48 protein-coding genes and 1 pseudogene (1 of these 49 running past the window's edge) are annotated in these 57,671 nt (G+C 71.9%); 14 read left to right on the top strand and 35 right to left on the bottom strand.

Annotated elements, in window-relative coordinates:
• Nucleotides 1–565, bottom strand: partial view of an NACHT domain-containing protein gene (locus IG84_RS0121395; RefSeq protein ID WP_051862133.1) — the 5' end (the start) only. 1,589 nt of this gene lie to the left of the window's left edge; only the first 565 of its 2,154 coding nucleotides appear in the window; the start codon lies at nt 563–565; the stop codon falls past the left edge of the window.
• Nucleotides 566–733: 168 nt separating this feature from the next.
• Entirely contained in the window at nt 734–1,888 is a 1,155-nt protein-coding gene (locus IG84_RS0121390; protein ID WP_031059519.1) for an ROK family transcriptional regulator, read from the bottom strand.
• Between the two features lie 128 nt (nt 1,889–2,016).
• On the opposite strand from IG84_RS0121390, the gene IG84_RS38130 reads away from it, so the two are divergent.
• Nucleotides 2,017–2,529 carry a hypothetical protein gene (locus IG84_RS38130; protein ID WP_051862132.1) on the top strand — a complete coding sequence of 171 codons (513 nt, stop codon included), beginning with the start codon at nt 2,017–2,019 and terminating at the stop codon, nt 2,527–2,529.
• Here the strand turns inward: IG84_RS38130 and mug are convergent.
• The 11 genes from mug to IG84_RS0121330 all read right to left on the bottom strand — a co-directional run bounded on the left by mug (nt 2,460) and on the right by IG84_RS0121330 (nt 14,322).
• On the bottom strand, nt 2,460–3,011 hold the full coding sequence (gene mug, locus IG84_RS0121380; protein WP_031059515.1) for a G/U mismatch-specific DNA glycosylase: 552 nt from the start codon (nt 3,009–3,011) through the stop codon (nt 2,460–2,462). The genes IG84_RS38130 and mug overlap by 70 nt on opposite strands.
• A gap of 13 nt (nt 3,012–3,024) precedes the next feature.
• Nucleotides 3,025–4,458: an adenylosuccinate lyase gene (gene purB / locus IG84_RS0121375; RefSeq protein WP_031059514.1), complete on the bottom strand. Its 1,434-nt coding sequence runs from the start codon at nt 4,456–4,458 to the stop codon at nt 3,025–3,027.
• A gap of 103 nt (nt 4,459–4,561) precedes the next feature.
• Entirely contained in the window at nt 4,562–5,395 is an 834-nt protein-coding gene (locus IG84_RS0121370) for a DeoR/GlpR family DNA-binding transcription regulator (protein ID WP_031059512.1), read from the bottom strand.
• 66 nt (nt 5,396–5,461) lie between these two features.
• A complete protein-coding gene (locus IG84_RS0121365; protein ID WP_031059511.1) occupies nt 5,462–6,508 on the bottom strand; it encodes an NAD(P)-dependent alcohol dehydrogenase in 1,047 nt (348 codons plus the stop codon).
• Entirely contained in the window at nt 6,505–7,359 is an 855-nt protein-coding gene (locus IG84_RS0121360) for a carbohydrate ABC transporter permease (protein WP_031059510.1), read from the bottom strand. Before IG84_RS0121360 ends, IG84_RS0121365 begins: the two co-directional genes overlap by 4 nt.
• A complete protein-coding gene (locus tag IG84_RS0121355) occupies nt 7,356–8,297 on the bottom strand; it encodes a carbohydrate ABC transporter permease (RefSeq protein ID WP_031059509.1) in 942 nt (313 codons plus the stop codon). Before IG84_RS0121355 ends, IG84_RS0121360 begins: the two co-directional genes overlap by 4 nt.
• Before the next feature lie 2 nt (nt 8,298–8,299).
• Nucleotides 8,300–9,772 (bottom strand): extracellular solute-binding protein, encoded by a 1,473-nt coding sequence (locus IG84_RS0121350; RefSeq protein ID WP_051862174.1) that lies wholly within the window; start codon nt 9,770–9,772, stop codon nt 8,300–8,302.
• Between the two features lie 178 nt (nt 9,773–9,950).
• Nucleotides 9,951–10,748, bottom strand: a complete 798-nt coding sequence (locus tag IG84_RS0121345; RefSeq protein ID WP_031059507.1) for an SGNH/GDSL hydrolase family protein — start codon at nt 10,746–10,748, stop codon at nt 9,951–9,953.
• A 52-nt stretch (nt 10,749–10,800) separates the two neighbouring features.
• A complete protein-coding gene (locus IG84_RS0121340) occupies nt 10,801–11,823 on the bottom strand; it encodes a hemolysin family protein (protein WP_031059506.1) in 1,023 nt (340 codons plus the stop codon).
• Nucleotides 11,820–13,169, bottom strand: a complete 1,350-nt coding sequence (locus IG84_RS0121335) for a hemolysin family protein (RefSeq protein ID WP_031059504.1) — start codon at nt 13,167–13,169, stop codon at nt 11,820–11,822. Before IG84_RS0121335 ends, IG84_RS0121340 begins: the two co-directional genes overlap by 4 nt.
• Before the next feature lie 229 nt (nt 13,170–13,398).
• On the bottom strand, nt 13,399–14,322 hold the full coding sequence (locus IG84_RS0121330; protein ID WP_078649151.1) for an LLM class F420-dependent oxidoreductase: 924 nt from the start codon (nt 14,320–14,322) through the stop codon (nt 13,399–13,401).
• Nucleotides 14,323–14,572: 250 nt separating this feature from the next.
• Here IG84_RS0121330 and IG84_RS0121325 point away from each other — a divergent pair, with 250 nt between their 5' ends.
• From IG84_RS0121325 to IG84_RS0121315, 3 genes are all read left to right on the top strand, one after another.
• Nucleotides 14,573–15,484 carry an arabinan endo-1,5-alpha-L-arabinosidase gene (locus IG84_RS0121325; protein ID WP_078649170.1) on the top strand — a complete coding sequence of 304 codons (912 nt, stop codon included), beginning with the start codon at nt 14,573–14,575 and terminating at the stop codon, nt 15,482–15,484.
• 146 nt (nt 15,485–15,630) lie between these two features.
• On the top strand, nt 15,631–15,951 hold the full coding sequence (locus IG84_RS0121320; protein WP_031059499.1) for an L-rhamnose mutarotase: 321 nt from the start codon (nt 15,631–15,633) through the stop codon (nt 15,949–15,951).
• A 54-nt stretch (nt 15,952–16,005) separates the two neighbouring features.
• Complete coding sequence (locus IG84_RS0121315) at nt 16,006–17,421, top strand: BNR repeat-containing protein (protein WP_031059498.1); 1,416 nt, start codon at nt 16,006–16,008, stop codon at nt 17,419–17,421.
• Nucleotides 17,422–17,442: 21 nt separating this feature from the next.
• On the opposite strand, the gene IG84_RS0121310 is transcribed toward IG84_RS0121315, so the two are convergent.
• The 3 genes from IG84_RS0121310 to IG84_RS0121300 all read right to left on the bottom strand — a co-directional run bounded on the left by IG84_RS0121310 (nt 17,443) and on the right by IG84_RS0121300 (nt 22,807).
• Complete coding sequence (locus IG84_RS0121310; RefSeq protein WP_031059495.1) at nt 17,443–17,880, bottom strand: GNAT family N-acetyltransferase; 438 nt, start codon at nt 17,878–17,880, stop codon at nt 17,443–17,445.
• A gap of 83 nt (nt 17,881–17,963) precedes the next feature.
• A complete protein-coding gene (locus IG84_RS0121305) occupies nt 17,964–18,545 on the bottom strand; it encodes a response regulator (protein WP_031059494.1) in 582 nt (193 codons plus the stop codon).
• Nucleotides 18,542–22,807, bottom strand: coding sequence for a HAMP domain-containing protein (locus IG84_RS0121300; protein ID WP_031059492.1), 4,266 nt, complete (start codon nt 22,805–22,807; stop codon nt 18,542–18,544). Before IG84_RS0121300 ends, IG84_RS0121305 begins: the two co-directional genes overlap by 4 nt.
• A gap of 133 nt (nt 22,808–22,940) precedes the next feature.
• Here IG84_RS0121300 and IG84_RS0121295 point away from each other — a divergent pair, with 133 nt between their 5' ends.
• From IG84_RS0121295 to IG84_RS0121280, 4 genes are all read left to right on the top strand, one after another.
• A complete protein-coding gene (locus IG84_RS0121295) occupies nt 22,941–24,743 on the top strand; it encodes a SpoIIE family protein phosphatase (RefSeq protein ID WP_031059491.1) in 1,803 nt (600 codons plus the stop codon).
• Between the two features lie 7 nt (nt 24,744–24,750).
• A complete protein-coding gene (locus IG84_RS0121290) occupies nt 24,751–25,500 on the top strand; it encodes an IclR family transcriptional regulator (protein ID WP_031059490.1) in 750 nt (249 codons plus the stop codon).
• A gap of 80 nt (nt 25,501–25,580) precedes the next feature.
• On the top strand, nt 25,581–26,531 hold the full coding sequence (locus tag IG84_RS0121285) for a PDR/VanB family oxidoreductase (RefSeq protein WP_031059488.1): 951 nt from the start codon (nt 25,581–25,583) through the stop codon (nt 26,529–26,531).
• A gap of 13 nt (nt 26,532–26,544) precedes the next feature.
• Nucleotides 26,545–27,753: a cytochrome P450 gene (locus tag IG84_RS0121280; protein ID WP_031059486.1), complete on the top strand. Its 1,209-nt coding sequence runs from the start codon at nt 26,545–26,547 to the stop codon at nt 27,751–27,753.
• Between the two features lie 13 nt (nt 27,754–27,766).
• Here the strand turns inward: IG84_RS0121280 and IG84_RS0121275 are convergent, their stop codons facing one another.
• The gene (locus IG84_RS0121275; protein ID WP_031059484.1) at nt 27,767–28,657 is read right to left on the bottom strand and encodes an LLM class F420-dependent oxidoreductase; all 891 of its coding nucleotides are present in this window, start codon (nt 28,655–28,657) and stop codon (nt 27,767–27,769) included.
• 223 nt (nt 28,658–28,880) lie between these two features.
• Between IG84_RS0121275 and IG84_RS0121270 the strand changes: the two genes are divergently transcribed.
• Nucleotides 28,881–30,359 (top strand): aldehyde dehydrogenase family protein, encoded by a 1,479-nt coding sequence (locus tag IG84_RS0121270; RefSeq protein WP_031059482.1) that lies wholly within the window; start codon nt 28,881–28,883, stop codon nt 30,357–30,359.
• Between the two features lie 96 nt (nt 30,360–30,455).
• Complete coding sequence (locus IG84_RS0121265; protein ID WP_031059480.1) at nt 30,456–31,913, top strand: glyceraldehyde-3-phosphate dehydrogenase; 1,458 nt, start codon at nt 30,456–30,458, stop codon at nt 31,911–31,913.
• Between the two features lie 71 nt (nt 31,914–31,984).
• Here the strand turns inward: IG84_RS0121265 and IG84_RS0121260 are convergent, their stop codons facing one another.
• From IG84_RS0121260 to IG84_RS0121225, 8 genes are all read right to left on the bottom strand, one after another.
• Nucleotides 31,985–33,121 (bottom strand): TIGR03364 family FAD-dependent oxidoreductase, encoded by a 1,137-nt coding sequence (locus IG84_RS0121260; protein ID WP_031059477.1) that lies wholly within the window; start codon nt 33,119–33,121, stop codon nt 31,985–31,987.
• 60 nt (nt 33,122–33,181) lie between these two features.
• Entirely contained in the window at nt 33,182–34,519 is a 1,338-nt protein-coding gene (locus IG84_RS0121255) for an MFS transporter (RefSeq protein WP_078649148.1), read from the bottom strand.
• Between the two features lie 133 nt (nt 34,520–34,652).
• Nucleotides 34,653–35,933 carry a phosphonoacetate hydrolase gene (phnA, locus tag IG84_RS0121250; RefSeq protein ID WP_031059474.1) on the bottom strand — a complete coding sequence of 427 codons (1,281 nt, stop codon included), beginning with the start codon at nt 35,931–35,933 and terminating at the stop codon, nt 34,653–34,655.
• A 171-nt stretch (nt 35,934–36,104) separates the two neighbouring features.
• Nucleotides 36,105–37,586, bottom strand: coding sequence for an APC family permease (locus IG84_RS0121245; RefSeq protein WP_245659477.1), 1,482 nt, complete (start codon nt 37,584–37,586; stop codon nt 36,105–36,107).
• A gap of 73 nt (nt 37,587–37,659) precedes the next feature.
• Nucleotides 37,660–39,003, bottom strand: a complete 1,344-nt coding sequence (locus IG84_RS0121240) for an aminotransferase family protein (protein ID WP_031059470.1) — start codon at nt 39,001–39,003, stop codon at nt 37,660–37,662.
• Between the two features lie 10 nt (nt 39,004–39,013).
• The gene (locus IG84_RS0121235) at nt 39,014–40,333 is read right to left on the bottom strand and encodes an ArgE/DapE family deacylase (protein WP_031059469.1); all 1,320 of its coding nucleotides are present in this window, start codon (nt 40,331–40,333) and stop codon (nt 39,014–39,016) included.
• Nucleotides 40,330–41,817 carry an aldehyde dehydrogenase gene (locus IG84_RS0121230; protein WP_031059467.1) on the bottom strand — a complete coding sequence of 496 codons (1,488 nt, stop codon included), beginning with the start codon at nt 41,815–41,817 and terminating at the stop codon, nt 40,330–40,332. Before IG84_RS0121230 ends, IG84_RS0121235 begins: the two co-directional genes overlap by 4 nt.
• A 26-nt stretch (nt 41,818–41,843) precedes the next feature.
• A complete protein-coding gene (locus IG84_RS0121225) occupies nt 41,844–43,274 on the bottom strand; it encodes a purine-cytosine permease family protein (RefSeq protein WP_037800704.1) in 1,431 nt (476 codons plus the stop codon).
• Between the two features lie 123 nt (nt 43,275–43,397).
• Here IG84_RS0121225 and IG84_RS0121220 point away from each other — a divergent pair, with 123 nt between their 5' ends.
• Entirely contained in the window at nt 43,398–44,000 is a 603-nt protein-coding gene (locus IG84_RS0121220; protein ID WP_037800703.1) for a TetR/AcrR family transcriptional regulator, read from the top strand.
• On the opposite strand, the gene IG84_RS0121215 is transcribed toward IG84_RS0121220, so the two are convergent.
• From IG84_RS0121215 to IG84_RS0121190, 6 genes are all read right to left on the bottom strand, one after another.
• Entirely contained in the window at nt 43,978–45,147 is a 1,170-nt protein-coding gene (locus tag IG84_RS0121215) for a M20 family metallopeptidase (RefSeq protein ID WP_037800702.1), read from the bottom strand. The genes IG84_RS0121220 and IG84_RS0121215 overlap by 23 nt on opposite strands.
• Nucleotides 45,144–45,824 (bottom strand): DUF1028 domain-containing protein, encoded by a 681-nt coding sequence (locus IG84_RS0121210; protein WP_031059461.1) that lies wholly within the window; start codon nt 45,822–45,824, stop codon nt 45,144–45,146. The genes IG84_RS0121215 and IG84_RS0121210 overlap by 4 nt, the downstream gene beginning before the upstream one ends.
• On the bottom strand, nt 45,821–46,279 hold the full coding sequence (locus IG84_RS0121205; RefSeq protein ID WP_037800701.1) for a RidA family protein: 459 nt from the start codon (nt 46,277–46,279) through the stop codon (nt 45,821–45,823). Before IG84_RS0121205 ends, IG84_RS0121210 begins: the two co-directional genes overlap by 4 nt.
• A complete protein-coding gene (locus IG84_RS0121200; protein ID WP_031059457.1) occupies nt 46,276–47,748 on the bottom strand; it encodes a 4-hydroxyphenylacetate 3-hydroxylase family protein in 1,473 nt (490 codons plus the stop codon). Before IG84_RS0121200 ends, IG84_RS0121205 begins: the two co-directional genes overlap by 4 nt.
• Before the next feature lie 47 nt (nt 47,749–47,795).
• Nucleotides 47,796–48,326, bottom strand: a complete 531-nt coding sequence (locus tag IG84_RS0121195; RefSeq protein WP_031059455.1) for a flavin reductase family protein — start codon at nt 48,324–48,326, stop codon at nt 47,796–47,798.
• A 124-nt stretch (nt 48,327–48,450) separates the two neighbouring features.
• Nucleotides 48,451–49,359 (bottom strand): LysR family transcriptional regulator, encoded by a 909-nt coding sequence (locus IG84_RS0121190; RefSeq protein ID WP_031059453.1) that lies wholly within the window; start codon nt 49,357–49,359, stop codon nt 48,451–48,453.
• Between the two features lie 149 nt (nt 49,360–49,508).
• On the opposite strand from IG84_RS0121190, the gene IG84_RS0121185 reads away from it, so the two are divergent.
• A complete protein-coding gene (locus tag IG84_RS0121185) occupies nt 49,509–50,942 on the top strand; it encodes a purine-cytosine permease family protein (protein ID WP_063761828.1) in 1,434 nt (477 codons plus the stop codon).
• Between the two features lie 47 nt (nt 50,943–50,989).
• A complete protein-coding gene (locus IG84_RS0121180; RefSeq protein WP_051862130.1) occupies nt 50,990–51,925 on the top strand; it encodes a LysR family transcriptional regulator in 936 nt (311 codons plus the stop codon).
• Nucleotides 51,926–52,820: 895 nt separating this feature from the next.
• Here the strand turns inward: IG84_RS0121180 and IG84_RS0121170 are convergent.
• Nucleotides 52,821–53,495, bottom strand: a complete 675-nt coding sequence (locus tag IG84_RS0121170) for a class I SAM-dependent methyltransferase (RefSeq protein ID WP_031059447.1) — start codon at nt 53,493–53,495, stop codon at nt 52,821–52,823.
• A gap of 393 nt (nt 53,496–53,888) precedes the next feature.
• Here IG84_RS0121170 and IG84_RS0121165 point away from each other — a divergent pair, with 393 nt between their 5' ends.
• Nucleotides 53,889–55,139 (top strand): MFS transporter, encoded by a 1,251-nt coding sequence (locus IG84_RS0121165; protein WP_031059445.1) that lies wholly within the window; start codon nt 53,889–53,891, stop codon nt 55,137–55,139.
• Nucleotides 55,140–55,196: 57 nt separating this feature from the next.
• On the opposite strand, the gene bioD is transcribed toward IG84_RS0121165, so the two are convergent.
• From bioD to IG84_RS0121150, 3 genes and pseudogenes are all read right to left on the bottom strand, one after another.
• Entirely contained in the window at nt 55,197–55,889 is a 693-nt protein-coding gene (bioD, locus tag IG84_RS0121160) for a dethiobiotin synthase (RefSeq protein WP_031059436.1), read from the bottom strand.
• A 16-nt stretch (nt 55,890–55,905) separates the two neighbouring features.
• Nucleotides 55,906–57,210, bottom strand: a complete 1,305-nt coding sequence (locus tag IG84_RS0121155; RefSeq protein ID WP_031059434.1) for an adenosylmethionine--8-amino-7-oxononanoate transaminase — start codon at nt 57,208–57,210, stop codon at nt 55,906–55,908.
• Nucleotides 57,203–57,671, bottom strand: a pseudogene (locus tag IG84_RS0121150) (biotin synthase BioB); the annotation flags it as partial. The pseudogene IG84_RS0121150 and the gene IG84_RS0121155, both read right to left, overlap by 8 nt.

Here is a 57,671-nt window from a genome sequence, read left to right as displayed (position 1 = left end):
CGCCGTGTTCGCCGCGGCGCTCCAGCAGACCGAGCGTCAGCACCATGGCCAGTACGGTCTTGCCGGCCCCTGGCCCGCCGAGCACCACCAACTGGCGTCGGGGCAGTGCCAGATAGCGGGGCACCACCTCGTCGAGCCCGCCGAGCAGCCTCAGCCGCAGCGGCCGGCCGCCCACGGTGTCGCCGAGCACCGCGCCGGGCCGGGCGGAGACCGGGCGGGGCGTCGCAGACCAGCGCACGTTCAGCGGCCGTGGCCGGTGGAGCATGCGGATCCCGGCCTCCTCCTCCCACTGCTGCCGCACCGTCGCGGCGAGCTGCGCCAGCGTACGGCGCTCCCGGGCGTCGCCGGCGGCCCCGTCACCGCCGTCCGGCTCCGCCTCCGGCGGGCCGCGGCGCGCCTCGACGAACGCCGCGACCAGTGCCAGCACGAGAGCGACGGGCCAGGACAGCCACAAGTAGGGCACGACCTGTTCCGGAACGGCTCCGGTGGCCAGGTTCGTGGCCACCGGCAGCAGGAACGCGGTCACGAGGACGAGGCCCAGCGTGGCGCGCGAGAAGCGTCGCATCCCACCCCCTCGGACTCGCCCCGGCCTGGCCGGTGGTTCACGCACCGGGCCGGTGCGGCCGGGCGCACCGACGGTCCGAAGGGCTGGAGTCTCGGACGATCCAGCAAGCCTTCGGACGGCGGCAAGCGATCCGGTGGGCGTTACGGTGAGTGGCAGTTGCGGGCGGGATCAGCGCCGGGCCGTCACCGTGCCCTCCACCGCGAAGAGCTGCTCCTCGACGTGGTCGAGGGCGAGGCGCAGGGCGCCGGTCGCCACCGCAGCCTCGCCCAGGACCGACAGGGCGACCTGCGGCGGCCGCAGACAGTAGCGCGCCAGCTCCTCGCGCAACGGATCCAGTACGCCGTCCAGGCCGGCCGCCCAGCCGCCGATCACGACGATCTCCGGGTCCAGGGCGAGGACCAGCGCGGCGACGTCGTGCACCAGCCGCTGGATGAAGCGCCGCATCGCGTCCCGGGCGCGCGCGTCGCCCTCGCGCGCCAGCGTGAACACCCGTGCCACCTGCGCCTCGTCCAGCGGATGCAACGGTTCACCGGTCGTCGACAACAGCGTCTCCGGCGTCGCCCCGCGCCCCAAGAGGTGCAGCGCACCGATCTCGCCGGCCGCCCCGCCGAAGCCGCGGTGCAGCCGCCCGCCGATCAGCGAACCCGCGCCCGGACTCAGTCCGGCCAGGACGAACACCACGTCGTCCGAGCCGGCCGCCGCGCCCTTCCAGTGCTCGGCGACCGCGGCCGCGTTGGCGTCGTTCTCCACCAGGACCGGGCAGCGGAAGGACTTGCGCAGCCGCTCGCCCAGCGGCAGCCCCGTCCAGCCCGGCAGCGCGGTACCCAGCCGTACCGTGCCGTCCGCCTCCACGATTCCGGGGCCCGCGACGCCCACCGCGCGCAGCGAGTCGCGCGCCACGCCCGCCTGCCGCAGCAGGTCGGCGACCGTGTCCCGGGCGCACGCCAACCGCCGGTCGGCCGGGGCCGATTCGTCCACGTCGTGCTGGACCGACCCCAGCACGCGGCCGCTCAGATCGGACAGCAGCGCCGAGACCCGGTGCGCGCCGATCTCGATGCCCAGCAGGTGCCCGGCCTCGGCACGGAAACGGAACCGGCGGGCGGGCCGGCCCTGCCGCCGCGCGCCCTCCTCGGCCGGTGCCTCGACGACCAGTCCGGACTCGATCAGGCCCTCCACGACCCCCTCGACGGTGGGCCGGGACAGCCCGGTGAGCTGTACCAGGTGGGTCAGGGTGGGGGAGTCGGCGGCGCGCAGCGTGTGCAGTACCACCGCGGAGTTGATCCGTCGCAGCAGGGAGGGGTCCCCTCCGGTGAGCCGCCCCAACGTCCGTCTCCCTCGCCTCGCGTGTTTGCGGGATCGTAGCCGGTCGGACGGCCTGCGGCGAGCCCCGAAGTGTGCTGGTCACGGCCTGTGACGGACCGATTGTCAGACCCCGGGTCTTTACTGGTGACATGACGAGGCAACAGTTTTCCCGCCACCTGTCCGCGATCGACGCCGCGATCGGCACCGTGCTCGCGGCGCCCGGTGATGCCGGGCGGATGCTCCGGCTCAGCGTGAGTGAAGAGTTCTGGGACGCCGATCCGGCGGACGAGCGGGCCGCGGCGGAGGAGTTCGAAGCGGAACGGGAGGAGCTGGACGGCGTGCTGTCCTTACGCTGGGGCCCGCCCGAAGTGCTCGACCTGACGCCGCATCTGGAGCGGTCGGCGATGGGGCTGCCGGTGTGGCCGCCGCTGGCCGACCTGTCCGCCCTGACCACGACGGCGCACGTCTGGACGGTGGGGGAGTGCCGGGTGGCGACCGGCGTGGGAAGAGCCGCTGACCTCCAGCCGTACGAGCTGGTCGCGGCGGTGTGGCCGGACGGCGGCGAGGGCCCGCCGCTGCCCCGGCAGGGCGGTCACTCCTCGGCGAACGCCGCCGCGCGGAGCCGGCCGTACTCCTCCGCCAGGGTGGTGGGGTTCCAGTGAGCGTTCAGGCCGCTGGGGTTGGGGAGTACCCAGATGCGGGCGCCGCCGATGGTCCGCTCCTGCGGCCCGATCTTCGCGAGCTTGTCGCCGAATGCCGCGCGGTAGGCGGTGACCCCGGCGACCGCCAGCCACGCGGGCTGCAGCCGGCGCACCTTCTCCTCCAGTTGGCGGCCGCCCTTCGCGAATTCCTCCGGCGTCAGTTCGTCCGCGCGGGCCGTGGCCCGCTGCACGACGTTGGTGATGCCGACGCCGTACCGCAGCAGCTCCTGCTCCTCGTCGGGCCGCAGCCGCCGGGGGGTGAAGCCGGCGGCGTGCAGCGTGGGCCAGAAGCGGTTGCCGGGCCGGGCGAAATGGTGGCCGGTCGCGGCCGACATCAGGCCCGGGTTGATGCCGCAGAAGAGCACCCGGAGGCCGCTCGCCGCCACGTCCGGGACGAGGCGGTCACGAGCGGCTTCCAGCTCTTCGGGGGTGAAGCGCGGCATGGGAGGACCGGCCTCAGAGGATGGAGCCGGGGGTGTAGGCCGCGGCCTCGGGGTGCGCCTTGGCGATCTCCTCGATGCGCGCGACCACGGCCGCCACCTGGTCGGCGGCCGCGCCGGTGAAGGACAGCTTGTCGGCCATCGCCTCGGCGAGCTGGTCGCGGCTCAGCGGGATGCGGCCGTCGGCGGCGAGCTTGTCCAGCAGCTCGTTGCGCTCGGCGCCCTGCTCGCGCATGGCGAGCGCGGTGGCGACGGCGTTCTCCTTGATCGCCTCGTGCGCGACCTCGCGGCCCACACCGGCGCGCACGGCACCCATGAGCACCTTCGTCGTGGCGAGGAAGGGGAGGTAGCGGTCCAGCTCGCGGGCGACCACGGCGGGGAAGGCGCCGAACTCGTCCAGGACGGTCAGGAAGGTCTCCAGCAGGCCGTCCAGCGCGAAGAAGGAGTCCGGCAGCGCGACGCGGCGCACCACGGAGCAGGACACGTCGCCCTCGTTCCACTGGTCGCCGGAGAGCTCGCCGGCCATCGAGGCGTAGCCCCGCAGGATGACCATCAGGCCGTTGACGCGCTCGCAGGAGCGGGTGTTCATCTTGTGCGGCATCGCCGAGGAGCCGACCTGGCCGGGCTTGAAGCCCTCGGTGACCAGCTCGTTGCCGGCCATCAGGCGGATGGTCTTGGCGAGCGAGGAGGGCGCGGCGGCCAGCTGCACCAGAGAGGTGACCACGTCGTAGTCGAGAGAGCGGGGGTAGACCTGGCCGACCGAGGTGAAGTTCTGCGCGAAGCCGAGGTGGCCCGCGATGCGCTGCTCCAGCTCGGCGAGCTTGCCGGCGTCGCCGCCGAGCAGGTCGAGCATGTCCTGCGCGGTGCCGACCGGGCCCTTGATGCCGCGCAGCGGGTAGCGGGAGAGGAGGTCCTCGAGGCGGGCGTGGGCGACGAGCAGCTCGTCGGCGGCGGTGGCGAAGCGCTTGCCGAGGGTGGTGGCCTGGGCCGCGACGTTGTGCGAGCGGCCGGCCATGACCAGCTCGGCGTGCTCGCCGGCCAGCTTGCCGAGCCGGGCGAGGACGGCGACGGTGCGGTCCCGCATCAGTTCGAGGGAGAGGCGGACCTGGAGCTGCTCGACGTTCTCGGTCAGGTCGCGGGAGGTCATGCCCTTGTGGACCTGCTCGTGGCCGGCGAGGGCGTTGAACTCCTCGATCCGGGCCTTCACGTCGTGCCGGGTGACCTTCTCGCGCTCGGCGATGGAGGCCAGGTCGACATTGTCCAGGACTCGCTCGTAGTCGGCGAGGGCCTGCTCAGGCACCTCAACGCCGAGGTCCTTCTGCGCGCGGAGCACGGCGAGCCACAGCTTTCGCTCCAGCTTGACCTTGTACTCGGGGGACCACAGGACGGCCAGCTCGGTGGAGGCGTAGCGGCCGGCCAGGACATTGGGGATGCGGGGCTTTGCAGTCACGTGAGCCGATTCTACTGTTCGTTTGCGCAGGCCGGCGCCACGGTCCGGATTGTGGCTTGCTACAAGCCGCACGGCTCCCGGCCAGAAGCCGCACGACGCCGCGCTACGAGCCGCGCGGCTCCGCCGGCACCGTCTCCACCTCGACGCCCAGCTCGCGCACGACGGCGACCTCGCGCGGCTCCGTACCGCTGTCGGTGATCACCGCCTGGTACAGCGTGGCGTCCCCGTAGCAGTACGTGGCGGTCTTGCCGAATTTGGAGTGGTCGGCGAGCAGCAGGCTGCCCGTGGCGGCGCCCAGCATCGCCTCCTTGACCTCGACGAACTCCGGCAGCGGGTGGAACAGCCGGCCGCCGTGCACCGCCGTCGCCGACATCAGCGCCAGATCCGCGTGGATCCGCGACAGCCCCCGCGTCACCTCACGTCCCGTACAGGAGTTGAAGTCGCCCTGGTACTGCCCGCCGAGCAGCGTCACCTCCGGACCCGATCGCGCCGTCCCGCCGGACGCGCCGGACGCCGAGGTCAGCCGCTGCGCCAGCCCCACCGAATTGGTGACGACGGTGAGTCCGTCGATCTCCGTCAGGAGGCCGGCCAGCGGGTACAGCGTGGTCGAGTCGTCGATGAGCAGCGTGCTGCCGGGCCGGATCCGCCGGGCCGCGGCGGCACACAGCGCGCTCTTCACCTCGCGGTGCGCGCCCTCCCGGAAGCGGGTGGCGGTCTCCATGGTCAGGGCCGGGAAGGCGACCGCGCGCCCGCGCTCCTTGCGCAGCAGATCACGCCCCGCGAGATCGTCGAGATCGCGGTGCATGGTCATCAGGCTGAGGCCGAAGTGCGCGGCGAGGTCGTCGATGCGCATCTCGCCCCGCTCGACGACGTACTTGAGCACGTCCTGCCGGCGGTCCTCGACGGCTGCCTGCGACAGCCGCGCCTTGGCGGGCACCCGGCCCTCCTTCCCTCGTGCGTTCCCTCTCGTGCGGCCCGGAGCGTCGTGCGGCCGGGCGCGCCGTCAGCCGGCCTGCGGGCGCACCACGGCCTTGATCGCGGTCGGATCGGCGGCGCCCGCGGTGAGCGCCACCCCGCTGTCCTCCAGGCCGTACCGGTGCGTGACCAGCCGGGCCAGATCCACCTCGCCGGAAGCGGCCAGGGAGATGGCGGTCGGCCAGGTGTTGGCGTACCGGAACGTACCGGTGACCTCGATCTCGAAGTTTTGCACATGCGCGAGCGGCAGCGGGATGGTGTCCCCGCCCATCCCGACCAGCACCGCACGCCCCGCCCGGCCCAGCGCGCGCAGCCCTTCCTCGGCGGCGGCCGGCGCGCCCGAGCACTCCAGCAGGACGTCCGGCTCGTACCCGGTGTCGGCGAGCCGCGTCCGCCGCGCGTCCACGGTCGCGGTGGCGCCCAGCTCGCGGGCCACGGCCAGCCGCTGCGGCGCGACATCGGTGACCACGACCTCGCTCGCCCCGAAGGCCCGCGCGCTCTGCAGGGCGACCAGCCCGATCGGCCCGGCCCCCGTCACCAGCACCCGCGACCCCGGCGCGACCCGCGCCTTCCGCGAGGCCCAGACGCCCACCGACAGCGGTTCGAGCAGCGCCGCGCCCTCCGTGCTCAGCGACTCGGGCACCGGATGCGCGAAGTCCTCGTCCACGGCGACGTACTCGCACAGCGCCCCGTCCACCGGCGGCGTCGCGTAGAAGGACACGTCCGGGCAGAGGTTGTACCGGCCCTGCCGGCACTGGGCGCAGCGACCGCAGGGCACGCCCGGCTCGATGGAGACCGGCTGCCCCGGCGTGTGCCGCCGGGCGCCGGGCCCGAGCGCGACGACCGTGCCGCCCGGCTCGTGCCCGAGGACCATGGGGGAGCGGACGACGAAGTCGCCGATCCGCCCGTGTTCGTAGTAGTGCACGTCGGAGCCGCACACGCCGACGGCCTCGACGCGGACGAGCACCTGGCCGGGGCCCGGCCGGGGCACCGGGCGCTCCTGGATCTCGAGCTGCTTCGGCGCGACGAGCACGGCGGCCCGCATGGTCTCGGGAAGGTCAGAGGTGCGGTTCATTCTCCGGTCACGGCTCCCATGGTCAGGCCGGTGACCAGCCACCGGCGTACAGCGAGGCCGACGAGCATCATCGGGATCACCACGACGGTCCCGATGGCGGTCAGCTGCCCCCAGTCGATGCCGGTCTGGGTGACCAGCTGGCTGGCGGCGATGGGCAGGGTCTGGGTGTGCGGTCCGCTGAGGACCAGGGCGAAGGCGTAGTCGTTCCAGGAGAACACCAGGCACAGCACGAAGGTGGTCACCAGGCCCGGGCGCGTCAGCGGCAGGATGACGTGCCGGAACGCCTGCCAGTTGCCGCACCCGGCCACCAGCGCGGACTCCTCCAGGGACGGCGGCACCTCCGCGAAGAAGGCGCTGAGCAGCCAGATCGCGAACGGCAGATTGAAGGAGAGGTAGGCCAGGACGAGGCCGGGGAGGGTGTCGATCAGCCCGAGGTAGCGGAAGATCAGGAAGATCGGCAGCACCACGGCCGCGATCGGTGCCATCCGGGTGGAGATGATCCAGAACGACAGGTGGTGCTTGCCGCGCATCCGGCTGCGGGCCAGGCCGTACCCGGCGAGCGCGCCCAGCGCGGTGGCCAGCAGCGCCGACGCGCCCGCCGCGACGACGCTGTTGCGCAGATACGGCCAGAGCGAGTTGCCGCCGCTGAACAGCCGCCGGTAGTTCTCCAGCGTCGGTGCGAACGACAGGCTCGGGGTCGGCGCGGTGACCTCCCCGGTGGCCTTGAGGGACGACAGCAGCATCCAGCCCAGCGGTACGAGCGTCCAGATGAGGGCGACGAGCACGAGGACGCGGACGGTCCAGCGGGCGGTACGGGTGCCGCGCTCGAGAGCGGCGGTGGCGGTGGTCATCGCGGCAGCTCCTTCCGTTCGAGGAGGCGGACGAAGAAGCGGGCGACGACGGTGGTCACGGCGAGCATCAGCAGGCCGGTCACGGCGGCGTACCCGAAGTCGAAGAAGCGGAAGGCCGTTTCGTAGAGCCGTACGGAGGCGACCTTGGTGGCGTCGGCCGGGCCGCCACCGGTGGTGTTCCAGATGATGTCGAAGTACCGCAGCGCGTCCATGGAACGGATCAGCAGCGCCACGAGCAGCACGGGCGTGATCGACGGCAGGACGATGTGCCGGAGCGTGCGGACCATGCCCGCGCCGTCCAGCGCCGCCGCCTCCAGGACGCTCGCCGGTACGGACGTCAGCCCGGCCAGCGCGATGAGCGCGATCAGCGGCGTCCACTCCCAGATGTCCATCAGCGTCACCGCGGCGAACGCGCTGGTCCGGTCGCCCATGATGTCGCCGTGGTACCCGACCTGGCGCAGCAGCCAGGTGTACAGGCCGAAGGTGGAGTCGGTGAGGAAGCGGCCGAGCAGCCCGACGATCACGGGCGCGACGAACATCGGGAGCAGCATCAGGCTCAGCGCCGCGTTGCGGCCGCGCCGCAGCCGCCACAGGCAGACGGCGAGCAGCGTGCCGAGCACCATCTCGCCGCCGACGGTGAGCACGAAATACGCGGCGGTGCGGGCCCAGGCCCAGGCCATGTCCGGGTCGGTGAACAGCCGCCCCCAGTTGTCCAGGCCGACGCCCTCCAGGCCGAGGCCGCCGAGCAGGTGGACGCGGGAGAAGCTCATCGCCACCACGGCCACGAACGGCAGCACGGAGACGGCGGCGAGGACGAGGATGCCGGGGGCCATCATCCGGCCGTGGAAGCCGGGGAACGGGCGGCGGCGCGGCCGCCCGGGACCGGGCGCGGTGGCGGCGGCGTCCGGCGCCTTTGCCCGTACGGAAGACGTGGTCATGCTCAGGCCACCCACCCTCGTGCCGTGATCCGGTCGATGCGCTCGGCGGTGGCGCGCATCGTCGCGCGCGGGGACGCGTCCCCGGCGATCAGCCCGGACAACTGCGTGTAGACGGCGGTGTCGCACTCGCCCCACATCGGGATCTTGGGCCGCAGTCCGATGTTGGCCGGCCGCCAGGTCTCCCGCACGGCCTTCGCGGTCAGCATGTTGGGCAGCTTCGTCGGCCGGTGTTCGGCGCGGAGCACCGCGCGCTCCGCGTACACCGACGTACGGGTCGGGGTGCCGCCGCCGACCTTGCTCGCCAGCCCGGCGAGCTGCGTCTTCGGTGCCGTCGCCCAGTTGGCGAAGAGCCAGGCGGCCTCGCGGCGCCGCTTCGGGGCGACGCCGGATATCGCGATGCCGGTCCCGCCGTACATGCCGGCGGCCCGCGCGGGCCCCTTCGGCAGCCGCGCGTAGCCGACCTTCCCCGGCATGACGGCCTCGTTGGACGCCGCGTACTCATGGAAGTTGGGGCACATCGCGATCCGCCCGGCCCGGAACGCGGCGCCCAGCCCGTCCCAGTCCCAGGTCCGCGACCCGGGGTCGGCGATCTTCAGCAGCCGCTGGTAGAACTCGGCCGCCGCCACGGCCCGTTCGGACCCCAGCCGGCACCGCCCGGGGTCGGTGGCGCCCAGGCTCCCGACCCGCGCGCCGTCGTCGAAGTAGTCCCCGCCGTACGCCCACAGCACGTTCGAGAAGTCGCACATCAGCGAGTCGTGCTGCTTCGCCTGGTGCCCGGTGCCGTACTTCACCTCGTCGGTGTGCTCGTTGAACCAGCGGGCGATCGCGTAGTACTGCTCCCACGTCGTGCCGTCCGACGGCGCCGGGTCGAAGCCGAGGTCGGCGGCCATCCGGTCGTGGTACTTCTCGAAGAGGTCGGCCCGGTACTGCCAGATCATGGTCGCCGAGTCGTACGGCAGCGCCAGCACCTTCTCCTTGTCCTCGAAGCGCCCGGCCGCGTCCAGGTGCGTGGCGACGAAGTCGCCGAATCCGCCGGGCAGCCGGGGCAGGTCCGGGTTCTCCTGGAACTCCCGCAGGTCGGCGAAGGCGGCCGCGTACGGTGCGAGGACCTGGTACGGGTCGGCGTACACCACGTCGTACTGGCCGTTGCCGGAGGCCAGGTCCAGCGCGACCTTCTGGGCGAGCGCGGACAGTTCCAGCGTGACGATGTTGACGTGGATGCCGGTCAGCTTGGTGAAGGGCGCGAGGTTCGCGGCGATCGCGGCGGTGGGCGCGGTGTTCTCGGAGATGAAGTTCAGCGTGGTACCGGCGTACCGGCGCCAGGGTGCGGCGCCCGCGTCGAAGGACGCGCCGGCGGCGCGGCCGCAGGCGGTGAGCAGCCCGGCGGCCCCGACGGCGGCGGCGCCGCGCAGCAGGGAGCGCCGGCCGACCGGCGGCCGGGTGGCGGGGGAGCGGGCAGGCAGGAATGCAGGCATGAGGGTGCGTACCTCGGGGGACGGGGCGTGCGCCAACAGGGACAGGCAGCATTCTTAGCAGAAGAGATCTCCATTGTTAACGCATCTTGCGTGATGAGTTGGCCCGTCATACCGTTCCGGGCATGCGAAAGGGGCCGTGCACATGGCGTGCGCGGCCCCTCGGGTGCTGCGTGTGTTCTCAGTCGTTCCCGGCGTTGTCCCCGGCGTGTTCCCCGTACGGCAGGAGGTCCGGGCGCTTCGGCGGCCGTCCGTCGCCGCTCGACCGGCCCGTCAGCCGGCGGCCTATCCACGGCACCAGATGCGTCCGGGCGAACCGCGCGTCCGCCGCGCGCCGGGCCACCCAGCCCGGCGGCACCGGCGGCGGCAGCGGCGCGTCCCACTCCGCCTCCGGCGGGAGGCCGAGCGCCTGCCAGACGGCCTCGGCGACCCGTTCGTGTCCCTCGGCCGTCAGGTGCAGCCGGTCGTCCGCCCACAGCCGCGGGTCGCCGAGCGACGCCGAGCCGTAGAGGTCCACAACGAGCGCGCCGTGCCGCTGCGCGACCTCGTCGATGTGGTCGAAGAGCGTCTCCATGCGCGGCCGGAACCGCTCCAGTACCGGGCCCTGCCGGCCCGGACTGCGCATCAGTACGAGCTGCTTGCAGCTCGGCGCCAGCCGCGCCGCGGCCTCCTCCAGGAGCGCGCACACCCGCGGCACGTCGCACTTCGGGCGCAGTACGTCGTTCAGGCCGCCCACCAGCGTGATCAGGTCGGCGCCCATGGCCGCGGCCGCGGGCGCCTGGTCCTCGGCGATCTGGCCGATGAGCTTGCCGCGCACGGCGAGGTTGGCGTACCGGAAGCCGGGCGTGCGGGCGGCGAGACGGGCCGCGAGCAGATCCGCCCAGCCGCGGTACGAGCCGTCCGGCAGCGCGTCCGACATCCCCTCGGTGAAGGAATCCCCGACCGCGACAAAACTGGTGTACTGAGCACTCATCTCCATGGCGCGAGTGATCCTATACGCAGTACAGGGCCGCTCGCGCCGCGGCTGTGCGTCAGGCGGCGGGCCGGTGCTGCAGTACCAGCTCCCGCAGCACGTCCTCCATCGTGACCAGCCCGGCCAGCCGCCCGTCGTCGCCGATCACGGCGGCCAGGTGGGTACGCGAACCGCGCATCGCCGTCAGCACGTCGTCCAGCGGCGTTGCAGCCCGCACCCGGGCGATCGGCCGCATCGAGGACACCTGGAACGGCAGGTCCCGCGGCATGGCGTCCAGCGCGTCCTTCACGTGCAGATAGCCCAGGATGCGGCGGGAGGCGTCCACGACGGGGAAGCGGGAGAAGCCGGACCGCGCGGACAGGTCCTCCAGCCCCTCGGGGGTGATGCCCAGCCGGGCGGAGACCACCTTCTCGGCCGGCAGGACCACGTCACGGACCGGGCGGCGGCCCAGCTCCAGCGCGTCCCGCAGCCGCTCGGCGCCCCGGTCGTCCAGCAGGCCCGCGTCGGAGGAGTCCTCCACCATCTTGACGAGCTGGGCGTCGGAGAAGGTCGCCGCGACCTCGTTCTTGACCTCCACCCGCAACAGCTTCAGCAGCCCGTTCGCGAACGAGTTGACCGCGAAGATCACCGGGCGCAGCGCCCGCGCCATCGCCACCAGCGGCGGCCCCAGCAGCAGCGCGGCGCGCACCGGAGCGGCCAGCGCGATGTTCTTCGGCACCATCTCGCCGAAGAGCATGTGCAGATACGTCGCCAGGGCCAGCGCGATCACGAAGGACACCGGGTGGACCAGGGACTCCGGTACCCCGGTGACGTGGAAGAGCGGTTCCAGGAGGTGGGCGATGGCCGGCTCGGCGACCGCGCCCAGCACCAGCGTGCACAGCGTGATGCCGAGCTGGGCCGCCGCCATCAGCGCGGAGACGTGCTGCAGGCCCCAGATGACGCTGCGGGCCCGGCGGTCGCCCTGCTCGGCGTACGGCTCGATCTGGCTGCGGCGCACCGAGATCAGCGCGAACTCGGCGCCCACGAAGAAGGCGTTGACGACCAGCGTGAGCAGGCCGATGAAGAGCTGCAGCGCGGTCATCGGGCGGCCTCCTCGTGGGTACGGGCGGCGTCCTCGTCACCGGCCGCGGGGGCGTGCAGCAGCACGCGCGCCGCACGGTGACCGGACGCGTCCACGACGTCCATCCGCCACCCGGCGACGGTCAGCTCGTCGCCCTGGCCGGGAATGCGGCCCAGCTCCGTGGCGATCAGCCCGGCCAGCGTCTCGTACGGGCCCTCCGGCATCCGCAGCCCGATCCGCTCGAGCTGGTCGGAACGGGCCGCACCGTCCGCGTCGTACAGCGTGCGGCCGTCCTCGTCCTTGCCGGCCGGGGCCAGGTCCGGGGTCTCCAGCGGGTCGTGCTCGTCGACGACCTCGCCGACGACCTCCTCGACGATGTCCTCCAGCGTCGCGACGCCGGCCGTGCCGCCGTACTCGTCGATCACCACGGCCATCGTCCGCTTGCCCGACAGCCGGTCCAGCAGCTCGTTGACCGGCAGCGTCTCCGGTACCAGCAGCGGCTCGCGGAGCATCTCGGCGATGGGGTGCCGGCGCCGCCGCGCGGCCGGTATGGCCAGCACGTCCTTGATGTGCGCCACCCCGACGACGCTGTCCAGGCTGCCGCGGTAGACCGGGAAGCGGGACAGGCCGGTGGCGCGGGTGGCGTTGGCCACGTCCTCGGCGGTGCACTGCACCTCCAGGGCCGTGACCTGCACCCGCGGGGTCATGACGTTCTCCGCCGTGAGGTCGGCGAGGTTCAGCGTACGGACGAACAGCTCGGCCGTGTCCGCCTCCAGCGCGCCCTCCTTCGCGGAGTGCCGGGCCAGCGCCATCAGCTCCTGCGGGCCGCGCGCGGAGGCCAGCTCCTCGGCCGGCTCCAGGCCCATCCGGCGCACCACACGGTTGGCGGTGTTGTTCAGATGGCCGATCAGCGGCTTGAACGTGGCGCTGAAGCCGCGCTGCAGCGTGGCCACCCGCTTGGCGATGGGCAGCGGGCTGGAGATCGCCCAGTTCTTCGGTACCAGCTCGCCGACGACCATCAGGACGACCGTCGAAATGGCCGTACCGAGGATCAGCGCGGCGCTCTCGCCCGCGGACCGCGGCAGCCCCATGGCCTCCAGGGGGCCGGTGAGCAGCGCGGCGATCGAGGATTTGGCGAGCATGCCGATGACCAGGCCGGTCACCGTGATGCCGAGCTGCGCGCCGGAGAGCTGGAAGGTCAGGCCGCGTACGGCCTTCAGAGCGCTGTCCGCGCCTCGCTCGCCGCGCTCGGCGGCGCGCTCGAGGTCGCTGCGCTCGACGGTCGTCAGCGAGAACTCCGCCGCGACGAAGACACCGCAGGCCAGGGTCAGCAGAAACGCCACGGCCAACAGGAGCAGCTCGGTCATCGGGTCACCTCCGTCCCATGATCGAACAGGTCCGGGAGGTTCGCGCTATGTCGACTGCAACTGGGAGGGTCGCCCATGGCTGGACGCTCACACCTTTCCTCGGGAATTGCGCTGCGGACCGTGTATCCGGCAGCGGGGGGACTATCCATAGTAAAGGACCGGCAAAGCAGCGGCCCGGTGACCGGATCGGGTCCCGGGCCGCTGCTTGGCCGGCGAGTGCCTTCAGCTGTCAGCCGGTGGTCAGCCCGAGCGCCGAGGCCAGCTCGCGCCACTGGGCGCGCGGCAGATCGGCGCGCTCACCTCCGTCGAGGGCCTGGAGGGCGACGTGGTCGGCGCCCGCGGCGTAGTAGGCGTCCAGGCGGGCCTTGACGGTCTCCGCATCGCCCAGCGCGAAGAGGGCGTCGAGCAGGCGGTTGCTGCCGCCGTCGGCGAAGTCCTCCTCGGCGAAGCCGAGCCGCAGGAGGTTGTCGGTGTAGTTGGGCAGCCGGAGGTACATGGCGAGGGTCTCGCGGGCCGTGCCGCGCGCCCGCTCCAGATCGGTGTCGAGGACCACCTTCAGCTCCGGCGCGAGCAGCGCCTCGCTGCCGAGCGCGGCGCGGGCCTGGGCGGTGTGCTCCGCGGTGACGAGGTACGGGTGCGCTCCGGCGGCACGGTCGGCGGCGAGCCGCAGCATCCTGGGCCCGAGGGCGGCCAGCACCCGCCGCTCAGCCGGTACCGGCTCCGGTGCCGCGTCCAGCCCGTCCAGGTACGCGACCATCGCGGAGTACGGCTTGGCGTACTGCGGCGCGAGCGCGCTGTGGCTGACGCCGATCCCGAGGACGAACCGTCCCGGCGCCTCCTTCTCCAGCTGGGCGGTCTCCGCGGCCACGGTGGACGCGTCGTGGTCCCAGAGGCTGAGGATTCCGGTGGCCACCGTGATGCGCCGCGTCGCCTGCACGACCTTGCGGGCATCGGCCACCGAGGGGCTGCCGCCCAGCCACACGGTGCCGAACCCGAGCTCGTCGAGCTCCGCCACCGCATCGCTGATCCGGGCGAGCCCCTCGGCATCCTGGGAACGCAGGCCGGGACTCCAGATGCCGATGCGGCCGAGGAGTGCATGACGGGAGCCGGCCTCGCCGGAGGCGGCCGTCGCGGAGTCTGCTGAAGAAGTCATGGAGGCGACAACCTCCCGCAGTCCGCGGTCTATTCCGGCTCCCGCCGCCTCCGCGCCCGGGACAAGAAACTCTGCGCGAAGCGTTGACGCGCCCTCGCTTGTTCCCTAGCTTCCCGTTCGAAGTCGCGGGCATGGTTCGATATCCCGAACATCATGCCGTGCGAATCTCCGAGCAGAGGAGAACCTCGTGAGCCGCCCCCGCCTGAGATCGTCCCTCTTCGCCGTGCACGCCGCCGTCCTGCTCGCCCTGATGCCGTCGAGCGCGTCCGCCTACCCCGGCCCGGGCAAGGTCACCGGCGACGTCGTCGTCCACGACCCGACCATGCTCCGCGCGCAGGACGGCCGGTACCTGCTCTACTCCACTCACGGCTACCTGGAAGCCCGCACCTCCACTGACCGCACCGCCTTCAGCCGCAGCGGCAACGCCTTCTCCTCGCCCCCGAGTTGGTGGTCGCGGTACTCGGCCACGAACGACCCGTGGGCGCCCGACATCTCGTACCAGGGTGGCCGGTACCTCATGTACTACGCCGTCTCGCGCTTCGGCTCGAACACCTCCGCCATCGGGCTCGCCACCTCCTCGACCGGGCTGCCGGGCTCCTGGAGCGACCAGGGCATCGTCCACTCCTCCACCTCGAGCAGCGACTACAACGCCATCGACCCGGACCTGTTCGTCGACAGCGACGGCACGTGGTGGCTGGCCTTCGGGTCCTGGTGGAGCGGGATCAAGATGATCCGCCTCGATCCGGCGACCGGCAAGCAGTACGCGGGCGACACCACCCGCCACTCGCTGGCCGCGCGCCCGACCGGTACGAAGGCGGTCGAGGGCCCGACCGTCGTCAAGCGCAACGGCTACTACTACCTCTTCGCCTCGTACGACACGTGCTGCAACGGCACCGGCTCCACGTACAAGATCAAAGTCGGCCGGGCCACCAAGCCCACCGGCCCGTACTACGACCGCAGCGGCGTGGCCATGACCGACAACGGCGGCACCGTGGTCATGGCCTCACAGGGCTCCGTGATCGGCCCCGGCGGACAGGACGTCATGCCCGACGCCGACGGTGACCTGCTCGTCTACCACTACTACGACGGCAACGACGCCGGCACGCCCAAGCTGGGCGTCAACCTGCTGAACTGGAGTGGCGGCTGGCCGACGGCGTACTGACGGCGCCGGAGCGGTCTCCCTGTCCTGACGCGCGGAAGCGAATGGTTTCATCGCCCGCCTTGCCGCCTCCCCATTGACTCCACCCCGCCTGTCGCCTTAGCTTCCCTGAGTCGCATCTGAAACCTTTCAAGACGGACGGGTACTCCATGAAACGCGTCTGCTTTCTGCTCAAAGTGCGCCGGGAGCGCCTCGATGAATACCGCGAGCGGCATGCCGACGTCTGGCCCGAGATGCTGGCGGCGCTGTCCGCCTCCGGCTGGCACAACTACTCGCTCTTCCTGCGGGAGGACGGCCTGCTCGTCGGCTATCTGGAGACCGAGGACTTCGCCGCGGCCCAGGAGGCCATGGCCGCCACGGACGTCAACGCCCGCTGGCAGGCGGAGATGGCGCCGTTCTTCGAGGCGCTCGACGGCGCGCAGCCGGACGAGGCCATGCGCCCGCTGACCGAAGTGTTCCACCTCGACTGAACCGAAGCGTTGAACCGAAGCGTTCCACCGCGCCTGAACCGAGGACGGGAAACCATGAGACCCCTCGCCGCCGGAGTACTCGCCGTGTCACTGTTCGCTTCCGCGGCGGGGGCCGGCCCCGCGCACGCGGCCGATCAGGGGCCGGCGGTCAGCAAGCTCGATGACACACAACTGGACGCGCGCGCCCTGTACTTCGTCTCCTACGACGGGCTCGTCAACAACAACTCCTTCCAGAAGAACGGCCTGCTCACCCACAAGGGCTACCAATACGCCGCCTGGTACACAGCCGACCGCCACGCCGTCGTCGCCCGCCGCCCGCTGACCGGCACGGCGTGGCAGACCGTGGTCCTGCCGCACCGACTGACCGTCGACGACTCGCACAACGTCATCTCCATGGGCATCTCCCGCGTCGATGGCCGGCTGCACCTCGTCATGGACTCGCACAGCAGCGGTTACTTCTACGTGAAGTCGGCGGCGGGGCTGGTGAGTTCGCCCGCCGGGCGCGCCTGGGACGCGCGCGCCTTCGGTGACGTCCAGACCACGCTCGACGGTGTCGCGCTCACCGACCGGTTCACCTATCCGCAGTTCATCGCGACCCCCGACGGCAGGCTGCAGCTCAGCTATCGCGCCGGCGTCTCCGGCAACGGCCGCAACGCACTGGCGGAGTACGACGGATCCCGCTGGAAGGCGCTGGGGGAGTGGAGCAGCGCCACCGGTACGTACACCACGGCCCACGGCGCCAGTTCCGCCCGCAACATGTACCTGCACGGCATCGACTACAGTGCGGACGGCACCCTCCATGCCTTCTTCACCTGGCGGGAGCAGAACAGCGCGGTCATGTGCGACGGCGGTGGGATCACCAACCACGACACCGGCTATGTCCACAGCACCGACCGCGGCCGGACCTGGCGCGACACCGCGGGCAAGGTCGTCGGCGTGACCGGTGGCGTGGACAAGGTGTCGGTCGAGGACCGCACCGTCGTCGACCCGCTGGGCCCCGACCACTCGCTGATGAACCAGGAGAGCCAGGCCACCGACTCCGCCGGCCGGCCGCACGCGATCATCTCGTACGTCCCCGGCCGCTTCACCCAGTGCACCACCGACTACGTCGACGACCGGGTGCGGTACGGACGGGTCTTCCATGTGTACAAGGGCGCGCGCGGCGAGTGGAAGAAGACCGAGATTCCCGTGCCGCTGGGCTCTTCCCAGCGCACTCACCTGGTCTTCGACGCGCACGACAACGCCTACGCCGTCATGCCGTACGGCCGGATCGTCGCCGCCTCCAAGTCCTCCGGCTGGACCGACTGGAAGACCCTCTACGACGGTGCGGGCCTGAACGCCTTCGGCGAGGTCGTCGTGGACGACACGCGAGTCGCGCAGGACGGCGTCCTGTCGTTCATGTACCAGCGGCGGTCGACCGGCACCACGCCCTCGCCGATCCGCGTGGTCGACTTCCGGCTGCCGCGGTAGCGGGGAGGCCCGTCGCCCGCCTCAGTCCGTCAGGTGGCGGACCCAGCGGCTCCACTGGGGCTCGGGGGCGTACCCGGAGGCGTGCCACGCGTGGTGCGCGGGCTCGTTGCGGTCGAGGACCATCGCGTCCGCGCGACGCCCGCCCAGTGCGGCGAACCGCTCTTCCGCGGCCGCCAGCAGCGCCCGCCCGATGCCCTGCCGGCGATGGCCGGGGTGGACTGCCAGCCGGTACAAATGGCAGCGCCACCCGTCGAACCCGGCGATCACCGTGCCGACCGGCTCGCCGTCCCGCTCGGCCAGCAGCAGCGCCTCCGGATCCCGGGCGATGAGCCGGGCCACGCCGTCGTGGTCGTCGCTGATGCTCGTTCCCTCCGCGGCGTCGCGCCAGAACCGCAGTACGGCGTTGATGTCAGCGGAGCCGGCGGGGCGGATGCGGAGACCACTCAGAAGATCACTCATGGGGTGAGCCAAGCAGATCTCCGGCCTGTACGGCGAACGGTTTCCGCTCAAGGAAAAGCAGGAAGCACCGGCCGGAGCACGGATCACTCACCGTCCCCCCGCAGGCTCTCCACGGAGCGGGACACCTCCGCGACGCGGTCGGCGAGGGCGCTGGGGTCGGGGGGCGGGGTGTCGCGGAGGAGGAGTTCGATCCGGGCGAGCTGCTGGGCGATCTCCGTGAGCCGTTCTCCGCTGCCCGGCTCCGCGGCGGCCGCCGCCAGGCGTTGGTTCTTGCGGTACAGGTCGAGGAAGATGCCGACCTTGGTCCGCAGCATCCAGGGGTCGACGGGCTTGGTCAGGAAGTCCGCGGCGCCGACCGAGTACCCGCGGTAGGCGTAGTCCGCTTCGGGGTTGACGCCGGTCACCAGGATGATGGGCACGTCCTTGGTCTGGTCGAGACGCTTGATGGTGGCGGCGGTCTCGAAGCCGTCCATGCCGGGCATCACGACGTCCAGCAGCACCACCGCGAAATCCTGGCGCAGCATCGCCTTGAGGGCTTCCTCCCCCGAGCGGGCGCGGACCAGCTTCTGGTGGAGGGGGCCGAGTACGGCCTCCAGCGCGACGAGGTTCTCCTCCATGTCGTCGACGAGGAGGATGTTGCACTGGTCGGGTGCGAGGGTGGTCATGGCCTGCCTTTCGGAGCGTCGCCGGCATCGTCCTGCGCCGGACCGTCGCCGTTCTCCGGCGACGCCGTGCCGTTCTGTGGATCGAGCAGCGCGCAGATCACCGACAGCAGGCGGTCGATGTCCACGGGCTTGGGGACGTAGTCGGAGGCGCCGCTCTCGATCGCCTTCTCGCGGTCGCCGGGCATGGCCTTGGCGGTGAGCGCGATGATCGGCAGATCGGCGAGCCGGGGGGTGCTGCGGATGGCGCGGATGGTCTCGTAACCGTCCATCTCGGGCATCATGATGTCCATCAGGATCAGGGAAACGTCGGGGGTGCGCTGCAGCACTTCCAGGCCCTCGCGGCCGTTCTCCGCGTACTTCACGGTGATGCCGACCCGGCCCAGTACATGCGTGAGGGCGAAGACGTTGCGGATGTCGTCGTCCACGACGAGGATCCGGCGCCCGGCCAGCACCCGCCCCGGGCGCCCGCTCAGCCACTCCTTGAGCCGCGTCGTCTGCGGCCAGGCGTCCTCGCGGGCGTCGGGGCCCTGGGCGGCTCCGGTGCCGACCGCATCGCCGGGTGTGCCGGCCGCGTCGTCCGGCCAGTCGAGGGTGGCGGGGACGAGCTGCTCCGGGCTCAGCTCCGCCACCGGGCCGGGGTCCGCCGCCGGCTGCGGGGCCTCCGCCGGGCGCGGGCCGCCCTCCGGCGCCGGGATCTCCACGCCGCCGGGGTGGCGCGCGGGGATGTACAGGGTGAACAGGGAGCCGACGCCGACCTCGCTCTCGGCGGTGATCCGGCCGCCGAGCATCCCGGCGATCTCCCGGCTGATGGACAGGCCGAGGCCGGTGCCGCCGTACTTGCGGTTGGTGGTGCCGTCGGCCTGCTTGAACGCCTCGAAGACCACCGGGAGTTTGTCGGGGGAGATGCCGATGCCGGTGTCCTTGACGCGGAACGCGACGACGGCCTCCGCGTTCCGCAGCGTCTCCTCCGTGAACTCCTCGCCCGGCACCCGTTCGACGCGCAGCTCCACACCGCCGGAGTGGGTGAACTTCACCGCGTTGGACAGCAGGTTGCGCAGCACCTGCTGGAGGCGCTGCTCGTCGGAGTACAGCTCGTGCGGTACGTCGTCGCCGACGGTGATCTCGAAGCCGAGCCCGCGGTCGGCGGCCATGGGCCGGAAGGTCGCGTGCACATAGCCGAGCAGCTTGTCGAGGGACAGCTCCTTCGGGTGGACGTCCATCCGGCCCGCCTCGATCTTCGACAGGTCGAGGATGTCGCTGATGAGCTGGAGCAGATCGGCTCCCGAGCGGTGGATCGTGGCGGCGAACTGCACGTCCTGCTCGGAGAGATGGCCGTCGGGGTTGTCGGCGAGCAGCCGGGAGAGGATCAGCAGCGAGTTGAGCGGAGTGCGCAGCTCGTGCGACATGTTCGCCAGGAACTCCGACTTGTACTGCGAGGCGGTCGCCAGCAGCGCCGCCTTCTCCTCCAGCGCGGCGTTGGAGCGCTGCAGCTCGTCGGAGCGTTCGCGCAGCTCGGCGGTGAGCCGCTGGGACTGCGAAAGCAGCGACTCGGTACGCGAGTTGGCGATGATCGTGTTGAACGAGACGGCGATGGTATTGGCGAACTGGTCGATGAAGGCCAGGTGCACATCGCTGAACCTGCTGAGCGACGCCAGCTCGATCACGCCGAGCAGCTCGTCCTCGAAGAGGATGGGCACGATGACGATGCTGGCCGGAAGCGCCGCGCCGAGCCCGGAGTTGATGGTGATGTAGTCCTCGGGGGCGTCCAGGACGAGGATGCGCTTCTTCTCCTTGGCCGCCTGGGCGATCAGGCCGCGGCCCGGGGTGCCGGAGCCGGGGAGGGGGCTCTCGCCGTCGGCCTGGTCGGTGCCGTACCCGGCGATGAACTGCAGCCCCTCGCCGGGGCGTGCGCCGGACTCGGCCAGGAAGAACGCGCCGAACTGCGCGTTGACCAGCGGCGTCAGCTCGCTGAGGATCAGTCCGGCGACCTCCACCAGGTCGCGGTGGCCCTGCATGAGGGCGGCCATGCGGGTGAGGTTGGACTCCAGCCAGTCCTTGGCGCGGGTGGTCTCGCGGAGGTTGGAGACCATCAGGTTGATGTTGTTCTTCAACTCGGCGACCTCGCCCTTCGCCTCGACCGTGATGGAGCGCGACATGTCGCCCTGGGTGACCGCGCCGGCCACCTCGGCGATGGCGCGTACCTGGGTGGTGAGGTTCGAGGCCAGCTCGTTGACGCCGGTGGTCAGCCGCTTCCAGGTGCCGTAGACGCCCTCGACCCGGGCCTGGCCGCCCAACTGCCCCTCGCTGCCGACCTCGCGGGCCACCCGGGTCACCTCGGAGGCGAACGAGGAGAGTGTGTCGACCATCGTGTTGAGGGTGGTCTTGAGCGCCAGGATCTCGCCGCGCGCGTCCACATCGATCTTCTTCGACAGATCGCCCTGGGCGACGGCGGTGGCGACCTGCGCGATGTTGCGCACCTGTGAAGTCAGGTTGTCCGCCATGAAGTTGACGTTCTCCGTCAGGTCCTCCCACACCCCGGAGACGCCGCGGACCTGCGCCCGGCCGCCGAGCCGGCCCTCGGTGCCGACTTCCCGGGCGACCCGGGTGACCTCGTCGGCGAACGCGCGCAACTGCTCGACCATGGTGTTCACGGTGTCCTTGAGCTGCAGGATCTCGCCCCGCGCATCCACCGTGATCTTCTTCGACAGGTCGCCGTCGGCGACGGCCGTGGTCACCTGGGCGATGTTGCGTACCTGCGAAGTCAGGTTCAGCGCCATGAAGTTGACGTTGTCCGTCAGCTCTTTCCACACCCCGGAGACGCCGCGGACCTGCGCCTGCCCGCCCAGGTTCCCCTCGGTGCCGACCTCGCGGGCCACCCGGGTGACCTCGTCGGCGAATGCGGAGAGCTGGTAGACCATCGTGTTGATCGTCGACTTCAGCTCCAGGATCTCGCCCTTCGCCTCCACCGTGATCGTCTTCCCGAGGTCGCCCTGAGCGACGGCGGTGGCGACCTGCGCGATGTTGCGTACCTGCGACGTGAGGTTGTCCGCCATGGAATTGACGTTCTGCGTCAGGTCCTTCCATACGCCGGAGACGCCGCGGACCTGGGCCCGGCCGCCGAGCCGGCCTTCGGTGCCGACCTCGCGGGCCACCCGCGTGACCTCGTCGGCGAACGCGGAGAGCTGGTCGACCATGGTGTTGATCGTCGACTTCAGCTCCAGGATCTCGCCCCGGGCGTCCACCGTGATCTTCTGGCTCAGGTCACCGGTGGCGACCGCCGTGGTCACCTGGGCGATGTTGCGTACCTGCGAGGTCAGGTTCGACGCCATGAAGTTGACGTTGTCGGTGAGGTTCTTCCATACGCCGGAGACGCCCGCCACATGGGCCCGGCCGCCGAGCTGTCCCTCGGTGCCGACCTCGCGGGCCACCCGCGTGACCTCGTCCGCGAATGCCCGCAACTGGTCGACCATCGTGTTCACGGTGAGCTTCAGCTCCAGCAGCTCACCGGTTGCCTCGACCGTGACCTGCTGGGTCAGATCGCCGCGGGCGACCGCCGTGGTGACCACCGCGATGTCGCGGACCTGCGCGGTCAGCCGCGCGGCCATCGCGTTGACGGCCTCCGTCACATAACGCCAGTCGCCCGACAGCCCCTGTACCTTCGCCCGCCCGCCGAGCCGCCCCTCGGTGCCGACCTCGCGGGCCACCCGGGTCACCTCGCCGGTGAAGAGCGAGAGCTGGTCGACCATGCGGTTCACGCCGCGCCCGAGGCGGGCCAGATCGCCGCGGAGCTGCCGCTTTCCGTCGTGCAGCTCGACCCGCCGGGTCAGATCGCCGTCCGCGACGGCGTCCAGTACGCGCGTGGCGTTCCCGACCGGTACGACCAGCGCTTCGAGGAGCGTATTGGCCGCGTCCACGCTCGTGGTCCAGGCTCCGTGCCCGGGGCTGGCCGCGAGCCGCTCGTCCAGCCGGCCCTCGCGGATCACTTCCTGGCGTACCCGCTGGAGCTCCGAAGCCAGGTGTGCGTTGCGCGTGACGATCTGGTTGAACGCCTCCGCCAGCTCCGCGGCGACGCCCTCGTACGCACCGTCCGCGCGTACGGTGAAATCGCCGTCCCGGACCGCGTTCATCGCCGTGAGCAGCGGTCGCAGCTCGGCCGCGCGCAGCACCTGCTCGTCCCGGGCGAGGCCGGGCCGGCCGGCGGGCTCGGCGGGGTCGGCGGCCCCGGGCGGGGTGTCCGGCGCGGATTCCGAAGCACGTTCCATAGTGGAAGATCCTCAATCGGGCAATAAAACCATATGTACCCCTTTGGTGCGATTTAGGCTACATTCATTGAGCTGAGCACCGGAACCGAGCCGGGAGTCGCCTGTGGGGACCTCCTCCGACCTGCGGGATTCCATGCCGCGGATCCGGCTGCCCGCCAACGCGCTCGCACCCTCCGCGGCCCGCAGGTTCCTGCGCGTCGCCCTCACCGGGCTGGCCGAGCCGACCCTCCCCGGGACACTGGCGATCAGCGGGACGCCGGCGATCAGCGACGGACTCGTCGACGACGCCGTGCTCCTCGTCAGCGAGCTGACCACCGCCGCCACCGCACAGGGCGGATTCGAGGTCGAGGTCGCCTGCCGGCTCGACACCGGGGACGGCTTCGCCGTCTCGTCCGCCCCGGGCGGCATCCCGCACGTGGGCGTGGTGGTCGAAGTGGCGGACCGCTACTCCTCCGGCACCGACCACGAGGAGCAGGACCTCTGGCACCACCTGCGCGGCCACGGCCTGCGACTGCTGCGCGCGCTGGCCGAATCCTGGGGAGTGACCTGCCGGCACACCGAGAAGGCCGTGTGGTTCCGGCTGGACACCCCGATGGAGGCCCTGCCCGGCCCCGAAGATTCCCTCGCGGCGGCGGTCCACGACGCCGTACCGCCCGACCGCCGCGGCCTGGCTGCCGAAGGGCCCGACTCCGCAGGGCAGACCTTCCTCGCCGAGGTCAGCGAGCTGCTCGCCGGGCAGCTCGACGAGGACATGATCGCGGCGCTCACCGGACAGCTCCTGGTCCCCAGGTTCGCCGACTGGTGCGGCGTATGGCTGACCACCACCCATGGCCGGATGCGGCTCTCCCGCGTCTGGCACCGCGACGAGGAGCGCATCCGTACCCTCCGCCAGGCCCTGGAGGAGGACCGCCCGCCGCCCGCCACGCTGAGTACCACCGGCATCGCCTGGCCCTGGCCGGAGGAGACGGACGCCGACGCGCCGGGGGGCTCGGCCCTGATGTTCCCGCTGGTCGCGGCCGGGCGGTGCCACGGCGCGCTGCTCATCGGCCGGGCGGGACTGCCGCGCCTGACCGGCGACGTGGTGCGCCTCGCCCAGGACGTGGCGCGGCGGGTGGCCCAAGGGGTGGTCACGGCCCGTCACTACACGCGGCAGGCGGACATCAGCCACTCGCTCCAGCGCAGGCAGCTCCCCACGTCCCTCGCGGCCATCCCGGGAGTCGACACGGCGCTCGTCTACGAGCCCTGCGGCGAGGGCCAGAGCGTCGGCGGCGACTTCTACGACCTGTTCCCCATGGGCGACCGCCGCTGGTGCTTCCTGCTCGGCGACGTGTGCGGGCACGACCTGGAGGCGATGTCCGTCACCGGCCTGGCCCGCCACCTCGTACGACTCCTCGCACGCGAGGGCCATGGCGTCGAGGCGCTGCTCGGCCGGCTCAACCTCGCCATGGCGGAGGAGGGCGCGGAAGCGGTCGTGGTCGGCGGGGAGCAGGTCGGCTCCCGGTTCCTGAGCCTGCTGTACGGGGAGCTGGAGCCCGACCCGGTCTCCGGCGGCGCGCGTGTCACCGTGGCCAGCGCCGGGCACCCCTTGCCGCTGCGGCTGTCGGCCGACGGCACGGTGAAGACGGCCGCCGAACCGCAGATGCTGCTCGGGATCGACGAGCACGCGGAGTTCCGCGCGAACTCCTTCCACCTCGCGCCGGGCGAAACACTGCTGTGCGTCACCGACGGCGTGACCGAACGCCGCAGAGGCAACCGGCAGTTGGACGACAACGACGGCCTGGCCGAAGTGCTGCGCGGCTGCGTGGGCCTGGGCGCCAGGGCCGTCGCGGAGCGAGTACGCCAGGCGGCCCACGACTTCAGCCCCGACCCCATCGACGACGACCTCGCCGTCCTGGTACTCGAAGCGGTACCGACACTGGGAGGAGGCCGGGCATGATGAGCGGATGGCCAGGTCGACCAGTGGCGAATCGCTGCTCACCAGGGCCGTGCGCATCTTCGACGCCTTCGGCCCGGAGGCCACGGCGCTGACCGTGACCGAGATCGCCCGCCGCGCCCGGCTCCCGCGCGCCACCGCGGGCCGGCTCGTCGAGGAGCTGGTGCGGCACGGGCTGCTGCGCCGCGACGGGCGGCGCCGGATACGCATCGGCGTCCGCTTCTGGGAGCTGGCGCAGCGCGCCTCGCCGACACTGACCCTGCGCGAGGCGGCCATGCCGTTCATGGCCGACCTGCACGCCGTCGTCGGCCACTCCACCCAGCTCGGCGTCCTCGACGGGGCGGAAGTCCTCTTCGTCGAACGGCTCACCGCTCCCGGCGCGGTCGTCAACATCACCAGGATCGCCGGACGGCTCCCGCTGCACGCCTCGTCCACCGGCCTCGTCCTCCTCGCGCACGCCCCGGCGGACTTCCAGGAACGGATACTCGGCGGCCCGCTGCCCGCCTTCACCGACCACACCCTCACCGACGCCAGGACCCTGCGCGCCACGCTCGCCGAGATCCGGCACCGCGGCCACGCGCTGTGCGCCGGACACCTGCACGAGGACGCGGCCGGCGTGGCCGTATCCGTACGCGCCCCCGACGGCCGGGTCGCGGCCGCCCTCGGCTGCGTCGTCCCCAACGACGCCACGGCCCACTCACCGGTCCGCCTGCTGCAGCTCGCCGCCCGCGGCGTGGAACGGACCCTGGCCGGGCGCTGAAAACGCCCATTCAATGGGAACCGCTCTCGTCGGCCCCGCTCTCCGGCGCGCATTCTCTGCGCATCGAAGAGAGGAGCACGATGAGCCCCGCTCACTCCCTGATCAGCCTGCGCGTGGCGGAGAAGACGGCCGCCGCCGACGGAGTCGTGACGCTGACGCTCCGGGACCCCGAAGGCCGCCGACTGCCGGACTGGACCCCCGGCGCCCATATCGACCTCGTCCTGCCCGGCGGCCGCACCCGCCAGTACTCGCTGTGCGGTGACCGCTGGGACCCTTACCAGTACCGCATCGGCGTGCTCCGCGAGCCCGCCGGCCGGGGCGGCTCCGTCTGCGTCCACGACGAGCTCGCGGCCGGCGACACGGTCGCGATCGGCGGCCCGCGCAACAACTTCCCGCTCGTACCGTCCGAGCGCTACCTCTTCGTCGCCGGCGGCATCGGCATCACCCCGCTCCTGCCGATGATCCACCAGGCGCGGCTCACCGGTACGCCCTGGCGGCTCCTCTACGGCGGACGGACCCGCGCCACCATGGCGTTCACCGGCGAACTGGCCGCACACGGCGACGCGGTCACCCTCGTACCGCAGGACACGCACGGCCCGCTCGACCTGCCCGCCGCGCTGCCCCGCCCGGACGGGCGCACCAAGGTCTACTGCTGCGGGCCGCCCGGACTGCTCGACGCCGTGGAACGGCTGTGCACAGGCTGGCCGACCGGCCTGCTGCGCACCGAACGCTTCGTTCCCAGGGAGCAGGCGCCCGTACGCGACGCGCCCTTCGAAGTGCGGCTGCGGCGCTCGGACCTGACCGTCACCGTCACACCGGACCGCACCGTCCTCGACGCCGTACGGGCCGCCGGCGTCACCGTGCTCTCCTCCTGCGGCCGTGGCACCTGCGGCACCTGTGAGACCACCGTCCTGGCCGGCGTGCCCGACCACCGGGACGCGATCCTCGACGACGACGAACGGGCGCGCGGAGACGCCATGTTCCCGTGTGTCTCGCGCGCCTGCTCCGACCGCCTCGACCTGGACCTGTGAGGGAGAAGGACTCATGACCGTCACGCATCCACTGCCGCGCACCGACGCCGACCCCTTCGGCCGGGACGTCCTCGCGGACCCCACCGCCTTCCACGCCTGGCTGCGGGACGCCGGGCCGCTCGTCCACCTCACCCGGTACGACGTCTACGCGATGGGCCGCTACGAGGGAGTGCACGCCGCCCTCACCGACTGGCAGGGATTCCAGTCGGCGGCCGGCGTGGGGCTCAGCAACTTCCGGTACGAGCCGCCGTGGCGCCCGCCGAGCCTGCTCCTCGAAGCGGACCCGCCCCACCACGACGCGCCCCGCGCCGTCCTGAGCCGCGTGCTCGGCCCCCGCGCGCTGCGCCGGCTGCGCGACGCCTGGCACGCAGATGCCCGGCGGCTCGTCGACGAGGTGCTGGCGGGCGCCGCGGGCACCCACGAGCTGGACGCGGTACCCGCGCTCGCCCAAGCCTTCCCGCTGCGGGTGTTCCCCGACGCGGTGGGCCTGCCGCAGGCCGGACGCGCGCACCTGCTGCCGTACGGCGACCACCTCTTCAACTCCTTCGGCCCGGACAACGACCTGGTCCGCGCGGGCGCCGGCGCCATCGGCGGGCACGCCGCGTGGGTCGACGGGCAGTGCCGGCGCGAGGCGCTGGACGACGCCGGCTTCGGCGCCGCGATCTGGGCCGCGGCGGACCGCGGCGACATCACGCACGACCAGGCGCCGCGCATCGTCCGCTCGCTCCTCTCGGCGGGCGTCGACACGACCGTGCACGCGCTCGCCGCCGTACTGCACGCCCTTGCCACCCACCCCGCGGCATGGAAACGGCTGCGCGCCGAGCCGGGCACCGCGCGGCTCGCGTTCGAGGAGGCGGTCCGCTGGGAGTCGCCCGTACAGACCTTCTTCCGTACGGCCACGGCGGACCTCGGCATCGGCGGCGCCGTCATCCCGGACGGCAAGAAGATCCTGATGTTCCTCGGCGCCGCGAACCGGGACCCGCGGCGCTGGACGGACCCCGACCGCTTCGACCCGTCCCGCGACCCCTCGGGTCACGTCGGATTCGGCATGGGACTCCACCAGTGCGTCGGCCAGCACGTCGCCCGCCTGGAGGCCGAGGCCCTGCTCACCGCGCTCGCCGAACGCGTCACCCGGATCGAGCCGGCGGGCGTGCCGCGGCGGCATCTCAACAACACGCTGCGGGCGTGGGAGTCGATGCCGCTGCGGCTCGTGCTGCGGTGACCCGCACACGGGCTCAGCTTCCCCGCAGCTCCTCGATGACCGGGGCGAAGGTCTCCAGGGCCGCGTCGAGCACCGTGATGTAGGAGAAGCCGTACCGCTCCCGCCGCTCGCGGAGCTGGTCGGCGATCTGCCGGACCGTGCCGAACAGCAGCGTCGGCGCGTCCAGCAACTGCTCCTCGTCCAGGCCGATGTCGTGGGCGGCGAACTCGCGGGCCGCCGCCCTGCGGTCCTTGGTGATCACCACGCGCTGTACGAGGATGTTGCGTTCGGCCGGCTCCGCGCGGCCCGCCGCCGCCTTCGCGTACCGGGCGACCGTCGCGTCGAGCTGCTCCGCCGAGGCCAGCTCCAGGACACCCTCCGGCTTCCCGGGCGCCTGCCGGCCGCCCTGGAACGCCGCGATCTGCGCGTGCCGCGCCGTCAGCCGCATCATCCGCGGGCCGTTCCCGCCGATCAGCAGCGGCGGCCGGGGCGTCTGCGCGGGGTGCGGGACATGCTCCGGATCGCCCAGCAGCCGGTCCAGCTCCTCGATCGTGCGGCTGAGGTGATCGACCCGCTCGCCCGGCGTGCCCCAGGGCAGCCCCGCCGACTCGTGCTCGGCACGTACGTACCCGGTGCCCAGGCCCAGTTCGAGGCGGCCGCCCGTGAGCGCGTCGGTGGTGGCCACTTCGCGGGCCAGCAGCGCCGGGTTCCAGAAGCCGGTGTTCAGCACGAAGGTGCCCACCCGCGGACGCTCGGTGGCCTCGGCCGCGGCGATCAGCGCCGGGAACGGGGCGGGCATCCCCAGGTGGTCCGGTACCAGCAGCACGTCGTAACCGGCCGCTTCCGCCTTGCGGCACTGGGCGCGCCACTTGGCGCCCGAGGCGATCGCGAGCGTATTGACACCGAAACGGAACGGCCGGGTCATCGAGCCTCCTGAGATCAGTGAACTGTCCTGTCCGTACGTACGGCGCCGCACGGCGCGCGGCAGGGTGCCAGGCGCGCCCGCCGTCACGGTGCCAGATAGGGGAGCGCTATCGGGGGCATTGCCAATTCCCGGATGGTGCCCCGACGTTCGCTGAGACAGCCTGGCGGCAGTTGTCAGCGACTGGCCGGCGAATGTCCAGCGAAGGTCCGGCGAAGGGACGAGCATGGCTAACGTACCGGGGCGGGAGCCCACCGCGGCACACCACCTGCTGAACTTCATCGACGGCCGGTGGAGCCCGGCCGAATCGGGGCAGACCCGCACGAACACCAACCCGGCCGATCTGAGCGATCACCTCGGCGAGTTCGCCGAGTCCGGCGGCGTCGACGTGGACCGCGCAGTGGACGCCGCGGCCGCGGCCCTGCCCGCCTGGCGCGCCATGGGTCCCATCCGGCGCGCCGCGATCCTCGCCGAGGCGGGCCGCCTCCTGACCGGTCGCGCCGAGGAATTCGCCCGCGCCATCACCCGCGAACAGGGCAAGCTCCTCCGCGAGGCCCGCGGTGAGGTGGCCCGCTCCCGTGCCGTACTGGACTTCACCGCGGGCCAGGCGCGGCTGCTCGGCGGGGTCACCGCGCCCGCCGAGGAGGACCGTACGTTCGCGTACACCTTCCGGCGCCCCATCGGCGTCGTCGGCCTGGTCTCGCCGTGGAACTTCCCGCTCGCCATCCCCATGTGGAAGGTCGCCCCGGCGCTGCTCTCCGGCTGCACGGCCGTCTTCAAGCCCTCGCCGCTCACCCCGCTCACCGCGGTCCTGCTCACCGAGGTCTTCCACGAGGCCGGCCTGCCCGACGGCGTACTCAACCTCGTCCAGGGCGATGTCGCGGCGGGCGAGGCGCTGGTCGCGAACCCGTCCGTCGCCGGCATCAGCTTCACCGGCTCGCTGCCCGTCGGCACCGCCATCCACACGGGCGGCGCCCACCGGCTGCTCCGTACCCAGCTCGAGCTCGGCGGCAAGAACGCGGTGATCGTGCTGGAGGACGCGGATCTGGACGGGGCGGTCGAGGCGGTGGTGCACGGCGCGTTCGGGCAGGCCGGGCAGCGGTGCAGTGCCACCAGCCGGGCCGTCGTCGACGTCCGCGTGCGGGACGCCTTCCTCGACCGGCTGGTGGCCCGGGTGGCGGGGATGAAGGTCGGCCCGGGTGACGACCCCGCCTCGCAGATCTGCCCCGTGGTGAACACCGCGCGGCTGGACGCGGCGCTGGCGGCCGTCGCCGGGGCGCAGCGCGACGGCGGCAAGGTGCTGTGCGGCGGCGGCCGGGCGACCGGGGAGGACCTGCCGGACGGCTGCTACGTCCAGCCCACCGTCATCCGCGATGTGCCCTGGGACAGCGAGCTGGCCCAGGAGGAGGTCTTCGGGCCGGTGCTCGCCGTCGTCGACGCGGACGGGTTCGACGACGCCATGCGGATCTCGAACTCGGTCAAATACGGCATGTCCGGCACGATCTTCACCGCCTCGCAGTCCCGCGCCTTCGAGGCCATCGACCGCTTCGAGGCCGGAATGCTGCACGTCAACCGCCCTGGCGTGGGCGCGTACGCCCACCTCCCGCACGTCGGCGCCAAGGCGTCCCAGTACGGCCCGCCGGAGTGCTCACCGCAGGTCTGGGACTTCTACACGGAGTGGCACTCGGCCTGCATCAGCTACTAGGCGGCTGCGGGGTGAGAGTGCGCACGGGGACCGATGAGGTGATCAAATGAGGAGGGGGTTATCATGTGAGCACCGCCTAGCTCGAAAGATGAACTTGTGACTGCTGTCAATGACGACTCGTTCACCAACTGGAAGAACCGCGAGGAGATCGCGGAGTCGATGATCCCGATCATCGGGAAGCTGCACCGGGAGCGGGACGTCACCGTCCTGCTCCACAGCCGCTCCTTGGTGAACAAGTCGGTGGTCAGCATCCTCAAGACGCATCGGTTCGCCCGGCAGATCGCCGGTGTGGAGCTCTCGGTCACCGAGACCCTGCCGTTCCTGCAGGCCCTCACCACGCTCGACCTCGGTCCCTCGCAGATCGACATCGGCAGGCTCGCCGAGACGTACAACGCCGACGACCGCGGCCTCTCGGTGGCGGAGTTCACCGCCGAGGCCGTCGCCGGCGCCACCGGTGCCAACAAGATCGAGCGCCGCGAGGGACGCGACGTCGTCCTGTACGGCTTCGGCCGCATCGGCCGCCTCGTCGCCCGCCTGCTCATCGAGAAGGCCGGCTCCGGCAACGGCCTGCGGCTGCGCGCCATCGTCGTCCGCGGCGGCGGCGAGCGGGCCGCCGAAGACATTGTGAAGCGCGCCTCGCTGCTGCGCCGCGACTCGATCCACGGCCAGTTCCAGGGCACGATCACCGTTGACGAGGCGAACAACACGATCATCGCCAACGGCAACGAGATCAAGGTGATCTACGCCAACGACCCGTCCGAGGTCGACTACACGGCGTACGGCATCAAGGACGCCATCCTCATCGACAACACCGGTAAGTGGCGCGACCGCGCGGGCCTGTCCAAGCACCTGCGCCCCGGTGTCGAGAAGGTCGTCCTGACCGCCCCGGGCAAGGGCGACGTCCCGAACATCGTCCACGGCGTCAACCACGACACCGTCAAGCCGGACGAGCAGATCCTGTCCTGCGCCTCCTGCACCACCAACGCGATCGTCCCGCCGCTGAAGGCGATGGAGGACGAGTACGGCGTCGTGCGCGGCCACGTGGAGACCGTCCACTCGTTCACCAACGACCAGAACCTGCTGGACAACTACCACAAGTCCGAGCGCCGCGGCCGCTCCGCGCCGCTCAACATGGTCATCACCGAGACCGGCGCCGCCTCCGCCGTCGCCAAGGCGCTGCCCGACCTCAAGGCGAAGATCACCGGCAGCTCGATCCGCGTCCCGGTCCCGGACGTCTCGATCGCGATCCTCAACCTCCAGCTCGCCCGCGAGACCACTCGCGAGGAGGTCCTCGACCACCTCCGCGAGGTGTCGCTGACCTCGCCGCTGCGCCGCCAGATCGACTTCACCAGCGCCCCCGACGCGGTCTCCAACGACTTCATCGGCTCGCGCCACGCCTCGATCGTCGACGCCGGCGCCACCAAGGTCGAGGGCGACAACGCGATTCTCTACCTCTGGTACGACAACGAGTTCGGCTACTCCTGCCAGGTCATCCGCGTCGTCCAGCACGTCTCCGGGGTGGAGTACCCGACCTACCCGGCCCCGGCGGCCTGATCGCCCAAGGACGCAACACGCGCACGGAGCGGGCCCGGCGGAGATTTCCGCCGGGCCCGCCCGCGTACTCCTCAGCGCGCCGCGATGTTCTCCTCCGCGAGCCCGAACGACAGCGTCATCCCGGCCCCGCCGACGCCGTTGACCACGGTCACGCCCGGCTCCGGGTCGGCCACCAGCTCCGTGCGGCCGTCGCGCAGGGACGGGTAGAAGCCGGACCAGCGTTCGGTGATCCCGGTGTCCGGTAGCCGGGCGAAGCCCGCCAGGTACTCCATGATCGCCGCGTTGATCTCCTCGCTCTCGAACGGGTCGTGGGTCGTGGCGTACGCATGGCTGTCGCCGATCGTCAGCCGCCCGTCCGCCGTCTGCGACAGCAGTACGTGAATGCCGTTGTCCCGGTGGAACGGCAGCTCGGCCCGCATCCGCGCGTCCAGCGCCGCCCGCGCCGCCAGGTCCTCGAACGCCGCGTAGTGCAGCAGCGTCAGCCCGCCGCACAGCATCGGCCCCAGTTGCCACCCGCCGGGCTGCACGCCTGTGCGCAGCATCTGCAGCTTGCAGCGGACCAGCCCGCTCGCCGCGAACACCTCCGGGTACAGCGTCTCGAAGTCATTGCCGCTGCAGACGAAGACCCGGTCAGCGCGCCAGTCGCCGGCCGTGGTCGAGACCGTCGGCATACCGATGCCGCGCACGGTCGTCCCGAAGCGCACGTCCACGCCGTACTCCTCGGCCAGATGCGCCGCGACCGCCGGGATCGCGTGCCGCGGATCGACGTTCAGCTCCGTCGGGCTCCACATCGCGGCCAGCAGCCCGTCCGGGCGCGCGGCGTGACTGCGCGCCACCGCCTCCTTCGCGGACAGCATTTCCGTACCGCGCTCTCTTGCGGCGGGCGTGGTGGCGACGAACTCCTCCAGTACCGCTGCCTCGTCGGGACGGTGCGCCAGATGCAACGAGCCGGTCGGGGCTGCCCACAGCCCGGTCTTCGCCGCCACCTCCAGCCAGATCTCACGGCTGCGCAGGGCACGCTCGTACACCGCGCCGCGCTGCTGGCCCACCGCCCAGATCATGCCGAAATTACGGATGGACGCGCCCACGGAGTGGTCGTCGCGCTCGAAGACGACGACGCGGTCGCCGCGCTTGGCGGCCGCGAGCGCGTGCGCCAGTCCGACGATGCCGCCGCCGACGACGGCGGTGTCACAACGATGAGTCGCCATGAATGATCCCCTCTTGAGTGGTGGTGCACCGTGGATGGATCCGTGCCGAAGGCGCCTGACTTACGCAGCCGTTGCGGGAACGCGGTTCCACTGCGGGAGCATCAGCAGACCCGCGAGGAGCGCCGCGGCCGCGAAACCGTAGAACAGCGCGGTACCGGAGAGGAAGCCGGGCAGCAGACCGCCGAGAATCGCGCCCACCGAGCCGCAGCCGTTGACCAGCCCCGCGGCCGTGCCCGCGCCGCCGGCACTGCCGAAGTCCACCGCCGCGACACAACTGATCATCGCGTCCGCCGCGTACACGGCCAGCCCGATCACCGCCAGCACCGCGATCATCACCGCCGCGCTGCCGGTCGCCGTCAGCGGCATGAACAGCGCCAGCGCCACCGTCAGCAGGGTCAGCGCCAGCACGCACGGCGGCACCCGGCGGGACCGGAAGACGGTGTCGGAGACCCAGCCGATCAGGATCGGCGCGAGCACGCCCGCGACACCGAACGCCACCGGGATGAGCGTGGCGCCCACGTTGCCGACCTCCGGCAGCCGCCGGCTGACGATCACCGGGCCCCACAGCAGGATCGCGTACCGGGCCGGCTTGAGCAGGAAATACGCGGCGCCCAGCGTCAGCACCATGCGGTCGCGCAGCGCCTCCTTGTAGAGGGCGAGCGCGGGCTGCCGGGGCGGGGCCGCCTTTCCGGCAGCCGCGCGCTCCTCCTCCGTACGGTTCGGATCGGGCAGCCCCACGTCCTGCGGCGTGTTCCGCTGGAAGACCAGGAACAGCACCAGCACGACGGCGAGTGTCGCCGCGCCCGCGAGGAACGCCGCGTGCCAGCTCTCGAAGACCTCGTACGCCCACCAGCCCAGGAACGGCGGCGCGGCGAGGCCACCGAACGCGTAGTTGCTGCTCCAGATGCCCAGTACCCGGCCCCGCTCGCGCACCGTGAAGAAGCTGCCCATGTTCTTGCACAGCGGCGCCCAGCCCGTCGACTGCGCCAGCCCCTGGAGCACCATCGCCCCGCCGAACACCAGCACGGCGCTGCTGAGCCCCATCGCGCACGCGGCGAGGACCGCGCCGGCCATGCCGCCGGCGACCACCACCCGCGGTCCGAAGCGGTCGGCCCACATGCCCCACAGGAACTGGCCGGCCGCGTACGCCGCGAGGTACACGGCGTCCAGCACGCCGAGCACCTGCTCGGTCAGCACCCCGTTCACCAGGGGGTCGTCCAGGATGCCGAGCTTGGCGACCGAGAACGCCTGCCGGACGAAGTAGAAGCCCGCGTACGCGAGCCAGGTGACCGCGAAGATCTGCCGGCGCCAGCGGGTCATCCCCTTCAGCGCCTCCCGCGTGGAGAGCGCGGGGCCGGGTCTTGGTGATGGTACGGACTGCGGTGCGAGGTCGGCCATGGCGGAGTCCTGTCCCTCGGCCTGGATTCGGGCATGACGGGGCCCCGGCGCGCGCCTCGGCGGCACGCCGGGGCCGGGTGGTGCGTCCGTATGAGTAGTGCTGTCCGGAGGAGGGGGTCGGTGTGACGGTGCGTCAGTCGGTGAGCGGCACCCCCGCCGCCACCGACGTGCCCACCCAGTAACCGTCGAAGTTACGCAGCCGGTGGCCCTGGGGGACCGGTCCGACCTGCGCGTTCACCAGGAACGGCACGCGCTGCTCGGTCAGCCCGCCGTGCGAGCGCAGCGGCTCCTTGAACCCGGAGATGTCGTGCCGGGCGGGCGTGGTGCCCAGTACGGTGTTGCGTTCGGCGATGACGACCAGCTCGCCGATCCGGTCGCCCGGCAGCTCGAAGCGGACACGGGCCCGCTCCCGGCCCATCACCTCGGACACGCCCTCGACGCCTGCGAGTGCGGCGCGGAGTGCGTCCGTGTCCGCGCCCGGCGGGAGGTGCACCGTCGCGTACGAGCCGAGCGCGCCGTGGTGCACCGTGTACGGGTCGGTGATGGGCAGCACGACACGCGCCGCGCCTGCTCCGAGCCGGGCGTCCAACTCATCCTGCAGAAACACCACTTGAGCGTCACCGTCGCCATCGCTCTTGGCGTTCATCCCATGGTCGGCGGTGACGACCAGCACGGCGCCCAGCGCGTCGATCCGCGCGAAGTAGCCGTCCAGCATGGCGTAGAAGTCGTTCGCGACGGGGGAGCCGGGCGCGTGCTTGTGCTGGATGTAGTCCGTCAGCGACAGATACGTCAGCTCCGGGCGGTCCCGCTCCAGCACGTCCACGCCCGCCGCCATCACCAGCTCGCTCAGCTCGGCGCTGTAGACCGGCGGCAGCTCCATGCCGACCCGCTCCAGCACCTTCTCGATGCCGTTGTCCTGCTGCGTGACCCGGTCGGCCTTCTCGGCGGAGAAGCAGATGCCGTCCTTCAGGCCCTTCCCCAGCAGCCGGCGCAGCTTGTCCTTGGCGGTGATCACCGCGACCTTGGCGCCGGCCTGCGAGAACTCCGCGAACAGCGTCGGCGCCCGCAGCAGCTCGGGGTCGTTCATCATGACCTCGGCGTCGGCGGCCGGGTCGTAGAAGTAGTTCCCGCAGATCCCGTGCACCGACGGCGGCACCCCGGTCGCGATCGACAGATTGTTGGGATTGGTGAAGGACGGCATCGTGCAGTCCGCGCGCAGATCGCTGCCGTCCCGCAGCATCCGCTCCAGGAACGGCATCCGGCCGTCGGCGATGGCCCGCTCGTGATAGGCGTCCTCGCTGCCGTCGATGCACACCACGACGACGGGCCGGGCGGGCCAGGCGTAGCCCCGTCCATTCACGGTCAGCCGCTCGGTCCGCGGCCCGGACTGCCGCTCGGCACCAGCTTCCTTCATGTGCGGTTCCACCCCTGAGGTCGAAGTCGGCGGCCGGTCGCGCCGCCCTGCCCCACCAGGGAACACCGCCCGGGCCCCCGGCAGAACCACCGGAATCCCTATACCGCTCATAGCCCGACGCGGCGGCCCCCGGCGACCGGCCGAGGGTCGCCGGGGGCCGCCGCTCCCGTGTCAGTCCCGCGCGCGCCGCCCCCACAGCCCCGCCGCGCCGATGGCGAGCAGGAGGATGACCGTGCCCAGGGTGAAGGTCTCGAAGGTGGCGCGGGAGACGCCCCAGGTGTCGGCGAAGTCGTACCGCAGACCGACGAGGTGCTCCAGCGTGCCGGGGAACAGCGCCACCCAGGAACCCAGCACGATCCACGCGTACACGAGCGACGCGCACACCACGAAGCCGCGGGTGCCGAACGGCACCTCGTACGGGCGGGGTACCTCCGCACGCCGCAGGCGCAGCCGGATCAGCGCCGGCACTATCGCGAGGTACGACAGCAGCAGCGTGGTGATCGCGACCGTCAGGACGACACCGAAGACCGCGGCGGCGTCCCCGGACGCCAGGTGCATCGCGGCGACCATGAAGAGCGTCGCGGTGATCCCGGAGAGCAGGTTCATCCGTACCGGGGTGCCGAGACGGGCGTGGAACGCGCCGAGGCCGCGGCTGAAGAACCCGCCGTCGGCCGCCGTCATCGCCTGCATCCGGTCGCTGACGATCATCCACGCGCTGCCCTGGGTGAGCAGCGCGAAGACGAACAGCACGGCGGCCGTGGTCAGCAGCGGCCCGCTCCAGCCCCCGTACACCGCGAAGACCAGCCGCGCCGCGTCCATGAACCCGCCGATGCCGGTCACCTGCCCGGCCGGTGCCGCCGAGAGGATCGCCAGCACGGGGAGGAGGTAACAGCACGTGGCGATCAGCCCGGAGATGCCGATCGAGACCGGGACGTCCCGCTGCGGATCGTGCATCTCGTCGCCCGCCGCGTTCGGCGCCTCGAAGCCGACGTACGCGAAGAGCAGCACGGGCACCAGGCCCAGGAAGCCGACCGCGGTGGGAGCGAAGGAGGCGTGGTCCAGGCCGTGGAAGCCGTGCTCGACGCCGTACGCCACGGCCGTGCCGGAGAAGACGGCGAGCGCCAGCACCTTCGCCGCCGCGCCCGCCGTTGTGATCCACTTGCCGCGGCGCAGCGACACGATCGCGGTGAGGATCGCCGCCCAGATGAACAGCAGCTTGAAGGTGTAGTCCGCCACCGTCCCGGAGCCGAGCGGGGAGACGAAGCCGTCCCAGGACTCCGCCGCGATGAACACCAGCGAACCGCCGAGCCACACCGGATTGGTGACCCAGTAGAACAGCGTGGTGAGCGCCGCGGTGGTACGCCCGAAGGCCAGCTTCACCCAGACGTACGGGCCGCCCTCCTGCGGGAACGCCGCGCCCGTCTCGGCGAAGACCAGCGCGTACGGCAGCAGGAAGCCCGCCGCGATCACGGCGATCCAGGTGACGGCCTCGCCCCCGCCGCTGGCGATCTGCCCCAGCACGTCGAAGGAGATGACGGCCGCCACACCCATCGCCATGATGTCGAACCGGCGCAGGCTGCGGTGCAGGTGGGGGACGGTCTCAGGAGGTGGGGGCGGTGGTGCGGGTGCGGATCTGGTGGGTGGTACGGACACGGCAGTGCGCCCTTCCAGTCGTGGCCGGTTGCATCGTGGCCGGTTGCATCGTGGCCGGTTACGGAGGAGTGGCTCAGTCCCGGATCTCTCCGGCGGGCGTGGTGCGTTCCAGCACCGACCGCATCGCGGTCACCGTCTCCTTCACCTCCGCCTCCGTCATGACCAGCGGCGGGGACAGCACGATGCTGTGCGCGGAGTCCCGTACGATCACGCCCGTCTCGCGCCGGATCACATCGTGCGGCATCCGCTCGGGCCGCACCGGCAGCGGCGCGCGCGTCTCCTTGTCCGCGACCAGCTCGACAGCCAGCATCATGCCCACCGACCGCACCTCGCCGACCACCGGCAAGTCGCCGAGCTGCGCCTGGAGTTCGCCGTGCAGCACACCGCCGGTCTCCACCGCGCGGGCCAGCAGCCCCTCCCGCTCGATGATGTCGAGATTGGCCAGCGCCACCGCCGCGGCGACCGGGTGACCGTTGTACGTGTAGCCCATCGGGAAGCCGTGCTCGCGCAGCAGCTGCTCGGCCACATGGTCCCCGACCAGCAGGGCGCCCAGCGGCGTGTACCCGGAGGTGATGCCCTTGGCGGTGACGATGATGTCGGGCGTGACCCCGAAGTGCTGGGCCGCGAACCACTCGCCGACCCGCCCATACGCCGTCACGACCTCGTCGAAGATGAGCAGGATGCCGTGCCGGTCCAGCACCTCCCGCACCCGCGGCCAGTAGTCCGCCGGAGGTACGAGCATCCCGCCCACGCCCATGATCGGCTCACCGATCATCGCGGCGATGTTGCCGGGCCCGATCTCCGCGATCCGCTGCTCCAGCTCCCGGATCAGGAAGTCGCACGGGTCCTCGCCGCCGTACAGCTCGGTGCGGTACGGCCACGGCGGCGTCAGGTGGCTGACGTGCGGCATCATCGGCGCGAAGCCCTCGTGGTACAGCGGGAAGCCGGTCGCCGAGCCGCCGCCGTAGCCGATGCCGTGGTACGCCTTGTCCCGCGCGAGGATCCAGGTCCGCGAGGACTCGCCGCGCCGGTGGTGGTAGTAGCGCGCCATCTTGATCGCGGCCTCGTTGCCCTCCGAACCACCGGAGGTGAAGTACACGTGGCCCAGCCCTTCGGGCGCGAGCGAGGTCAGCCGGGTGGCCAGCTCGATCGCCCGGTCGTTGGAGAACTCCCAGAAGCTGGTGAAGTACTCCAGTTTCTGCATCTGCTCGGCGGCCGCCCGCGCCACCTCCTCGCGGCCGTGCCCGATCTGCGCGAGCCAGAGCCCGCCGGTGGCGTCCAGGTACGAGCGCCCCTCGGCATCGGTGAGCCGGCAGCCCGAGCCCTCGGTCATCACGACCCGCTCCTCGACGGAGGAGGGGAGGTACGGGTGGATGATCCGGGCGCGGTCGGCGGCGGCGAGTTCGGTGTGATGCATGGTGTCTCCTTCAGACTGCGGTGGTCATCGTCAGTGCGGTCAGCGCGAGGGTCTGCGCGGTCGCAACCAGGTCGCTGACCTCGATGTACTCGTCGACGGTGTGCAGGGTCGGCGAACCGTCGGGGCGGGTGGCGGTGGGGCCCAGGCAGACGGCCGGGGTGTTCCCGAAGCGGGTGAGGGTGGCGGCATCGGTCCAGGACGGCTCGCCGACGACGCGCGGGGCGCGGCCCAGTCCGGTGGCGGCCGCACGGAGCGCTCCGGCCAGCGCGTGGTCCGCCGGTACCTCCGCGGGCGCCAGCTCGGTCTCCCAGGCGAAGTCCGGCGGATGCGCCGCCAGCCAGCCGCCGTCCGCGACGGCCTTACGCACCGTGTCCTCGATCTCCGTACGCACCCGGCTCGCCCAGCCGCCCCCGTCCGCCTGCACCGGCAGATACGTGACGTCCAGGCAGACCTCGCAGGAGGCGGGGTAGGTCACCCACCACTCGCCGCCCTTGATCATCGTGGGCACGATGGACGGCGGCGGGAGGAGCGGGTGGCGGTGCGCGGGGTCGGCCGCCCAGCGTTCACGCAGCTCCCGCAGCGCGTCGAGGACCGGGAGCGTCTTCTCGATGGCGTTCACCGCGCCGCCCGACCGCCAGTCGCCGGGCGGGAACTCGGCGTGCCCCGGCCGCCCCGCGACCGTGACCGTGCCGCCGAGGATGCCGCGCTGGGCGGTGACCACGTTCAGGTCGGTGGGCTCGGGCACGACGGCGGCGTCGGCGCGTACCCCGTACCCGACCGAGGCGAGCGTGCCCGCGCCGTTCCACTCCTCGTCGGTCGCCGTGTTGATCAGCAGATCGCCGGGCAGCCGGATGCCGAGCGCGGCCAGCGCCTCCGCCGCGACCACCGCGGCCGCGATGCCGCCCTTCATGTCGCACGTGCCGCGCCCGTACAGCCGCCCGTCCCGCACCTCGGCCCGGAACGGGTCGGAGGCCCAGTCCGCGCGCGGCTCGGCGGAGACGATATCGATGTGCCCGTTGAAGAGCAGGCTGCGGCCGCCTCCCGTACCGGGGAAGCGCGCCACGAGCTGCGGCCGCCCGTCGAAGCCCAGCCCCGGCGGGGTCTGCGGCGACTCCGGCAGGTCCCCGGGCTTCGGCGTCCACACGTCCACCGTCGCGCCCGCGGCCCGCAGCCGCCCGGCCAGGAACTCCTGCAGATCCGCCTCGTCCCGCGCCGGCTCGCCGGCCGACCCCCGTACGGTCGTATCGAAGCCGACGAGGGCGGTGGTGAGCGCGACCAGGTCGTCGGCCCGCCGCGCGATCTCTTCCTGAACGTCCTGACGTGGCGTCATGCGTACTGGATCCATGTCGTCTTCAGCCCCGTGTACTTCGCGAAGGAGTGCAGCGAGAGGTCCCGGCCGAAGCCGGACTGCTTGAAGCCGCCGAACGGCGTCACCGGGTCGAGCGCGTCCACCGTGTTCACCGACACCGTCCCGGCGTGCAGCGCGTCACTCACGCGGTGCGCCCGTGTGATGTCCCGGGTCCACACCGAGGCGGCCAGCCCGTACGGCGAGTCATTGGCGAGGCGCACGGCCGCCGCTTCGTCCGCGAACGGCAGCACGGCCAGCACCGGGCCGAACAGCTCCTCGCGGGCCAGCGGCGCGTCGGGGATCAGGCCGGTCATCATGGTCGGGTCGAGGTATGCGCCGGGCCGGTCGGGCCGGGTGCCACCGCAGGCCACCGTCGCGCCCGCGGCACGCGCGGTCCGCACCGCGCCCAGCACGCGGTTGGCCTGCGCCTCGTCGACCAGGGGGCCGAGCACGGTCGCCGGGTCGAGCGGGTCGCCGGGCCGCCACTGCCGTACATGCGCGACGACCCGGGCGGTGAACTCCTCCGCGATGCAACTCTCCACCAGCAGACGGGTGTTGGCGGAGCAGACCTGCCCGGAGTTGTACAGGAAGCCCCAGGCGGCCTTCTCCGCGGCGGCCTCCAGGTCGGCGTCGGCGAAGACCAGGTTGGGGCTCTTGCCGCCGCACTCGGGCCAGACCTGCTTGAGGTTCGACTCGGCGGCGTAGGAGAGGAAGAGCTTGCCGACGGCCGTGGAGCCGGTGAAGGCGAGCACGTCCACATCCGGGTGGCGGCCCAGCGCCTGCCCCGCCTCCTCGCCGAAGCCCGGGACGACGTTCAGTACACCGTCCGGGATGCCGGCCTCTGTGGCGAGCCGGGCGAGCCGCAGCGCGGACAGCGGTGACTGCTCGGCGGGCTTGAGCACGACGCTGTTGCCGGCGGCGAGTGCGGGCGCGAGCTTCCAACTCGCCATGTCCAGCGGGAAGTTCCACGGCACCACCGCGCCCACCACGCCCAGCGGGGCGCGCCGCACGACCGCGAGACTGCCCGGCGCGGTCGGCGCCACTTCGCCGTACAGCTTGTCGACGGCCTCCGCGTGCCACGCGAAGCACCCGGCCGCGCCCGGCACGTCCACGGTCAGCGTCTCGGTGATGGGCTTGCCCATGTCGAGGGTGTCCAGCAGGGCCAGTGTTTCCGCATCCGAGGTGATCAGCTCGGCCAGCCTCAGCAGCCGGCGCTTGCGCTCGGCGGGGGCCAGCCGCGACCAGCGGCCGTCCTCGAAGGCGGTACGCGCCGCGCGCACGGCCGAGTCCACGTCCGCCGCCTCACAGCGGGCGACCTCGGTGGTGGTCTTGCCGGTGGCGGGATCGACGTCGGAGAAGGTCCGTCCGTCGGCGGCATGGACGTACGCGCCGTCGATGAATGCCCGTGTCTCCGGCCGGAGGTGGGAGGCACGCTGCTGCCAGTCGTCGTACGTGGGGGTGCTCATGGCGGCTCCAGGTCAGTGGATGCAGGTCAGTGGGTGTCGGCGTACGGGGGAGGGGCGGCGGCTGCGCCGGACGCGGCCCGCGCGGCGGCCCGCCGTACCCGCCGCCGCGCCGCGTACAGGTACACCGGCGTGGTGAAGAGCAGCCCGGCGAGCCAGCCGAGGTCGGTGTCGCCGAGGGCGTGGGCGAGCGGCCCGGTGTAGAGCGTCTGGGCCATGAACGGCACCTCGATCAGGATGCCGAGCAGGTAGACGCCCAGGGCCGTGGCGTTCCAGCGGCCGTAGATCCCGCCGTCCCGCGCGAAGAAGGACGGCACGTCGTACGTGCCGTGCCGCACGAGGTAGAAGTCGACGAGGTTGATGGCGGTCCAGGGGATCAGGACGTACTGCAGGAGGTAGATCAGGTTCAGATAGCTCGCCATGAAGGCGTCGGCGAAGGCCGCGGCCAGCACGAAGGACAGCGCGCCGAGGGCGAGTGAGAGCAGCGCGCGGACGGCCGGGCCCGGCAGCCAGCGGTGCGCGAAGGTCTGCACGGCGGTGACCACGCACAGCGTCGCGCCGTAGAGGTTCATGGAGTTGGTGAGCATGGTGACGGCGGCGAAGGACCACAGTGTGATCTGCGCGAGCGGGCTGCCGAGCAGTTGCGACTGCGCGGCCACGGGGTCGTCGCCGCCCACCGCGAGGCCGACGGCGACGCCGACCAGCATCGGCAGGACGCTGCCGAGCACGCTGCCCCAGTACGTGCACCACAGCGTGGAGCGGACCTGGGCGCGGTCGGCGGGCATGTAGCGGGAGTAGTCCGAGACATAGGGCGCGTACGCGATCTGCCAGAGCACGCCCACCGAGACCATGCCGAGGAAGCCGCCGAGCGAGAAGCCGCCGCGGGTCAGGAACCCGGCCGGCAGCCCACCGAAGGCGATCCAGGCGGCGCCGATGAGCTGGACCGTGCCGAAGAGCCAGGTGGTCAGCCGGCCGATGCCGTGCATCAGGCGGTAGCCGACGACGGTGACGACGAGGCTGACGGCCGTACCGAGCGCGATCCCGGCATCGACGGGGACGGCCGGCAGTGCCTGCTCCAGCGACTGCGCGCCGAGCACCAGGTTGGAGGCGAAGAACCCCTGGTACATCACGACCACGACGAGGACCACGGCGAGCGCGCCGGTGCTGCCGAACTGGCCGCGGCTCTGGATCATCTGCGGCACGCCGAGCTGCGGCCCCTGCGCCGAGTGCAGCGCCATCAGGAAGCCGCCGCCGAGATGGCCGACGAGCAGCGCGAGCACGCTCCACGCGAAGGACAGTCCGAAGACGGTGGGCGCGAGGGCGCCGGTGACCATCGTGAGCGGGCCGAGGTTGGAGGAGAACCAGATGGTGAACAGGTCACGCGTGCGGCCGTGCCGCTCGTCGTCGGGGATGACGTCGATGGTGTGCCGCTCCACGGTGGCGTTCGCTTCGCGTGCCACGCCGCCTCCTTGCGAGGGGGAGGGATTCTTTGAACTGAGATTCAAACTATGGCGCGTTACGCTGTCAATGGACTGCGCAGAGAATGATGTTTTCGTTGAACTGAGAAACGGGGAATCAACGCCGTGGCAAGGACCAAGAATCAAGGCGCGCGGCGCGAGGCGCTCATCGAGGCCGCGGGCCGGGCGATCGCCGAGCGCGGCCTGGCGGGCCTGCGCATCAAGGACATCGCGGCCGAGGCGGAGGTCTCCGCGGGCTCGGTGCTCTACTACTACCCGGAGCTGGGCGACCTGGTCTTCGAGGTGCACCAGGCCGCCGTGGAACGCTATCTCGCGCACCGGCACGCCGGCACGGACACCATCGCCGACCCCGTGGCGCGCCTGCGCGTGGCGGCCGGGAGCGGCCTGCCGCGCGACAGTGACGACGGGGTGCACAAGCTGCTGTATGAACTGCATGGCCTCGCCGACCGCAGCCGGCCGCACGCCACCTTGATGGCATCGCTGTACGCGCGCGAGGTCGCGCTCTACACGACCGTGCTCGAACTGGGCGTCGCGGCGGGGGATTTCACCCTCGCCGCGACGCCGGCCGACGTGGCACGCGACCTGGTCGCGCTGGAGGACGGGTACGGCCTGCACATCTTCAGCCGCAACCCCGCGGTGGACCACGCCGCGGCGCGCGACGCGGTCCTCCGTTACGCCCGTACGGTCACGGGGTGCGGGCGGCTGTGAGCCGCTCGCGCTGCCGGGGGTCCGACGCCAGCGACACCGCCGTCAGCGCCAGGGCCGTCGCGCCGTCCAGCACGGCGCGGTCGGCCTCCGGCGTGACGCAGTGCGCCGCGAACTCCTTCTGGTGATTGACCGCGGGCAGCGACCCGATGCCGATGTACGGATGGATCGCGGGCAGCACCCGCGAGACGTTGCCCATGTCGGTCGAGGCCCGGTTCATCCGCGCCTCGGGCGCGCCCGGCGACGTGAACTTCCGCCCAACCGCCTCCGCACGGGCCCGGTACAGCCCGAGCATCTCGTTGTCCGTACGGAACTCCGCGTACGGCGGGCTCTCGTGCGCCACCGACAGCTCGCAGTCGGCCGCCAGCGCCCCCGCCTCGAAACACCGCTCGACGCGCGGCCGCACGGCCTCCAGCTCCTCCAGCGAACCGGCCCGCACATACCACCGCCCGCTCGTCCGCTCGGGGATCGCGTTCGGCGCCTCGCCGCCGCGCGTCAGCATCCCGTGCACCCTGACGGAGTGGGGGAGTTGCTGACGGAGCAGGCCGATCGCCACCTGCGCGACGGTGAACGCGTCCGCGGCGTTGCGGCCCTGCTCCGGATAGGCCGCGGCGTGCGCGGCCTTGCCCTCGTAGTCGATCCGCAGATGCGCCACCGCGTACGGCTCCGCCTCCGCGACGTCCACCGGGCCCGGGTGCACCATCATCGCCGCGTGCACCCCGGCGAAGGCACCCCGCTCCAGCATCAGGATCTTCCCACCGCCGCCCTCCTCGGCCGGCGTGCCCAGCACCGTCACGGTCAGCCCGAGATCGTCGGCGACCCGGGCCAGCCCGGCCGCGGCCCCCACCGCCGAGGCCGCGATGATGTTGTGCCCGCAGGCGTGGCCGAGCCCCGGCAGCGCGTCGTACTCCGCGCAGAGCGCGAGGTGCAGCGGCCCGGAGCCGATCGTCGCGGAGAAGGCGGTGGGCAGGTCACAGATCCCGGGAGTGGCCCGATAGCCCAGGTCGGAGAGGGCGTCCGCTGTCCAGCCGGCGGCCCGCTCCTCCTCCCAGGCGACTTCAGGGTGGGCGTGGATGCGGTGGCTGAGGGCGAGCAGGTCATCCGAGGAACCGGCGACGGCGTCCCGTACAGCCGTATCGGTACCGTTCACTCGGGATCACCCGGTACGCCGTACCCGGGAGCCGCCGCAGGATCCAACGCGCGGCGTACGTAGTCCGCCGCCTGCGGCTCCCACCGCTTCCACAATGTCGCCAACTCCTCGATCGGATCGCCGTCCGTCCAGTCCACCCGCAGATCGGTCACCGGCCACGGCACCTGCCCGCTGACCAGCAGTCCCGCCGAGTGCACCGGACCGGCCTCGCCGCCCGCCGCGGCCCCTGCTGACAGTGCGTCAACCAGACGCTGGGCCAGTGGAGCCGCCGGATCGGCGGCGAAGGCGGCCAGCATCGCGGCCGGCACGCCTGGATCGGCGAGCAGATTGCCCGCCGCGACCGCGTCCGCGCCGACGGCCTGCGCGTGCACCCCGAGCGTGCGGTCACCGGAGTAAGCGGCGGGCTCGCCGGAAACCCCGACGGCCGTCAACTGCCGCCAGTCCACGTGCCGTACGGCCTGGGTGAGGCGCGCCACCGCGGTCTCCGCGTCGGCCCCGTCCGCCAGCGCGTCCAACAGCTCGGGGCCCAGCCGGGGGTCCGTCACGTTCTGAGAGCAGGCGGCGCCGACCCCGGCCCGTACATACGCACAACGCGCGGCCACTGCAGGCGAGGACGAGGACACCACGACGCCGAATTCCCCGGTACGGGGACAACGTGCGGCCAGCGAGAACGTCATCGGCTCGCCTCCGCCCTGAGCGCCGCGGCCTCGGCCCGCCGCTCCTGCGGGATCACCGCCGTCGCGTCGATCTCCACCAGCCACTCGGGCCGGGCCAGCGCCGAGACCACCAGCCCCGTCGAGACATAGTGCACGCCCTTCAGCCAGCGGCCCATGACACGGTAGACCGGCTCGCGGAACCGGATGTCCGTCAGATAGACGGTGATCTTCACGATCTCGTCGAGCCGGCTGCCGCACTCCCGCAGCAGCATGTCGATGTTGGCCATCGCCCGCTCGGCCTGCGCGGCGACATCGCCCACCCCGACGTTCTCGCGGGTGTCCAGGTCCTGCCCGATCTGGCCGCGCAGATAGACCGTGCCCTCGGCGACCACCGCCTGCGCCAGATCGTTGGAGAGGTCCTGCTCGGGATAGGTGTCCGCCGTGTTGAAACAGCGGATGCGGTCGTGCGTGGTCACTTGGCCTTCCTTCCCAGCGTGCCGAGTACGTTGTCCGACAGTCCGGCCGCGTCCTTCACCAGGTCCAGCGGGCCGTCCCAGTCGAAGTTCCGGTACACCGCGCCGAGGTGCGCGAACGGCGGTGACTGCGCGAAGAGCTGGAAGGTGAGCCGGTGCCCCGCGTAGTCGGAGTTCAGCAGGTCACGGGCGTACGCGAGGAGCTTGCGGCGGTCCTCGGCGACCCAGTGCTCATTGACCGAGTAGAACTTCTCCAGCCAGGGAGCGGTGTCCGGATGGTCGAAGGACGCCTTGTCGGGCGTGATGCAGATCTGCCCGCCGCACAGCTCCCGCGCGATGTGCATCATCTCGTGCAACTGCGAACAGGCCAGCACACGCCCGGTGTAGAGCAGCGACTGATGGGGCATCAGCAGCCCTCCCGGGCTCGGCTCCGCCATCGCCACCGCCGCCGTGAGGTGCGCGTTGATGCCCTCCCGGTAACACGCGAGCGTCGCCAGCTTCTCCTGCACGGCCTGCTGCTTCTCCAGCCCGGTCTGTTTCACGTTCCACAGCGCCGCGCCGATCATCAGGTCCGCGAGCCGCAGATTGCGCTGGGTGAAGGCGTACGCGCTGTAGCGGTGCAGGGTCGCGCGGATGAAGGTGGCCGCCTTGGTGTCCCGGTAGAACAGCACGTTCTCCCAGGGGATCTCGACGTCGTCGAAGACGACGAGGGTGTCCACCTCGTCGAAGCGGTTGGCGAGCGGGTAGTCCTCGGCGGGCGCGCGGCCCGCGAAGCCGGTGCGGCAGATGTACTTCAGGCCTGGCGAGCCCATGTCGAGCATGAACCCCAGGGCGTAGTCCGAGAGTTCGGAGTCACCCCAGTTGGCGATCGTCGGCTTGGTGAACGCCTGGTTGGAGTAGGCCGCCGCGGTCTCGTACTTCGCGCCGCGCACCACGATCCCGCGGTCCGTCTCCTTCACGACATGCAGCAGCATGTCCGGGTCCTGGTCCTGCGGGCGCTTGGAACGGTCGCCCTTGGGATCGGTGTTGGCCGACACATGGAACGGGTCGCCGAAGCACGCCTTGTCGATGTGGTGCTTGACGTTGTCGCTGTAGGCCGGGTTGATCGCGTCCAGTACGTCCTGGCCGTCGATCAGCGACCACACCTCACCGATCGTCTCGTCACCGACGCGGGTGACGACCCCGCCAACGTCCGTCAGCACGGCGTCCGTTGCCGCCCGCTTGGCGTCCCAGTCCTCCCGCGTCCGCGGCGGCTTCTGCTGGATCGCATTGACCTCACCGGTGTCCGGGTCGGTGTACGTCATGACCTCGCGGGTGTCCGGCTCGTGGGCCATGTCGTAGATACGGGACCGGATGTCGACCAGCGGCTTGAAGGCGGGGTGTGCGGTGACGTCGGCGACCTTCTCGCCGTTGATCCACACCTCCCGGCCGTCGCGGATCGACTCCCGGTACTGCTCCCCGGTACGGATCATGCGGGTGCTCCTCGGTGTGAGTGGCAGCGTTGATGGAACGAGGCGGGTCAGAGGGGGCGGGGCGCGCCGTACGCACGGGCGTGGTGGACCAGCGGCCGCGCGTCGGTGACGGACGAGGCGAGCACCTCGCCCACCAGAATGCGGTGCGTACCGTGCTCGTGGCCGGTGGCCAGGCGGCAGTCGAAGACCGCCGCGGCGCCGGCCAGGGTGGGCGCGCCGGTGCTCAACGGCAGCCAGCGCGCGCAGCCGAAGTCGTACGGCTCGTACGGGGATTCGCCGCCGGCGGGCCGGCCCGCGAACACGTCCGAGACATGGGCCTGGTCCACGGCGAGGACATTCACGGAGAAGACGCCGTTGCGCACGGCGGCGTCCGCGAGCGGGCTGCGCCGGTTGACACACACCAGCAGCGACGGCGGATCGGCGGACACCGAGCTCATCGCGCTGACCGTCTGCGCGAAGCGGCCGGCCGCTCCATCGGTGGCGACCACGGTGACGCCGGTGGCGGCATTCCCCATCGCCGCGACGAAGTCCGCGCGCAGCGTCCGCGGATCCACGGCGTCGTCCAGAGTGAGGGTCATCATCAGCCTCCCGAGGCGTGCGGGCTCTGCTGAGACATGACTATGGGCGCGCCGCTCTGCATCCGTAAAGCAGAGCTTTTCGACCTACTGCATCGGTTTTACAGATACAGGGCTTCGGGGCAGGTCACGTCCCCAGCGCCGCCCGGCACACGGCCGCGAACGCCTGGGCGCGGCCCGTCGGACGGATGCCCGCGAGCCGCGCCAGCACCACCGGCAGGGCGGGCAGCGGATCCGTCAGCCGCAGCGCCACCGCCCGCCCGCCGTCGTACGTCGCGTCGTGCACCGGCCGCTGGTTGAGGATCGCGAAGCCGTGGCCCGCCGCCACCATCGCGCGCACCGTCTCGTAACTCGTACTGCGGTGCCGCACCCTCGGCTCCACCCCCGCCTTCAGGAACAGCGAGCGGAAGTAGTCCCGGCTCAGCGGCAGATCCAGCAGGATCATCGGCTCCGCCGCCAGCTCCGCCAGCCGCACCGAACCGGCCCCCGCCAGCGGATGGTCCGGCGGCACCAGCGCGTACGGCGGCGCCACCGCCAGCACCTCCCGCTCGATGTCCGGGTCCAGCCCCAGGTCGTACAGGAGCGCCAGCTCGCACGTCCCGCTGCGCAGGTCCTCCTGCACCGCCCGGATGTCGCCCTCGGTGACCTGCACCCGCACCGCGGGATGCGCCTGCCCGAACTCCCGCAGCAGCCGCGGCAGACAGAACGGCGCCAGCGTCTGGAAACAGCCCACCGCCAGCTCACCCACCAGCTCCGTACCGAGGCTGCGCGCCGCCTCCGTCAGATCCTCGGCATGCGTGAGGAAGCCGCGCAGCTCGTGCAGGAAGCGCTCGCCGGCCCGGGTCAGCGACAGGCCCTTCGCATGCCGCCGGATCAGCAACTGCACCCCGAGCTCCCGCTCCAGATGCGTCACCGCGGTCGAGATCGCCGACTGCGAGACATTGATCCGCTGGGCCGCCGCGGTCATGCTGCCGAGCTCCGCCGCGGCCAGGAAGTACCGCAGCTGTACGAGGGTGAAGTTCGCGTCCTTGGGCATGGGGCAGCTCCTGTGCGTGGTGATGACGGGATCCTGCCATCTCCACTGCATCGGTTCATCAGATGGAGGAGCACGGATTTCTCTGATTGACCGGATCAACGGGGCTCCCCGAGACTCCCTGCCATCCCACGTGAGGCGAGGAGACGCCCGTGCCCGAACCCTCGGAAGCGCTCGAAAAGCACACCATCGACCACGTCCCCGAAACCGAACGGCACGGCAGGGTCCGCGACCTCTTCACCATGTGGTTCGGGACCAACATCGCGCCGTTGCCGCTGGTCACCGGCGCGATGGGCGTCCAGGTCTTCCACCAGTCCTTCGTCTCCGCGGTCCTCGCCATCGTCGTCGGCCAGCTCGTCGGCGGCATCTTCATGGCGCTGCACTCTGCGCAGGGGCCGCAGCTCGGCGTGCCGCAGATGATCCAGAGCCGGGCGCAGTTCGGCTCCGTGGGCGCACTGCTCATCGTGGTCGTCGCCGCCGCGATGTACGTGGGGTTCTTCGCCTCCAACATCGTCCTGGCGGGCAAGTCGCTGCACGGCCTCGCGCCCGCCGTCCCGGTCGACGCGGGCATCCTGCTGGGCGCGGCCGGCTCGGCGGCGATCTGCCTGATCGGCTACCGCCTGATCCACCACCTCAACAAGATCGCCACCGTCGTCCTCGGCCTCGGCGTCCTCGCCGGCCTCGCGACGGTCGTCGCCCGCGGCCTGCCCGACGACTTCCTCACCCGCGGCTCCTTCACCTTCGCCGGCTGGCTCGCCACCGTCTCGCTCAGCGCCCTGTGGCAGCTGGCGTTCGCCCCGTACGTCTCGGACTACTCGCGCTACCTGCCGCGCACGGTCCGCACCGCGAGCACCTTCTGGGCCACCTACTGGGGCTCCTGCCTCGGCTCCGCGCTGCCCTTCCTCGCCGGTACGGTCGTCGCGCTGGTCAGCCCCGACCCGGACGCGGTCGCCGGATTCCACGACGCGGCCGGCGCGTTCGGCCCGGTACTGCTGCTGCTCTTCCTCTTCAGCGTGATCAACCACAACGCGCTCAACCTCTACGGCGCGGTGCTCTCGATGATCACCATCGGGCAGACCTTCCGGGCCCGCTGGCAGCCGCGCGTGGCCGCTCGCGGCGCGGTCTCGGCGCTGGTCCTGGCCGCGGCCCTGATCATCGCCCTCGGCCTCTCCAGCGACTTCGTCACCCACTTCGTCAATCTCGTCCTCGTCCTGCTGGTCGTCCTCGTGCCCTGGACCGCGATCAACCTCATCGACTTCTATCTGCTGCACCGCGGCCGCTACGACTTCGATGCCCTCTTCGCCCCGGACGGCGGCCGCTACGGGCGCTTCAACCCGGTCGCGCTCGGCTCGTACGCCCTCGGCATCGTCGTACAGATCCCCTTCCTCGCCACCGACCTCTACACCGGACCGCTCGCCGCACGCCTCGGCGGCGCCGATCTGTCCTGGCTGGTCGGGCTCATCGTCACCGCACCGCTGTACTACCTGTGGGCCCGCGCGCGGCACGGTGCGGGGGAGGGGGCCGTGGAGGTGGGCGGTACGGACGACGTGGTCGTGGCCCTGTCCGGCGGGCAGCCGGAGAGTTAGGCTGCCGCCCGCCCGGAAGCCGATCTCCGCAAGCCCCTGGGGGTGCCATGGAACTCAACCTCCACCGGCTGTGGATCTTCATGCAGGTCGTCGAGCACCAGGGCTTCTCCGCCGCCGCGCAGAAGCTCTACATGAGCCAGCCCTCGGTCTCCAACCAGGTGCGCAAGCTCGAACAGTCGCTGCGCGTCACGCTCGTGGACCGCTCCGGGACCCGCGCCCGGCCGACCGCCGAGGGCGAGGTGCTCGCCGAGTACGGCAAGCGCGTCTTCCTGCTCGCCGAGGAGGCGGTCGCGGCCGTGCAGCAGGTCAGCGGGCTGGCCACCGGCCGGCTGCTGGTCGGCGGCTCGACGACCGTCGGCACGTACCTGCTGCCCGCGCTGCTGGCCCGGTACCGGGAGCGGCACCCCGCCATCGAGTGCGACATCTTCGTGGGCAACGGCGAGGCGGTGCAGGAGCAGTTGCTGGGCGGCGGCATCGGGATCGCGGTGGTGGCCGGCAGCCCGCACGGCGACCGGCTCGTCGTGGAAACCGTGCTGGACGAGCGGCTCGTACTGGTCGCGGCCCCCGGCCACCGGCTCGCGGGCGCCGCCGAGGTGACGCCCGCCGAGCTGGCCGGCGCGCGGTTCCTGCTCCGCGAGCCCGGCTCGCAGACCCGCAGCCTGCAGGAACAGGTGCTGGCCGACTGGGCGCTGGAGGATGTGCCGCGCGCGGACATCTGGGGCCCGGAGGCGGTGAAGCAGTGCGTGGCCGCCGGGCTGGGCCTCGCGCTGATCTCCGAGCACGCGGTGGGGGAGGACGTACGGGCCGGCCGGCTGGCCGTACTGCCGGTCGTGCCCGCGCCGGAGCCCCGGCCGGTCAGCCTGGTACACCGCAGGGACCGCCTGCTCTCCCCGGCGGAACGTGCCTTCCTCACCCTTCTGCGTGAACTGCGTCACTGGCCAGGGGAGTTGCCCGGCCCGGAAACCCACGGTACGGACGAGTAACGGCCGCTCGGAGACAGTGTCGTACGCCACTCACCACCCTTATCCGGCCGTCACCCCGTGCCTTCCGCCTTCCGTGGGCGTTTGCGCCCGCACGGCCTGTGATCAGCCCAAGTGCCGTACGGGAGGCGGTTCGGGAGGGTTCCGCAGCGGCTGAGCTCCGGCCGAGGTCAGCAGGCCGGTGACCGGCTCGTAGCGGCGCGTGATCGGGGTGGCACGCGCTGCCATCACAGGGGCGCGCGCCCGCGTACAAGTGCATCCATGCACCCGGCCGTGCGGATGCAATATTGCACTTTTCGCTGGCCGGACGGAGCGCAGCTGCTGCTCGGGCGGCATGTGACACCCAGTGCCACCCAAGTGCCCTGCACTTGGCAGTCCACCCCGCATGAGCAAACGCATATGGTCACGCAACGCGCGTATACCCAAGGGTCGGCAATGTGACCGGATCGGAGTGTGCGCAGAAGCGAACGAGCCGCCAGAGTTACCGGACCAATCACGGCAGGACCGAAGTCCGCCCCTGGGGAGGGGGCGCACCGAGTGGTCCCGCCACGACAGATGGGGTGGGCCAAGAAATGTGGGCTGTGATGGTGCGGTGAGGGCGCTGCAGGTGAGGCAGGGCGACCTGGTACTCCTTCAGGGCCGTTGGCGGCAAGTCCAGTCCGTTAGAGCGGATGTGCGGGCGGTGGGAGCGCCGGCCGTCGTGCTGGTCTTCCAGCGCGGTTCGGTGGCACGGGTCCGTGCCACCGACGCACTGGCAGTACAGCGCGGCAGCAAGCACCTGCGGTCACAGGTGCCGTGCGCGAGCATACGAAGCGTCCCGGCGCGGAGCACCGGCGTGGCCGGCGAGCGCCGCTGACCGATCCGCGGACGCGGCCGGCGTCCGGAGACGGCGTACTGCTCAACCCGCCGTCTCCGGACGCCGCGCCGTGCCCAGCACCATCGGTGAGGTCGGCAGGGTGATGCCGCGCGGCGGCACCCGCAGCCGCCGGTGCGACTCCACGGCGAACCCGGCGGTGCGCAGCGCGGCCACCGTGTCCCGGCCCGTGTGACAGCCGCCGTTCAGCAGCGGCCACACCGTACGGTCCGCCGCCCGCTGCACCGCGCGCAGCCCGCGCCCCTCGGCCCGTACATGCTCCAGGAACCGCAGCTCGGCGCCCGGCCGCAGCACCCGCCGCAACTCCGCCAGCGCCCGCTCCACGTCCCGTACTGAGCAGAGCACCAGCGCCACCACCCCGGCGTCGAACGCCTCGCTCTTCACCGGCAGCGCCTCGGCGACCCCCGGCACCACATCCACGGGCACCTCGGACCGCACCGCTTCCGTACGCGCCGCCTGCCGCAGCGTCGCCTCCGGCTCGATCGCCACCACCTCCGAGACCGCCCCCGGATAGTGCGCGAAGTTCAGCCCACCGCCCGCGCCGATCTCGATGACCCGCCCCGACAGTCCCGCCAGCAGCTCGCGCCGGAGCGGCCGCACACCGGCGTGCTCGTCGGCGAGCGGCCCGAGCCGCGCGTAAGCGCGGGCGAAGAGGGGATGGTGCACGGCGGTCCGGTGTCCTCTGTTGCGCAGCGACATGTCTCGCCCTTCCCGTACGGCACGACGGCGACTCCCGCTCCGATTGTGCCGCCGGGGCGCCGGTCCGTCGCCGGTACCGGCGGTAGCCGTACGTGAGAGCGATGGGCCGCGTGCATCCGGGAGTGATCGGTACCGCGTGTACCTGACAGCGATCGGCGGGTTCTAGAATGGCGAGTCGGCTCGGTCGCGTCGGGTGTCGGGCTGCTTCAGGTGGCGGCCCGCTTCGTGATTCCTGGCAGGGCCCCTCCCTCTCCCCACGAGGAGACCGTCCTCCGGGAGACCGGTGACGAGGTCCCTCCCCCACCTCCGCCACACACCTCCCGAAGCTACCGCCCCCCACTGACAATCCGACGTACGCCCAGCACCACCCGTACGCACGACAGAGCAGGACGCATGCCCAACCACCCCGCGCCAGCGGTCGAGGACGCCCACCCAGGCGTACCGGAGGCCACCACCGACGCCTACGCCCGCAAGGCGGTACTCGCCTCCGCCGTCGGCTACGGCCTGGAGGGCTTCGACCTCCTCATCCTCAGCTTCGCGCTCTCCGCGATCACCGCGGGGCTGGACCTGAGCTCCGCCCAGGCCGGCTCGCTCACCACCATCACCCTCATCGGCTGCGTCGCCGGCGGGCTCCTCTTCGGCGTACTCTCCGACCGCCTCGGCCGCATCCGCGTCCTGACCTGGTCGATCATTCTCTTCGCCGTCTTCACCGGCGTCACGGCGATCGCCCAGGACTTCCCCCAGCTCGCCGCCTCCCGCTTCCTCGCCGGCATGGGCATCGGCGGCGAATTCGGCATCGGCATGGCGCTGGCCGCCGAGGCGTTCCCGAGCCGCAAGCGCGCCCGCGGCACCTCCTACGTCGGCCTCGGCTGGCAGACCGGCGTCCTCGCCGCCGCCCTGCTCTCCGCGCCGGTCATCAACGCCTGGGGCTGGCGCGCGCTCTTCGCCCTCGGCGTGCTGCCCGCGGTCGCGGCTTTCCTCTTCCGCCGCACCATGCACGAGCCCGCCGCGTTCACTGCCGCGAAGACCGCCGAGCGCCCGGCCACCGCGCCGCTGCGCTCCCTGGTCGCCACCCCCGCCGCGCGCCGCGCCACCCTCGGCGTCCTCGTCCTGACCTCGGTACAGAACTTCGGCTACTACGGCATCATGACCTGGCTGCCGAGCTACCTCTCCCAGCAGTTCGGCTACAGCCTCACCAAGTCCGGCGCCTGGACCGCCGTCACCGTCCTCGGCATGGCCTGCGGCATCCTCGCCTTCGGCCATCTCGCCGACCGCATCGGCCGCCGCCCCACCTTCTGGATCTTCCAGGCCGGCTCGGTCGTCACGGTCCTCGCGTACGCCACGCTCTCCACGCCCACCGCGCTCCTCATCGGCGGCGCGGTCATGGGGGCGTTCGTGAACGGCATGACCGGCGGCTACGGCGCGCTCATCGCCGAGCTGTACCCGACGCACGCGCGCGCCACCGCGCAGAACGTCCTCTTCAACGTCGGCCGCGGCATCGGCGGCCTCGCCCCGCTCGTCGTCGCCCTCGTCGCCGGCGCGTACGGCTTCCAGAAGGCGATCGCCCTGCTGGCCGTCATCTACGTCCTGGACATGGCCGCGATGCTGCTGATCCCGGAACGGAAGGGCGCGGCGCTCGACTGATCCCCGCGTAGGCGAAGGGGGCACCGGCTCACAGCCGGTGCCCCCTTCGTCGTACCGCTAGTTCTGCCAGGTGCCGCCGAGCCGCGGCGCCAGCCAGGACGACGCCTGCGCCCGGAAACGGGTCGGCGGCAATGCCCCGGACCCGGCCGGTACGAGTCCCAGCAGCGGTGCCCCCGCCGACTCCGGCAGATCCTCAATGTTGCAGCGCGACGCCAGATCCGGCTCCGCGGGCCAGCTTCCGATGACGACGCCGGGCGTCTCGATCCCCGCCGTACGCAGCGCCAGCGCCGTGAGCGCCGTGGCGTTGAGCGTGCCGAGTCCCGCCTGCGCCACCATCAGCATCGGCGCGCCGAGCGCCTTCGCCGCGTCGGCCAGCGTCGCGCCGGTCTCGTCGAAGCGGACCAGCAGCCCGCCCGCGCCCTCCACCAGCACCACGTCGTGCTCGGTGGCCAGCTTGCCCGCCGCCTCGGCGATCTCGTACGGGCGTACCGGCGGCAGCCCGGCCCGCCGCGCCGCGGTCGCGGGCGCCAGCGGCTCGGGGTACCGGGCGAGTTCGGCGGTGGTGACGCCGGAGCCCGCGAGCCGCGCGACCTCCGCCACATCGCCCGGCTCGCCCGCCGCCACGCCGGTCTGCGCGGGCTTGAGCACCGCGACCGACCGGCCGTCGGCAAGCTCGGCGGCGGCGATCGCGGCGGTGGTGACCGTCTTGCCGATCTCCGTGCCCGTGCCCGTGATGAACAGCACCGACATATCTACGCGTTCCTCCTCAGCCCTCGCGCGCGGCGGCGCACACCGCGGCGCAGATACGGGCGATGTCCTCGTCGCCGGTGATGTACGGCGGCATCGTGTAGATCAGATCGCGGAACGGCCGCAGCCACACGCCCTCCCCGACGGCGGCCCGCGTCGCGGCCGTCATGTCGATCGGGCGGTCGAGCTGGACGACGCCGATGGCTCCCAGTACCCGTACGTCCCGAACGCCCGGAATCGTGCGGGCCTGTGCCAGTCCGTCCCGCAGGCCGGTCTCGATCCGCTTGATTTCCTGCCGCCAGTCCTGCGCGAGCAGGACGTCCAGCGAGGCGCCTGCGACCGCGGCGGCCAGTGGGTTGGCCATGAACGTCGGCCCGTGCGCGAGCACCGGCACCTCGCCCCGGGAGATCCCGTCCGCCACCCGCGGCGTGCACAGCGTGGCCGCCATGGTCAGATAGCCGCCGGTCAGCGCCTTGCCGACGCACATCACGTCCGGTACGACACCCGCGTGCCCGGCCGCGAACAGCTCGCCGGTCCGGCCGAAACCCGTCGCGATCTCGTCGAGGACGAGCAGCACGTCGTGCGCGTCGCACGCCTCCCGCAGCACCCGCAGATAGCCGGGGGAGTGGAAGCGCATGCCGCCCGCGCCCTGCACGACCGGCTCCACGATGACCGCGGCCAGCTCGTCGGCGTGCCGGGCGATCATCTCCCGCAGGTGGTCGGCGTACGCCTCGTCCACCGGCGCGTCGAATCCGCCCGGCGGTGCGTCGGCGAACACCTGCCGGGTCAGCACCCCGGACCACAGTTCGTGCATGCCGCCGTCCGGGTCGCACACCGACATCGGCTGCCAGGTGTCACCGTGGTAACCGCCGCGCCAGGTCAGCAGCCGCTGCTTGGCCGGGCGGCCGAGCGACCGCCAGTACTGCAGGCACATCTTGGCCGCGACCTCGACGGAGACGGACCCGGAGTCGCACAGGAAGACGTGCTCCAGGTCGCCCGGCGAGATGTCGGCGAGCCGCTGGGCGAGCCGGACGGCGGGCTCGTGGGTGAGCCCGCCGAACATCACATGGCTCATCCGGTCCAACTGGCCGCGTGCGGCCTCGTTCAGTACCGGGTGGTTGTAGCCGTGGATCGCCGACCACCAGGACGACATGCCGTCGACCAGCTCGGTGTGGCCCTGGACCGGCTCGGCGGTCCGCAGCCGGACCCCGGCCGCGGACTCGATCACCAGCGGGTCGTCCTTGCCGGGCATCGGGCCGTACGGGTGCCACACATGCTGCCGGTCCAGTGCCAGCAGGTCGTGCACGTCCATCGGCTCAGGCATTGGGCGGCAGGTCGGTACCGGCGCCGCGGCGGCGCACCGCGACCAGGTCCGTACGGGCACCGTCGGCGTCCGGCGCGTCGGCCACCGCACCGGCGGCGACCGGCTCGGGCTGGGCTGCGACGGGTTCGGCGGCGGCCGGCTCGGCCCCGGCGTCACCGCACGGCGCGCAGCCGCCGCCCGCCAGGTCGTCCTTGCCGGCCTGGCCCTCACTGGTGAGGTAGTCGCCGAGGAAGATGGAGTTGGCCAGGTGCAGCGCGAGGGGCTGCAGGGTGCGCAGGTGCACCTCGCGGCCGCCGGCGAGGCGTACCTCGACGTCGGGGCAGACGAAGCGGACCATGGCGAGGATGCGCAGGGCGCGCTGGGGGGTGAGGTTCCACTCCTTGGCCAGCGGGGTGCCCTCGAAGGGGATCAGGAAGTTGACCGGTACGGAGTCGGGGTCCAGCTCGCGCAGCGAGAAGACC

It is taken from the genome of Streptomyces ochraceiscleroticus (assembly GCF_000720485.1).
GTDB classification, from domain to species: Bacteria; Actinomycetota; Actinomycetes; order Streptomycetales; family Streptomycetaceae; genus Streptomyces; species Streptomyces ochraceiscleroticus.
This window is presented reverse-complemented; position numbering and strand designations above follow the sequence as displayed.

Bases quoted from the DNA above. Each gene is read 5' to 3' on its own strand.
- IG84_RS0121180 (WP_051862130.1), top strand. From the start codon at position 50,990: ATGGAACTCAACCTCCACCGGCTGTGGATCTTCATGCAGGTCGTCGAG.
- IG84_RS0121235 (WP_031059469.1), bottom strand. From the start codon at position 40,333: ATGACGCCACGTCAGGACGTTCAGGAAGAGATCGCGCGGCGGGCCGAC.
- IG84_RS0121350 (WP_051862174.1), bottom strand. From the start codon at position 9,772: ATGCCTGCATTCCTGCCTGCCCGCTCCCCCGCCACCCGGCCGCCGGTC.
- IG84_RS0121300 (WP_031059492.1), bottom strand. From the start codon at position 22,807: ATGGAACGTGCTTCGGAATCCGCGCCGGACACCCCGCCCGGGGCCGCC.
- IG84_RS0121240 (WP_031059470.1), bottom strand. From the start codon at position 39,003: ATGCATCACACCGAACTCGCCGCCGCCGACCGCGCCCGGATCATCCAC.
- IG84_RS0121310 (WP_031059495.1), bottom strand. From the start codon at position 17,880: ATGAGTGATCTTCTGAGTGGTCTCCGCATCCGCCCCGCCGGCTCCGCT.
- IG84_RS0121210 (WP_031059461.1), bottom strand. From the start codon at position 45,824: ATGACGTTCTCGCTGGCCGCACGTTGTCCCCGTACCGGGGAATTCGGC.
- IG84_RS0121325 (WP_078649170.1), top strand. From the start codon at position 14,573: ATGCCGTCGAGCGCGTCCGCCTACCCCGGCCCGGGCAAGGTCACCGGC.
- IG84_RS0121345 (WP_031059507.1), bottom strand. From the start codon at position 10,748: ATGGAGATGAGTGCTCAGTACACCAGTTTTGTCGCGGTCGGGGATTCC.
- IG84_RS0121315 (WP_031059498.1), top strand. From the start codon at position 16,006: ATGAGACCCCTCGCCGCCGGAGTACTCGCCGTGTCACTGTTCGCTTCC.
- IG84_RS0121330 (WP_078649151.1), bottom strand. From the start codon at position 14,322: ATGACTTCTTCAGCAGACTCCGCGACGGCCGCCTCCGGCGAGGCCGGC.
- IG84_RS0121305 (WP_031059494.1), bottom strand. From the start codon at position 18,545: ATGACCACCCTCGCACCCGACCAGTGCAACATCCTCCTCGTCGACGAC.
- IG84_RS0121190 (WP_031059453.1), bottom strand. From the start codon at position 49,359: ATGCCCAAGGACGCGAACTTCACCCTCGTACAGCTGCGGTACTTCCTG.
- bioD (WP_031059436.1), bottom strand. From the start codon at position 55,889: ATGTCGGTGCTGTTCATCACGGGCACGGGCACGGAGATCGGCAAGACG.
- IG84_RS0121320 (WP_031059499.1), top strand. From the start codon at position 15,631: ATGAAACGCGTCTGCTTTCTGCTCAAAGTGCGCCGGGAGCGCCTCGAT.
- IG84_RS0121170 (WP_031059447.1), bottom strand. From the start codon at position 53,495: ATGTCGCTGCGCAACAGAGGACACCGGACCGCCGTGCACCATCCCCTC.
- IG84_RS0121230 (WP_031059467.1), bottom strand. From the start codon at position 41,817: ATGAGCACCCCCACGTACGACGACTGGCAGCAGCGTGCCTCCCACCTC.
- IG84_RS0121200 (WP_031059457.1), bottom strand. From the start codon at position 47,748: ATGATCCGTACCGGGGAGCAGTACCGGGAGTCGATCCGCGACGGCCGG.
- IG84_RS0121365 (WP_031059511.1), bottom strand. From the start codon at position 6,508: ATGAACCGCACCTCTGACCTTCCCGAGACCATGCGGGCCGCCGTGCTC.
- IG84_RS38130 (WP_051862132.1), top strand. From the start codon at position 2,017: ATGACGAGGCAACAGTTTTCCCGCCACCTGTCCGCGATCGACGCCGCG.
- phnA (WP_031059474.1), bottom strand. From the start codon at position 35,933: ATGAAGGAAGCTGGTGCCGAGCGGCAGTCCGGGCCGCGGACCGAGCGG.
- IG84_RS0121340 (WP_031059506.1), bottom strand. From the start codon at position 11,823: ATGACCGCGCTGCAGCTCTTCATCGGCCTGCTCACGCTGGTCGTCAAC.
- IG84_RS0121155 (WP_031059434.1), bottom strand. From the start codon at position 57,210: ATGCCTGAGCCGATGGACGTGCACGACCTGCTGGCACTGGACCGGCAG.
- IG84_RS0121295 (WP_031059491.1), top strand. From the start codon at position 22,941: ATGCCGCGGATCCGGCTGCCCGCCAACGCGCTCGCACCCTCCGCGGCC.
- IG84_RS0121165 (WP_031059445.1), top strand. From the start codon at position 53,889: ATGCCCAACCACCCCGCGCCAGCGGTCGAGGACGCCCACCCAGGCGTA.
- IG84_RS0121275 (WP_031059484.1), bottom strand. From the start codon at position 28,657: ATGACCCGGCCGTTCCGTTTCGGTGTCAATACGCTCGCGATCGCCTCG.
- IG84_RS0121195 (WP_031059455.1), bottom strand. From the start codon at position 48,326: ATGACCCTCACTCTGGACGACGCCGTGGATCCGCGGACGCTGCGCGCG.
- IG84_RS0121335 (WP_031059504.1), bottom strand. From the start codon at position 13,169: ATGACCGAGCTGCTCCTGTTGGCCGTGGCGTTTCTGCTGACCCTGGCC.
- IG84_RS0121285 (WP_031059488.1), top strand. From the start codon at position 25,581: ATGAGCCCCGCTCACTCCCTGATCAGCCTGCGCGTGGCGGAGAAGACG.
- IG84_RS0121270 (WP_031059482.1), top strand. From the start codon at position 28,881: ATGGCTAACGTACCGGGGCGGGAGCCCACCGCGGCACACCACCTGCTG.
- IG84_RS0121355 (WP_031059509.1), bottom strand. From the start codon at position 8,297: ATGACCACGTCTTCCGTACGGGCAAAGGCGCCGGACGCCGCCGCCACC.
- IG84_RS0121280 (WP_031059486.1), top strand. From the start codon at position 26,545: ATGACCGTCACGCATCCACTGCCGCGCACCGACGCCGACCCCTTCGGC.
- IG84_RS0121255 (WP_078649148.1), bottom strand. From the start codon at position 34,519: ATGGCCGACCTCGCACCGCAGTCCGTACCATCACCAAGACCCGGCCCC.
- IG84_RS0121360 (WP_031059510.1), bottom strand. From the start codon at position 7,359: ATGACCACCGCCACCGCCGCTCTCGAGCGCGGCACCCGTACCGCCCGC.
- mug (WP_031059515.1), bottom strand. From the start codon at position 3,011: ATGCCGCGCTTCACCCCCGAAGAGCTGGAAGCCGCTCGTGACCGCCTC.
- IG84_RS0121290 (WP_031059490.1), top strand. From the start codon at position 24,751: ATGGCCAGGTCGACCAGTGGCGAATCGCTGCTCACCAGGGCCGTGCGC.
- IG84_RS0121260 (WP_031059477.1), bottom strand. From the start codon at position 33,121: ATGGCGACTCATCGTTGTGACACCGCCGTCGTCGGCGGCGGCATCGTC.